General features: G+C 71.2%; 47 protein-coding genes, 2 tRNA genes and 3 rRNA genes (2 of these 52 running past the window's edge). 36 read left to right on the forward strand and 16 right to left on the reverse strand.

All coding sequences use genetic code 11. From position 1 onward, the window contains the following. The 13 genes from kynU to GA0070608_RS16110 form a co-directional block, all read left to right on the forward strand. Positions 1-1,285, forward strand: the 3' portion of a protein-coding gene (gene kynU, locus GA0070608_RS16050; protein ID WP_091628791.1) for a kynureninase. The gene continues 23 nt to the left of window position 1, outside the view; 1,285 of the gene's 1,308 nt are visible here — the last part of the coding sequence; the start codon falls outside the window, past its left edge; it ends in the stop codon at positions 1,283-1,285. 55 nt (positions 1,286-1,340) lie between these two features. Further along, complete coding sequence (locus tag GA0070608_RS16055; protein ID WP_091628793.1) at positions 1,341-2,678, forward strand: FAD-dependent oxidoreductase; 1,338 nt, start codon at positions 1,341-1,343, stop codon at positions 2,676-2,678. Between the two features lie 23 nt (positions 2,679-2,701). Continuing rightward, positions 2,702-4,183: a 2-hydroxymuconic semialdehyde dehydrogenase gene (locus GA0070608_RS16060; RefSeq protein ID WP_091635237.1), complete on the forward strand. Its 1,482-nt coding sequence runs from the start codon at positions 2,702-2,704 to the stop codon at positions 4,181-4,183. 49 nt (positions 4,184-4,232) lie between these two features. Beyond that, positions 4,233-5,027, forward strand: a complete 795-nt coding sequence (locus GA0070608_RS16065; protein ID WP_091635241.1) for a 2-keto-4-pentenoate hydratase — start codon at positions 4,233-4,235, stop codon at positions 5,025-5,027. Next, positions 5,024-5,965: an acetaldehyde dehydrogenase (acetylating) gene (locus GA0070608_RS16070; protein ID WP_091628796.1), complete on the forward strand. Its 942-nt coding sequence runs from the start codon at positions 5,024-5,026 to the stop codon at positions 5,963-5,965. Before GA0070608_RS16065 ends, GA0070608_RS16070 begins: the two co-directional genes overlap by 4 nt. After that, complete coding sequence (gene dmpG / locus GA0070608_RS16075; RefSeq protein WP_091628798.1) at positions 5,962-7,032, forward strand: 4-hydroxy-2-oxovalerate aldolase; 1,071 nt, start codon at positions 5,962-5,964, stop codon at positions 7,030-7,032. Before GA0070608_RS16070 ends, dmpG begins: the two co-directional genes overlap by 4 nt. Beyond that, a complete protein-coding gene (locus GA0070608_RS16080) occupies positions 7,029-7,802 on the forward strand; it encodes a 2-keto-4-pentenoate hydratase (protein ID WP_091628800.1) in 774 nt (257 codons plus the stop codon). The genes dmpG and GA0070608_RS16080 overlap by 4 nt, the downstream gene beginning before the upstream one ends. Further along, positions 7,799-8,227, forward strand: a complete 429-nt coding sequence (locus GA0070608_RS16085) for a RidA family protein (RefSeq protein WP_091628802.1) — start codon at positions 7,799-7,801, stop codon at positions 8,225-8,227. Before GA0070608_RS16080 ends, GA0070608_RS16085 begins: the two co-directional genes overlap by 4 nt. Further along, positions 8,224-8,748 (forward strand): 3-hydroxyanthranilate 3,4-dioxygenase, encoded by a 525-nt coding sequence (locus GA0070608_RS16090; protein ID WP_091628805.1) that lies wholly within the window; start codon positions 8,224-8,226, stop codon positions 8,746-8,748. The genes GA0070608_RS16085 and GA0070608_RS16090 overlap by 4 nt, the downstream gene beginning before the upstream one ends. Next, positions 8,748-9,770, forward strand: coding sequence for an amidohydrolase family protein (locus GA0070608_RS16095; protein ID WP_091628808.1), 1,023 nt, complete (start codon positions 8,748-8,750; stop codon positions 9,768-9,770). The genes GA0070608_RS16090 and GA0070608_RS16095 overlap by 1 nt, the downstream gene beginning before the upstream one ends. A gap of 75 nt (positions 9,771-9,845) precedes the next feature. Further along, positions 9,846-11,309 (forward strand): amidase, encoded by a 1,464-nt coding sequence (locus GA0070608_RS16100; protein ID WP_091628810.1) that lies wholly within the window; start codon positions 9,846-9,848, stop codon positions 11,307-11,309. Between the two features lie 55 nt (positions 11,310-11,364). Beyond that, positions 11,365-11,670, forward strand: coding sequence for an aa3-type cytochrome oxidase subunit CtaJ (gene ctaJ / locus GA0070608_RS16105; RefSeq protein WP_438268545.1), 306 nt, complete (start codon positions 11,365-11,367; stop codon positions 11,668-11,670). Further along, on the forward strand, positions 11,657-12,064 hold the full coding sequence (locus GA0070608_RS16110) for a DUF5130 family protein (protein ID WP_091628814.1): 408 nt from the start codon (positions 11,657-11,659) through the stop codon (positions 12,062-12,064). Before ctaJ ends, GA0070608_RS16110 begins: the two co-directional genes overlap by 14 nt. A 200-nt stretch (positions 12,065-12,264) precedes the next feature. On the opposite strand, the gene pepN is transcribed toward GA0070608_RS16110, so the two are convergent. Beyond that, the gene (gene pepN, locus GA0070608_RS16115) at positions 12,265-14,814 is read right to left on the reverse strand and encodes an aminopeptidase N (protein WP_091628816.1); all 2,550 of its coding nucleotides are present in this window, start codon (positions 14,812-14,814) and stop codon (positions 12,265-12,267) included. 211 nt (positions 14,815-15,025) lie between these two features. Here pepN and GA0070608_RS16120 point away from each other — a divergent pair, with 211 nt between their 5' ends. From GA0070608_RS16120 to GA0070608_RS16135, 4 genes are all read left to right on the forward strand, one after another. Then, positions 15,026-15,649: a mycothiol-dependent nitroreductase Rv2466c family protein gene (locus GA0070608_RS16120; protein WP_091628819.1), complete on the forward strand. Its 624-nt coding sequence runs from the start codon at positions 15,026-15,028 to the stop codon at positions 15,647-15,649. A 274-nt stretch (positions 15,650-15,923) separates the two neighbouring features. Further along, positions 15,924-16,328: a hypothetical protein gene (locus tag GA0070608_RS16125; protein WP_091628821.1), complete on the forward strand. Its 405-nt coding sequence runs from the start codon at positions 15,924-15,926 to the stop codon at positions 16,326-16,328. Positions 16,329-16,422: 94 nt separating this feature from the next. After that, positions 16,423-17,622, forward strand: coding sequence for a DUF1015 family protein (locus GA0070608_RS16130; RefSeq protein ID WP_091628823.1), 1,200 nt, complete (start codon positions 16,423-16,425; stop codon positions 17,620-17,622). 71 nt (positions 17,623-17,693) lie between these two features. Next, positions 17,694-18,161 (forward strand): ribose-5-phosphate isomerase, encoded by a 468-nt coding sequence (locus GA0070608_RS16135; RefSeq protein ID WP_091628826.1) that lies wholly within the window; start codon positions 17,694-17,696, stop codon positions 18,159-18,161. 80 nt (positions 18,162-18,241) lie between these two features. On the opposite strand, the gene GA0070608_RS16140 is transcribed toward GA0070608_RS16135, so the two are convergent. Further along, positions 18,242-18,562 (reverse strand): hypothetical protein, encoded by a 321-nt coding sequence (locus tag GA0070608_RS16140; RefSeq protein WP_091628828.1) that lies wholly within the window; start codon positions 18,560-18,562, stop codon positions 18,242-18,244. Between the two features lie 246 nt (positions 18,563-18,808). Here GA0070608_RS16140 and GA0070608_RS16145 point away from each other — a divergent pair, with 246 nt between their 5' ends. Both GA0070608_RS16145 and GA0070608_RS16150 read left to right on the forward strand, forming a co-directional pair. Further along, positions 18,809-19,354: a hypothetical protein gene (locus GA0070608_RS16145; RefSeq protein WP_091628830.1), complete on the forward strand. Its 546-nt coding sequence runs from the start codon at positions 18,809-18,811 to the stop codon at positions 19,352-19,354. 287 nt (positions 19,355-19,641) lie between these two features. Next, the gene (locus tag GA0070608_RS16150; RefSeq protein ID WP_091628832.1) at positions 19,642-20,439 is read left to right on the forward strand and encodes a S1 family peptidase; all 798 of its coding nucleotides are present in this window, start codon (positions 19,642-19,644) and stop codon (positions 20,437-20,439) included. Between the two features lie 125 nt (positions 20,440-20,564). Here the strand turns inward: GA0070608_RS16150 and GA0070608_RS16155 are convergent, their stop codons facing one another. The 5 genes from GA0070608_RS16155 to GA0070608_RS16175 form a co-directional block, all read right to left on the reverse strand. Further along, complete coding sequence (locus tag GA0070608_RS16155; RefSeq protein ID WP_091628834.1) at positions 20,565-21,662, reverse strand: NAD(P)/FAD-dependent oxidoreductase; 1,098 nt, start codon at positions 21,660-21,662, stop codon at positions 20,565-20,567. Positions 21,663-21,873: 211 nt separating this feature from the next. Then, positions 21,874-23,097, reverse strand: a complete 1,224-nt coding sequence (locus GA0070608_RS16160; protein ID WP_091628836.1) for a S8 family peptidase — start codon at positions 23,095-23,097, stop codon at positions 21,874-21,876. 116 nt (positions 23,098-23,213) lie between these two features. Next, entirely contained in the window at positions 23,214-26,327 is a 3,114-nt protein-coding gene (locus GA0070608_RS16165; RefSeq protein ID WP_091628838.1) for a hsp70 family protein, read from the reverse strand. Positions 26,328-26,449: 122 nt separating this feature from the next. Continuing rightward, the gene (locus tag GA0070608_RS16170) at positions 26,450-27,703 is read right to left on the reverse strand and encodes a hypothetical protein (protein ID WP_091628840.1); all 1,254 of its coding nucleotides are present in this window, start codon (positions 27,701-27,703) and stop codon (positions 26,450-26,452) included. Between the two features lie 167 nt (positions 27,704-27,870). Next, the gene (locus GA0070608_RS16175) at positions 27,871-28,290 is read right to left on the reverse strand and encodes an ASCH domain-containing protein (RefSeq protein WP_091635244.1); all 420 of its coding nucleotides are present in this window, start codon (positions 28,288-28,290) and stop codon (positions 27,871-27,873) included. Between the two features lie 193 nt (positions 28,291-28,483). Here GA0070608_RS16175 and GA0070608_RS16180 point away from each other — a divergent pair, with 193 nt between their 5' ends. Then, complete coding sequence (locus GA0070608_RS16180; protein ID WP_091628842.1) at positions 28,484-30,076, forward strand: DUF4139 domain-containing protein; 1,593 nt, start codon at positions 28,484-28,486, stop codon at positions 30,074-30,076. 46 nt (positions 30,077-30,122) lie between these two features. Here the strand turns inward: GA0070608_RS16180 and GA0070608_RS16185 are convergent, their stop codons facing one another. From GA0070608_RS16185 to GA0070608_RS16195, 3 genes are read right to left on the reverse strand one after another with little or no spacing between them, the layout of a single operon-like run. Continuing rightward, positions 30,123-30,401, reverse strand: a complete 279-nt coding sequence (locus tag GA0070608_RS16185) for a hypothetical protein (protein WP_218107516.1) — start codon at positions 30,399-30,401, stop codon at positions 30,123-30,125. 16 nt (positions 30,402-30,417) lie between these two features. Continuing rightward, entirely contained in the window at positions 30,418-30,975 is a 558-nt protein-coding gene (locus GA0070608_RS16190) for a hypothetical protein (RefSeq protein WP_091628844.1), read from the reverse strand. A gap of 60 nt (positions 30,976-31,035) precedes the next feature. Further along, positions 31,036-31,776 (reverse strand): AraC family transcriptional regulator, encoded by a 741-nt coding sequence (locus GA0070608_RS16195; RefSeq protein WP_091628847.1) that lies wholly within the window; start codon positions 31,774-31,776, stop codon positions 31,036-31,038. Positions 31,777-31,829: 53 nt separating this feature from the next. Here GA0070608_RS16195 and GA0070608_RS16200 point away from each other — a divergent pair, with 53 nt between their 5' ends. Beyond that, positions 31,830-33,041, forward strand: a complete 1,212-nt coding sequence (locus GA0070608_RS16200; RefSeq protein ID WP_091628850.1) for an MFS transporter — start codon at positions 31,830-31,832, stop codon at positions 33,039-33,041. Positions 33,042-33,192: 151 nt separating this feature from the next. Here the strand turns inward: GA0070608_RS16200 and GA0070608_RS16205 are convergent. Next, positions 33,193-33,266 (reverse strand) — tRNA-Gly (locus tag GA0070608_RS16205). Positions 33,267-33,465: 199 nt separating this feature from the next. On the opposite strand from GA0070608_RS16205, the gene GA0070608_RS16210 reads away from it, so the two are divergent. From GA0070608_RS16210 to GA0070608_RS16235, 6 genes are all read left to right on the forward strand, one after another. Beyond that, positions 33,466-33,539: transfer RNA gene (locus GA0070608_RS16210), tRNA-Pro, on the forward strand. Positions 33,540-33,675: 136 nt separating this feature from the next. Beyond that, positions 33,676-35,022, forward strand: a complete 1,347-nt coding sequence (gene tig, locus GA0070608_RS16215) for a trigger factor (RefSeq protein ID WP_091628853.1) — start codon at positions 33,676-33,678, stop codon at positions 35,020-35,022. Positions 35,023-35,191: 169 nt separating this feature from the next. Then, positions 35,192-35,833, forward strand: coding sequence for an ATP-dependent Clp protease proteolytic subunit (locus GA0070608_RS16220; RefSeq protein ID WP_091628855.1), 642 nt, complete (start codon positions 35,192-35,194; stop codon positions 35,831-35,833). Positions 35,834-35,843: 10 nt separating this feature from the next. Continuing rightward, a complete protein-coding gene (locus GA0070608_RS16225; protein ID WP_091628858.1) occupies positions 35,844-36,506 on the forward strand; it encodes an ATP-dependent Clp protease proteolytic subunit in 663 nt (220 codons plus the stop codon). Between the two features lie 217 nt (positions 36,507-36,723). Next, on the forward strand, positions 36,724-38,019 hold the full coding sequence (gene clpX, locus GA0070608_RS16230) for an ATP-dependent Clp protease ATP-binding subunit ClpX (protein ID WP_091628860.1): 1,296 nt from the start codon (positions 36,724-36,726) through the stop codon (positions 38,017-38,019). 155 nt (positions 38,020-38,174) lie between these two features. Further along, positions 38,175-38,972, forward strand: a complete 798-nt coding sequence (locus GA0070608_RS16235) for a carbon-nitrogen hydrolase family protein (RefSeq protein ID WP_091628862.1) — start codon at positions 38,175-38,177, stop codon at positions 38,970-38,972. 3 nt (positions 38,973-38,975) lie between these two features. Here GA0070608_RS16235 and GA0070608_RS16240 read toward each other — a convergent pair whose 3' ends face one another. Beyond that, positions 38,976-39,203, reverse strand: coding sequence for a hypothetical protein (locus GA0070608_RS16240; protein WP_091628864.1), 228 nt, complete (start codon positions 39,201-39,203; stop codon positions 38,976-38,978). An 842-nt stretch (positions 39,204-40,045) separates the two neighbouring features. Here GA0070608_RS16240 and GA0070608_RS16245 point away from each other — a divergent pair. The 3 genes from GA0070608_RS16245 to rrf all read left to right on the forward strand — a co-directional run bounded on the left by GA0070608_RS16245 (position 40,046) and on the right by rrf (position 45,254). Further along, positions 40,046-41,561, forward strand: a 16S ribosomal RNA gene (locus GA0070608_RS16245). A 375-nt stretch (positions 41,562-41,936) separates the two neighbouring features. Continuing rightward, positions 41,937-45,048: ribosomal RNA gene (locus GA0070608_RS16250) — 23S ribosomal RNA — on the forward strand. An 89-nt stretch (positions 45,049-45,137) separates the two neighbouring features. After that, positions 45,138-45,254: ribosomal RNA gene (rrf, locus tag GA0070608_RS16255) — 5S ribosomal RNA — on the forward strand. The 16S, 23S and 5S rRNA genes sit together here, the layout of an rRNA operon. Before the next feature lie 122 nt (positions 45,255-45,376). Here rrf and GA0070608_RS16260 read toward each other — a convergent pair. Next, the gene (locus GA0070608_RS16260; protein WP_091628866.1) at positions 45,377-46,060 is read right to left on the reverse strand and encodes a hypothetical protein; all 684 of its coding nucleotides are present in this window, start codon (positions 46,058-46,060) and stop codon (positions 45,377-45,379) included. Between the two features lie 69 nt (positions 46,061-46,129). Between GA0070608_RS16260 and GA0070608_RS16265 the strand changes: the two genes are divergently transcribed. The 3 genes from GA0070608_RS16265 to GA0070608_RS16275 are packed head-to-tail and all read left to right on the forward strand — an operon-like array spanning position 46,130 to position 50,504. Continuing rightward, positions 46,130-48,748 carry a valine--tRNA ligase gene (locus GA0070608_RS16265; RefSeq protein ID WP_091628868.1) on the forward strand — a complete coding sequence of 873 codons (2,619 nt, stop codon included), beginning with the start codon at positions 46,130-46,132 and terminating at the stop codon, positions 48,746-48,748. Then, positions 48,745-50,079, forward strand: a complete 1,335-nt coding sequence (locus tag GA0070608_RS16270; RefSeq protein ID WP_091628870.1) for a bifunctional folylpolyglutamate synthase/dihydrofolate synthase — start codon at positions 48,745-48,747, stop codon at positions 50,077-50,079. Before GA0070608_RS16265 ends, GA0070608_RS16270 begins: the two co-directional genes overlap by 4 nt. Further along, complete coding sequence (locus GA0070608_RS16275; RefSeq protein ID WP_245715804.1) at positions 50,076-50,504, forward strand: DUF4233 domain-containing protein; 429 nt, start codon at positions 50,076-50,078, stop codon at positions 50,502-50,504. The genes GA0070608_RS16270 and GA0070608_RS16275 overlap by 4 nt, the downstream gene beginning before the upstream one ends. A 4-nt stretch (positions 50,505-50,508) precedes the next feature. Here the strand turns inward: GA0070608_RS16275 and GA0070608_RS16280 are convergent, their stop codons facing one another. Beyond that, positions 50,509-51,894 (reverse strand): VOC family protein, encoded by a 1,386-nt coding sequence (locus GA0070608_RS16280; RefSeq protein WP_091628872.1) that lies wholly within the window; start codon positions 51,892-51,894, stop codon positions 50,509-50,511. A gap of 143 nt (positions 51,895-52,037) precedes the next feature. Between GA0070608_RS16280 and ndk the strand changes: the two genes are divergently transcribed. Then, on the forward strand, positions 52,038-52,463 hold the full coding sequence (gene ndk / locus GA0070608_RS16285; RefSeq protein WP_091628874.1) for a nucleoside-diphosphate kinase: 426 nt from the start codon (positions 52,038-52,040) through the stop codon (positions 52,461-52,463). A 52-nt stretch (positions 52,464-52,515) separates the two neighbouring features. On the opposite strand, the gene GA0070608_RS16290 is transcribed toward ndk, so the two are convergent. Beyond that, positions 52,516-52,947, reverse strand: coding sequence for a carboxymuconolactone decarboxylase family protein (locus tag GA0070608_RS16290; protein ID WP_218107644.1), 432 nt, complete (start codon positions 52,945-52,947; stop codon positions 52,516-52,518). A gap of 252 nt (positions 52,948-53,199) precedes the next feature. Here GA0070608_RS16290 and GA0070608_RS16295 point away from each other — a divergent pair, with 252 nt between their 5' ends. Beyond that, a complete protein-coding gene (locus GA0070608_RS16295; RefSeq protein ID WP_091628878.1) occupies positions 53,200-53,895 on the forward strand; it encodes a lysophospholipid acyltransferase family protein in 696 nt (231 codons plus the stop codon). Between the two features lie 48 nt (positions 53,896-53,943). Here GA0070608_RS16295 and GA0070608_RS33440 read toward each other — a convergent pair whose 3' ends face one another. Beyond that, positions 53,944-55,461 (reverse strand): hypothetical protein, encoded by a 1,518-nt coding sequence (locus GA0070608_RS33440; protein WP_425413233.1) that lies wholly within the window; start codon positions 55,459-55,461, stop codon positions 53,944-53,946. Positions 55,462-55,683: 222 nt separating this feature from the next. Here GA0070608_RS33440 and GA0070608_RS16305 point away from each other — a divergent pair, with 222 nt between their 5' ends. Further along, a protein-coding gene (locus GA0070608_RS16305; protein ID WP_091628880.1) for a TIGR03960 family B12-binding radical SAM protein crosses the window boundary here: on the forward strand, positions 55,684-57,671 show its 5' portion. 52 nt of this gene lie beyond the right edge of the window; only the first 1,988 of its 2,040 coding nucleotides appear in the window; it begins with the start codon at positions 55,684-55,686; its stop codon lies beyond the right edge, outside the window.

Raw genomic sequence — 57,671 nt, forward strand, 5'->3', positions numbered from 1 at the left:
GTCCGGGTTCGCCGCCGGTGAGGCCGAGGCGCGCCGTCTCGACGCCGCCCATCCCGGGCACCGCCACCTGTTCCACGTGCCGCCGGCCGACGGCGGACGCTTCCGCGACGCCGCGTACCTGGCCGGCAACTCCCTCGGCCTGCAACCCCGGGCCACCCGCGACGAACTCGTCGCCGACCTGGACGCGTGGCGCCGGCTCGGCGTCGAGGGGCACCTGGAGGCGGAGCGCCCCTGGCTGCCGTACCACGAGCTGCTGACGGCGCCGGCCGCGCGACTGGTCGGCGCCGCCCCGGCGGAGGTCGTGGTGATGAACTCCCTGACGGTCAACCTGCACCTGCTGATGGTCAGCTTCTACCGGCCGGCCGGTGCGCGGACCAGGATCGTCATCGAGGACAGCGCCTTCCCCTCGGACAGCTACGCCGTGCGCAGTCAGGCCCGCTTCCACGGCCTCGACCCGGACGCCGCCGTCGTCCGGCTACGGCCCCGCGCCGGCGAGGACACCCTGCGCACCGAGGACGTGACCGGCTACCTGGCCGCCGAGGGCGACACGGTGGCGCTGCTGCTGCTCGGCGGGGTCAACTACCTGACCGGCGAGCTGATGGACATCCCGACGATCACCGCCGCCGGCCGCGCGGCGGGGGCCGTGGTCGGCTGGGACCTGGCGCACGCCGCCGGCAACGTCCCGCTGGCCCTGCACGACTGGGACGTCGACTTCGCCGCCTGGTGCTCCTACAAGTACCTGAACTCCGGGCCCGGCGCGCTGGCCGGCGTCTTCGTGCACGAGCGGCACCTCGGCGATGCGGACCTGCCCCGTTTCGAGGGCTGGTGGAGCACCGAGGCGGCCACCCGGTTCGAGATGACCCCCGAATCCCGGCCGCCGGCCACCGTGGAGGCCTGGCAGATCTCCAACCCGCCGATCTTCGCGATGGGCCCGGTGCGGACCTCGCTGGAGCTCTTCGACGCCGTCGGGATGCCCGCGCTGCGCGAGCGCAGCGTCCGGCTCACCGGCTACCTGGCGGGGCTGTTGGACGAGGTGACCGCGAACCGTCCGCTGACCGTGGTCACTCCGCGCGAGCCGGAGCGGCGGGGCAGCCAGCTCTCGGTGCGCATCGGCGCGGGCAGTGCGGCCGAGCTGGCCAAGCGGCTGCGGCACGAGCACGGCGTGATCGCCGACGCCCGGGAGCCTGACATTATCCGGTTCGCCCCGGTGCCGCTCTACTGCACGTTCCACGACTGCTGGCGGGTCGCCGACGCGCTGGCCGCGACCGTGGAGGTGAACCGGTGAGCGCGAGGAGTGAGCCGGGGTTGCGAGCCCCGCAGTCGCGAACGGAGACGGGCTCATGACCGACGAGCGGGACGAGATCGCGGTGGTCGGGGCGGGGCTGGCCGGCTGCCTGCTGGCCTGTTTCCTGGCCCGGCGCGGCCACCCGGTGGCGCTCTACGAGCGGCGGCCCGACCCGCGTACCGGCACCGTCGAGCGGGGACGTTCCATCAACCTGGCGCTCTCCGAGCGGGGCCTGGACGCGTTGCGCCGGATCGGCCTGGACGAGCAGGTGCTGGCGGACGGGCTGCCGATGCGGGGCCGGATGATCCACCCCGTGGACGGCGAGGCGCAGTTCCAGTCGTACAGCGCCTCCGGCGACCGGGCGATCAACTCGATCAGCCGGGGCGCGCTGAACAACGCCCTGCTGGACGCGGCCACCAGCCTGCCCGGGGTGCGGGTCGCCTTCGACCACCGGCTCGTCGGGCTCGACCCGACCAACGGCGGGATGACCTTCGAGACCCCGCAGGGCACGGTCGCGGCCACCGCGTCGGTCGTCCTCGGCACCGACGGCGCCGGCTCGGCGGTGCGCGGGCAGCTGCTGGCGTACGGGCTGCTGACCGAGAGCGTGGACTTCCTCGACTACGGCTACAAGGAGCTGACGATCCCGCCGCTGGGCGGGGACTTCGCCCTCGACCCGGAGGCGCTGCACATCTGGCCGCGCGGCACCTCGATGATGATCGCGCTGCCGAACCCGGACCGCTCGTTCACCTGCACGCTCTTCTGGCCCACCCACGGCACCGCCAGCTTCGCCTCGCTGGGCAGCCCGGCGGCGATCGAGCGGCACTTCGCCGAGCACTACCCGGACCTGCCGCCGCTCGCCCCGGGCCTGGTCGACGACTACCAGCACAACCCGGTGGGGGTGCTCGGCACCGTCCGCTGCACCCCGTGGCAGGCGTACGGGAGGGTCGGCCTGCTCGGCGACGCGGCGCACGCCATCGTCCCGTTCTACGGCCAGGGCGCGAACTGCGCCTTCGAGGACGTGGTCGAGCTGGACCGCTGCCTGGACGAGTGCGCCGACGACTGGTCGGAGGCGCTGCCGCTGTTCCAGCAGCGGCGGCAGGAGAACGCCGAGGCGATCGCGCAGATGGCGCTGGCCAACTTCGTGGAGATGCGGGACAAGGTCGCCTCGCCGCTGTTCCAGGCCGGCCGGAAGGTCGAGCACGCGCTGGAGCGGCTGCTGCCGGGCCGGTACGTCTCCCGGTACGAGCTGGTGTCCTTCTCGACCACCCCGTACGCCCAGGTGCGTCGGCGGGTCCGCCGGCAGCACCGGGTGCTCGGGGCGGTGGCCGCCGGGGCGGCGGCGTTGCTGGCCGGCGCGGTCGGCCTCACGATCAGCCGGGGGAGGCGTCGATGACCGTGACCTGGGATCCCCGGCTGATGGCCGGGCGGGCGCCCGACGGCCCGGGCCTGCTGCGCAACTTCGTCGGCGGCGAGTTCGTCGAGGCCGGGCGGCGGTTCACGAAACGCAGCCCGGTCACCGGGGAGCCGGTCTTCGAGGTCGCCGAGGCGGACCGGGCGTGCGTGGACGACGCGGTCGCCGCCGCGCGGGCGGCGCTGCGCGGGCCGTGGGGCCGGATGGGGGAGCGGGAACGCGCGGAGGTGCTGCGTCGGGTCGCCGACGAGTTGGAGCGCCGCTTCGACGACCTGGTCACCGCCGAGGTCGCCGACACCGGCAAGTCGATCTCGCAGGCGCGCACGTTGGACATCCCGCGCGGCGCGGCGAACTTCCGCGCCTTCGCGGAGATCGTGGCGACCGCGCCGACCGAGTCCTTCACCACGGTCACGCCGACCGGCGGCCGGGCACTCAACTACGCGGTCCGCAAGCCGGTCGGTGTGGTGGCGGTGATCGTGCCGTGGAACCTGCCGCTGCTGCTGCTCACCTGGAAGGTGGCTCCCGCGCTGGCCTGCGGCAACGCCGTGATCGTGAAGCCCAGCGAGGAGACGCCGGCCTCGGCGACCCTGCTCGCCGAGGTGATGGCCGCCGCGGGCGTGCCCGACGGCGTGTTCAACCTGGTGCACGGCTTCGGCCCGGACTCGGCCGGGGAGTTCCTCACCCGCCATCCGGGGGTGGACGCGATCACCTTCACCGGCGAGTCGGCCACCGGGAGCACCATCATGAGGGCGGCGGCCGAAGGCGTGAAGGCGGTCTCCTTCGAGCTGGGCGGCAAGAACGCCGGTCTGGTCTTCGCCGACGCCGACCTGGACGCGGCGGTGGCCGGCTCGGTGCGCTCCAGCTTCACCAACGGCGGTCAGGTCTGCCTCTGCACCGAGCGGATCTACGTGCAGCGCCCGGTGTTCGAGGAGTTCACCGCCCGGCTCGCCGAGCGGGCCGCCGAGCTGCCGTACGGGTGGCCCGCCGACGAGGCGACGGTGAACATGCCGCTGATCTCGCACCAGCACCGCGACAAGGTGCTCGGCCACTACGAACTGGCCCGCACCGAGGGCGCCGAGGTGCTCACCGGGGGCGGAGCGCCGCGGTTCGGCGACGCCCGCGACGGCGGCGCGTACGTGCTGCCGACGGTGCTGACCGGGCTGGGCCCGCAGGCCCGCACCAACACCGAGGAGATCTTCGGCCCGGTGGTGCACGTCGCCCCGTTCGACGACGAGGACGAGGCGTACGCGCTGGCCAACGGCACCCCGTACGGACTGGCGGCGACGGTCTGGACCCGCGACGTCGGTCGGGCGCACCGGGCGGGTGCCCGGCTCGACGCCGGCATCGTGTGGGTGAACACCTGGTTCCTGCGCGACCTGCGTACCCCGTTCGGCGGGGTGAAGGCGTCCGGCATCGGGCGCGAGGGCGGCGTGCACTCACTCGACTTCTACTCCGAACTCACCAACGTCTGCGTGGACCTGTCATGAGCGAGCGCAGCGAGGAGCCGACATGAGCGAGCACGGCGAGCGAGCCGACATGAGCATTGACTACGAAGCCGCGGCCCGGGAACTGGTCGACGCGCGGGAGAACGGCAAGCCCTGCCCGCCGCTGCGCGGGCGGCTGCTGCCCGAGGGGGACGTCACGTCGGCGTACCTCGTCCAGCAGCTCCAGGTGCGGCAGTGGTCGCAGCGGGGCCACCGGCGGGTGGGCGCGAAGATCGGGCTGACCTCCCGGGCGGTGCAGGAGAGCTTCGGCGTCTTCCAGCCGGACTTCGGGGTGCTGCTGGACAGCATGGCGGTGCCCGACGGCGCCGAGGTCGCCATGGACCGGCTGCTCCAGCCCCGGGTCGAGGCGGAGGTCGCGTTCGTGCTCGGCACGGACCTGCCCGACGAGCGGATCACCGGTGCGGATGTGATCCGGGCGGTCGACCACGTGCTGCCGGCGATCGAGATCGTGGACTCGCGGGTCGCCGGGTGGGACATCTCGATCGTGGACACCGTCGCGGACAACGCCTCCAGCGGGCTGTTCGTGCTCGGTACCGCGCCCCGGCGGCTCGCCGACGTGGACCTGCGGTTGTGCGGCATGGTCCTCGAACAGGCCGGTGAGCCGGTCTCGGTCGGGGCGGGCGCGGCCTGCCTGGGCAACCCGCTGCACGCCGTGGAGTGGCTGGCGCGCACGATGGCGCGGTCCGGCGATCCGTTGCGCGCGGGCGACGTGGTGCTCTCCGGGGCGCTCGGCCCGATGGTGCCGGTGACGCCGGGCGCGGCGTACGAGGCGCGGATCTCCGGTCTCGGTTCGGTGCGGACCTGTTTCGGAAGGGCGGCCTCATGACCACCGGCGTGGCGGTGATCGGGTCCGGCAACATCGGCACCGATCTGATGATCAAGGTGTTGCGGCTGTCGGAGTCGTTGCGGATGGTGGCGATGGCCGGCATCGACCCGGACTCGGACGGCCTGGCCCGGGCTCGGCGCCTAGGTGTGGCGACGACCGCCGGGGGCGTCGACGGCCTGGTGGCGATGCCGGAGTTCGCCGACGTCGAGCTGGTGTTCGACGCCACCTCGGCGGGCGCGCACCGGCACAACGACACGGTGCTGGCCGCGCACGGCCGCACGGTGGTCGACCTGACCCCGGCGGCCATCGGCCCGTACGTGGTGCCGCCGGTCAACCTCGACGAGCACCTGCGGGAGCGGAACGTCAACATGGTGACCTGCGGCGGGCAGGCGACCGTGCCGATCGTCGCCGCCGTCGGCCGGGTCACACCGGTGGCGTACGGCGAGATCGTGGCGTCGATCGCGTCGAAGTCGGCGGGGCCGGGGACGCGGGCGAACATCGACGAGTTCACCGAGACCACGGCGCGGGCGATCGAGGTGGTCGGCGGCGCCGGGCGGGGCAAGGCGATCATCGTGCTCAACCCGGCGGACCCGCCGCTGCTGATGCGCGACACCGTCTACTGCCTCTGCCCGGACGCCGACGCCGACCGGACGGCGATCGCCGACTCCGTGGCGCGGATGGTGGCCACGGTGCGGGAGTACGTGCCCGGCTACCGGTTGAAGCAGGACGTGCAGTTCGACCGGGTCGACACGTACGTGCCGGCGCTGGGTCGGCACCTGACCGGGTTGCAGGTGTCGGTGTTCCTGGAGGTCTCCGGCGCCGGGCACTACCTGCCGGCGTACGCGGGCAACCTGGACATCATGACCTCGGCCGCGCTGCGTACCGCGGAACGACTGGTCGCGCTGCGGCCCGAGGCCGTTTCGGAGGTCCTCTCGTGACCGACCTGTACATCCAGGACGTGACGCTGCGCGACGGCATGCACGCGGTCGCCCACCGCTACACCGTCGGGCAGGTGCGCACGATCGCCGCCGCGCTGGACGCGGCGGGGGTGGCCGCGATCGAGGTGGCGCACGGTGACGGGCTCGCCGGCTCCAGCGTCAACTACGGCCACGGCGCGGCCAGCGACGCCGAGTGGATCGCGGCGGCGGCCGAGGTGATGACGACCGCGAAGCTGACCACCCTGCTGCTGCCCGGCATCGGCACGATCGCCGACCTGAAGGCGGCGAAGGCGCTCGGCGTGACCAGCGTGCGGATCGCCACCCACTGCACCGAGGCCGACATCTCCGCCCAACACATCGGGTGGGCGCGGGAGAACGGCATGGACGTGGCCGGCTTCCTGATGATGTCGCACATGAACGATCCGGCCGGGCTGGCCGCCCAGGCCAAGCTGATGGAGTCGTACGGGGCGCACTGCGTCTACGTCACCGACTCGGGCGGCCGGCTGCTGATGTCGGACGTGGCCCAGCGGGTGGACGCGTACCGGCAGGTGCTGGAGCCGGAGACGCAGATCGGCATCCACGCCCACCACAACCTGTCCCTCGGGGTGGCGAACAGCGTGGTCGCGGTCGAGCACGGCCGGATCCTCGGCGACGGCCCGCCCGGGTCGCCGTCCGGGCGGACGGTGCGGGTGGACGCCTCGCTGGCCGGGCAGGGCGCCGGGGCCGGCAACGCGCCGCTGGAGGTGTTCGTCGCGGTCGCCGAGCTGCACGGCTGGCAGCACGGCTGTGACGTGTTCGCGTTGATGGACGCCGCCGACGACATCGTCCGGCCGTTGCAGGACCGGCCGGTGCAGGTCGACCGGGAGACGCTGTCCCTCGGCTACGCCGGGGTGTATTCGAGCTTCCTGCGGCACGCCGAGCGGGCCTCGGACCGTTACGGCGTGGACGTCCGGTCGATCCTGGTCGAGTTGGGCCGCCGCCGGATGGTCGGCGGACAGGAAGACATGATCGTCGACGTGGCGCTGGACCTGGCCGGCGACCGAGGACAGAAGGGTGATGCAACATGATCGGGCCGGACACCGCGGGGATCGCCGAGCGGTTGGGCGTGGCGGCGGACACCGCCACCGCGATCGGGCAGTTGGCCGCCGAGACGGGTCTCGACGTCGACGCCGCGTACGCGGTGCAGACCGCGCTGATCCAGCGCCGGCTGGACCGGGGCGAGCGCCTCGTCGGGCTGAAGATGGGTCTGACCAGCAAGGCGAAGATGGCCCAGGTCGGCGTGGACGAGGTGATCTGGGGCCGGCTCACCGACACCATGCGGGTGCCCGACGGCGGCAGCGTCGACCCGGCCGCCTTCATCCACCCCCGGGCCGAGCCGGAGGTGGCGTTCCTGCTGGACCGGCTTCCCGAGCCCGGCGAGCCGGTCGGTGACTTCACCGACGCGGTCCGGGCCGTCGCCCCGGCGATCGAGCTGATCGACTCCCGGTACGCGAACTTCACCTTCTCCCTGCCGGATGTCGTCGCCGACAACGCCTCGGCCGCCGCGTTCGTCATCGGGCCGTGGTGCCCGGTGCCGGACGGGGTGGAGAACCTGGGCGTGCTGCTGGAGGTCGACGGACGGGTGGCGCAGGTCGGCTCGACCGCCGCCATCCTCGGCGACCCCCGACGGGCCCTCGACGAGGGCATCCGACTCGCCGGCCGGCACGGGGTGCGGCTGCGCGAAGGATGGGTCTTCCTCGCCGGCGCCGCGACCGCCGCCGTGCCGCTGCGCCCCGGAGCCCACGTCCGCGCCGTGGTGGAGAAGCTCGGCTCGGCCTCGCTGCGGGCGTCGGCGTGAGCGGGCAGGCGCGGGTCGTCGCGGGCAAGGCCGTCCCCCGGGGCGCCTTCCCGCACGTCAAGGTCGCCGGCGGTTTCGTCTTCGTGTCCGGTACGTCGTCGCGGCTGCCGGACAACACCTTCGCCGGTGTCGAGGTCGACGAGTTCGGCACGACGAACCTCGACATCCGGGCGCAGACCCGGGCCGTGATCGGCAACGTCCAGGACCTGCTGCGTTCGGTCGGCGCCGACCTGTCCGACCTGGTGCAGGTCACCAGCTACCTGGTCAACATGAACGACTTCGGTGGCTACAACGAGGTGTGGGCCGAGTTCTTCGACGCGACCGGCCCGACCCGCACCACGGTGGCGGTGCACCAGTTGCCGCACCCGCACCTGCTCGTCGAGATTCAGGCCGTGGCCCTTCTTCCGTCAGGAGGTCAGTCGTGAGTGAGATCGCGGAGCCGTTCAGCTTCCCCGGTTGGATCGCGGAGAACCAGCACCTGCTCAAGCCGCCGGTCGGCAACCGGGAGATGTTCCCGGGCGGGGACGACTTCATCGTGATGGTGGTGGGCGGGCCGAACCAGCGCACCGACTTCCACGTCGACCCGTACGAGGAGTTCTTCTACCAGGTCAAGGGCAACATGCACGTCAACCTGATGACCCCGCAGGGGCCGCGTACGGTGCACGTGCGCGAGGGGCAGATGTGGATGCTGCCGCGCAACACCCCGCACTCGCCGCAGCGCCCGGAGGCCGGCTCGATCGGCGTGGTCGTGGAGCGGGTCCGCGAGGAGGGCACGCTGGAGAAGTTCCAGTGGTACTGCACCGAGTGCGGGCACCAGGTGCACGAGGTGGAGTTGCAGGTCCGGGACATCGCCGCCGACCTGCCCCCGGTCTTCGCGGCGTTCTACGCCGACGAGGCCGCGCGTACCTGCGCGAACTGCGGCGCGCTGCATCCGGGCAGGGGCTGATGCCCGCCGGGCCCGGGCCGGCCCGGCCGCCGGTGGTCGACGTGCACACGCACGTCGTACCGAAGGGGTGGCCGGACCTCGGCGCGGCGTGCGGCGGGTCCGGCTGGCCCCGGCTGCGGGTCGACTCCGAGCGCGCCGCCATGATCATGGTGGGCGAGACGGAGTTCCGCCCGGTCGGGGCGGAGTGCTGGGACGCGCCGACCCGGCTCGGCGACATGGCCGCCGACGGCGTCGACGTGCAGGTCGTCTCGCCGACCCCGGTCTTCTTCAGCTACGACCGCCCCGCCGACCAGGCGGTCAAGGTGGCGCGGATCTTCAACGACCTCACCCTGGAGGTCACCGCCGCCGGCGGTGACCGGCTGGTGCCGTTCTGCCAGGTGCCGTTGCAGGATCCGGCGGCGGCCTGCGCCGAACTGGACCGCTGCCTCGCGGCGGGACACGCCGGGGTGGAGATCGGCAACCACGTCGGCGACCGTGACCTCGACGACGCCGGGATCGTGGAGTTCCTGACGCACTGCGCCGAGGTGGGCGCGCCGGTCTTCGTGCATCCCTGGGACATGCCGGGCGGCCCCCGGCTGGACCGGTGGATGGCCCGCTGGCTCGCCGGGATGCCCGCCGAGACGCACCTGTCGGTGCTGGCGCTGATCCTCGGCGGCGTCTTCGACCGGGTGCCCGACACGCTGCGGATCTGTTTCGCGCACGGCGGTGGCAGCTTCCCGTTCTGGCTGGGCCGCGCCGACAACGCCTGGCACCGCCGGGGCGATCTGGTACGCGGGGCCTCGACCGCCCCACCCAGCTCGTACGTCGACCGGTTCTGCGTCGACTCGGTGGTCTTCTCCGGGCCGGCGCTGCGGCTGCTGGTCGACACGATGGGCGCCGACCGGGTGCTGCTCGGCAGCGACTACCCGTACCCGCTGGGGGAACGGCCGGTCGGCCGGGTGGTGCGCGAGGCGGACTTCCTCACCGAGGACCAGCGCGACCTGCTGCTCGGCGGCAACGCGCTGCGCTTCCTCGGCCGCTGACGGCGGTTCGTCGTCCGTGAGTCGGCCGGTCGTGTCGTTCGGCGAAGCGGTGGTGAGACCAGGCAGGATGAGGGGATGGCCGAGTCGCACGACCTGACCGCGCTGGAGCAGGCCGCCGCGATCGCCGGCGGCGAGCTGTCCAGCGTCGAGCTGGTCGAGCACCACCTGACCCGGGTCGACGCGCTCGCCGACACCGTCGGCGCGTTCGTCACGGTCACCCCGGAGCTGGCCCGCGCGGCGGCCCGCGCCGCTGACGCCGTCCCCGCCGACGAGCGCGGCCCGCTGCACGGCGTGCCGACCGCGATCAAGGACCTCACCCTCACCGCCGGGGTGCGTACCACCTTCGGCTCGGCGGCGTTCGCCGACTTCGTGCCGCCGGTGGACGCCGACGTGGTCCGGTTCATGGCGGCGGCCGGGCTGGTCAGCCTGGGCAAGACCACCACCTCCGAGCTGGGCTGCTCGCTCTACTCGGAGGGGCTCGTCGCGCCGCCGGCCCGCAACCCGTGGGACCTGGCGTACACGGCCGGCGGTTCCAGCGGAGGGGCGGCGGCGGCCGTCGCGGCCGGCCTGGTGCCGGTCGCCCAGGGCTCCGACGGCGGCGGCTCGCTGCGCATCCCCGCGTCGCTGTGCGGCCTGGTCGGTTACAAGCCGAGCCGGGGCCTGGTCTCCGGTGGGCCGGTCGGATTCGGCGCCTACGGACTGCCGACCAACGGGCCGATCGGGCGTACGGTCGCCGACGTGGCGGCGCTGCTCGACGTGCTGTCCCGGCCGGTGCCGGGGGAGCCCTACCTGGCGCCCGCCCCGCCCGCCGGCGGTTGGCTCGGCTCGGCGCGGGCGGCCGATCCAGGGCCGCTGCGCATCGGGCGGTTCACCGCCCCGATGCTCGCCGACGAGCCGGTCCACCCGGACTGTCTCGCCGCCGTGGACCGGGCGGCGGCGCTGCTCACCGCCGCCGGTCACGAGGTGGTCGAGGTCCCCGCCCCCCTCGGGCCGACGGTGTGGCCGCTGTTCGAGATCGTCTGGTACGTGTTGGCGCTCGCGCCCGTGCCGCCCGAGCGGGAGAGTGCGCTGCTGCCGCTGACCCGTCACCTGCGCGCCCGGGGCGCGCAGGTCTCCGCCGGCACCCTCACCGCCACGCTCGGCGAACTCCAGGCGCAGGTACGCCTCGGTGCGCGCCGTACCGCCGGCTGCGACCTGCTGCTCTGTCCCACCCTCGCCGCGCCGCAGGCGCCGCTGGGCTGGTTCACGGAGGGCGGCGACCCGGCGGAGGATTTCGACCGGCAACGCCGGTTCTCGCCGTACTGTGCCGTCTTCAACGTCACAGGTGATCCGTCCGTCTCGCTGCCGGTGGGCGTCACCGCCGAGGGACTGCCCGTGGGGGTTCTGCTCACCGGCCGGTACGGCGACGACGCGAGGTTGATCGGCACGGCTGCGCAACTGGAGCACTCCAGTGGCGGATGGGATCGCCACCCCGCAATCTGGCGGGCCGTGGCCTCCGCTAACGTGAATGGCAGCGGTGTCGGGCGGTCGGCGCCATGATCGTCCACCCGACCCGGATCCTTGAGGTCTCTTCTTCCGCCTGGGGGCGTTGGGATTGTCTGTAACCGAGACGTTGCTGGTATTCGTCGGCATCCCGGCGGCTGCGGTGCTGGTGATCGCCGGTTTGGCGTACGCCGGTAGCCGTGGTGGTGGCGGTGGCGGTGCCAAGCGCTACCGGCCGGGCCGGTCCTTCGACTTCACTCCGGTCTGGTTCCTGGGCCGGCCGGAGCAGCTGGCCGACTCGGCCGGCACCGCCCTGGCAGCGGGCGCGCAGGCGCCGGCGCTGACCAGCCACAAGCTTGAGCGGGCCGGTGTCGAGGCGCCGGCCGGTGGAACCGGAGGCGCAAGTGACCGTTGGTGAGAAGCAGGCCGGGACGCCGAACCCGCCCGAGGTGCTGGACGGGCCGTTCTCGACCCGCCAGCTGCTGCGCATCGACGAGGCCCTGCGCCTGGCCGACCAGGGCACCGGCCTGGTCTTCTCGGTGTTCGTCGGCGGTCTCGACGAGCCGGTCCGGGAGCACGCCGAGCGGCTGCACCGCCAGCTCGCCGAGCCCGACCGGTCGATCCTGATCGCGGTGTCGCCCAACCAGCGGCAGTTGGAGATCGTCACCGGCCGGCAGGCCCGCAAGCGCGTCCCCGACACGTACACCCGGCTCGCCGCGCTCTCCATGGTGGCGGCCTTCGGCGGCGGCGACCTGACCGGCGGCATCATCATCGGCCTCGACCAGCTCGCCAGCCACGCCGGCAAGGGCTGACCCCGCACGGCACACGGTGCACGACGAAGCCCGGTCCGCACGGCGGACCGGGCTTCGTCGTGCCCACACCAGCCCGCCCAGAGATCTTGGCGAGAAACGGCCCTCCCGAGGGCACTTTCGCACCAAGATCTCTAGGCGGACGCCCGTACGGGCGTACGGCGGGGGCACAGGCCTTCGCCAGCCCCGCCGCGGCGTTACGGTCAGGCGCTGCGGGCGTCCCGTTCACGGGCCCGCAGGGCGCGCAGGACGCCGTCGCGGCCCTCGGCCACCAGCCGGCGCAGCGACGTCGGGTGTCCGTCGCCGGCCAGCCACGCGTCGGTGGCCGCCACCGTGTCGTCGTCCACCAGATACGCCGGGTACGCCAGCTGCGCGAACTCCTGTGCCGGCTCGCTGTCCCGGTTGCCCCAGACCTGGTCCACCACGGCGAAGTACTTCTCCCGGTAGGGCGCGACCAGCTCGACCTGCGCCGGGTGGGTGAAGCCCTGCAACAGCGCCCGGTTGCGCCAGTTCGGCAGCGTCTCCGGGCCGGTCAGCTCGGCCCAGACGGCGGCCTTGTTCTCCGCCGTCGGCACCAGCGCGTGCGCGTGTGCGGCCTCCCGCTCGCCGCTGGCTGTCCGGTCCCCGGCCAGTTCGGCCTCGACCTCGGCGGCACCGGCCGCACCGTTGGCGACCAGCGCGTCCAGCACGGCCCAGCGCAGCTCGGTGTCGATGGCCAGGCCGGCCGGGACGTCGGCGCCGGCCAGCCAGCCGCGCAGGGTGGCCAGGTCCTCGCCGGAGCGGGCCGCCGTGGCGTACGCACGGGCCCAGGTGAGCTGGAAGCCGCTGCCCGGCTCCGCCGCCGCCAGCGTCGTCCGCGCCGTGCGGGCCAGCTCCGCCCAGCCGGTCGGCGCCCAGGCCGGGTCGGCGTAGAAGGTGAGCGTCGTGGTGGCCTGGCGCAGGGTGGCGTTGACCAGGTTGATGTCAGTCTCGGCGGGCAGCCCCGCCAGCACCAGCGCCAGGTAGTCGCGGGCGGCCAGCTCGGAGTCGCGGGTCATGTCCCAGGCGGCGGTCCAGCACAGCGCGCGGGCCAGCGACGACTCGAAGCCGGCGATGTGCTGCACCACGGTGGACATCGACCCCTCGTCGAGTCGCAGCTTGGTGTAGGTGAGGTCGTCGTCGTTGAGCAGCAGCACGTCGGCGGCGGGCACGCCGCGCAGGGCGGTCAGCTCGGTCCGCTCGCCGGTGACGTCGACCTCGTGCCGTTCACGGCGGACCAGCCGGCCGTCGGTCAGGTCGTAGAGGCCCACCCCGATCCGGTGGGTACGCAGCGTCGGGTACCCGGCGGGCGCCTCCTGGCGGACCACCACCTGCTCGTAGTTGCCGTCCGGGCCGACCGTCAGCTCCGGTCGCAGGGTGTTGACCTGCGCCGTCTCCAGCCACTGGGCGGCGAACTTGCGCAGCTCCCGGCCGGAGGCCGCCTCCAGCTCGGAGAGCAGGTCGTCGAAGGTGGCGTTGCCCCACGCGTGCTTGGCGAAGTAGGCCCGCAGGCCGGCCAGGAACGGCTCCTCGCCGACGTACGCGACGAGCTGCTTGAGGACGCTCGCGCCCTTGGCGTACGTGATGCCGTCGAAGTTGACCTCGACCGCCTCCAGGTCCGGCATCTCGCAGTAGACCGGGTGGGTGGAGGAGAGCTGGTCCTGCCGGTAGCCCCAGTTCTTGCGGATGGACAGGAACGTCGTCCAGGCCTCGCGGAACCGGGTGGCGTGGGTGTTGCACCAGTGGCTGGCCCACTCGGCGAACGACTCGTTCAGCCACAGGTCGTTCCACCAGCGCATGGTGACCAGGTCACCGAACCACATGTGCGCCAGCTCGTGCAGGATCGTGTTCGCCCGCTGCTCGTACTCGTAGTCGGTGACCTGCGAGCGGAAGATGTAGTGCGACTCGGCGTGCGTGACGCAGCCGAAGTTCTCCATCGCGCCGGCGTTGAAGTCGGGCACCCACAGCTGGTCGTACTTGGGCAGCGGGTAGCGAACGCCGAACTGCTCGTGGAAGAAGTCGAAGCCCTGCTTGGTGACCAGGAAGAGGTCGTCCGAGTCGAGGTGCTGCGCCATCGAGGCCCGGCAGAACGCGCCCAGGTCGATGCCGTCGTGGCTGTCCCGCACCTCGTGGTACGGCCCCGCGCAGAGGGCGGTGATGTAGGTGCTCATCCGGACCGAGGTGACGAGGTGGACCGTCTTCAGCCCCTCGCCCGCCGCCTCCTCCCGCTCCACTGGCATGTTCGAGACCACCTTCCAGTGGTCCGCGACGGTGGCGTGCCAGGTGTAGACGCTCTTCAGGTCGGGCTGGTCGAAGCAGGCGAAGACCCGCTGGGCGTCGGCCGTCTCGAACTGGCTGTAGAGGTAGGTCTCGCCGTCGACCGGGTCGACGGTGCGGTGCATGCCCTGCCCGCTGTTCGAGTACGCGAAGTCCGCCTCGACGACCAGCGTGTTCTCGCTGTCCAGTCCCGAGAGCGTCAGGCCCTTCTCGGCCGACCAGTCGCTCAGGTCCACCGGCGTGCCGTTCAGCGTGGCGGACCGCACGGAGTCGGCGGCCAGCTCGATGAAGGTGCTCGCGCCGGGCTCCAGACACCGGAACCGGACTTCGGTGGTCGAGCGGAAGGTGCGAGCCTCGGCCGGCCGCACGGCGGACGAGAGGTCCAGACTGATGTCGTATCCGGTCACGTCGAGCAGGCGGGCCCGCTCGGTGGCCTCGACCTGCGTCAGGTTGCGCACTCCCGGCACTTTTAGTCTCCATCCCGTTTCGCCGCACGCCCGGTTGGCGCCGTCATCGACCGCTCGTGACGGCCGGATTCGAGTCTTCCATGCACGAACACCCTGTGGTGGGCGAGGTCACGCTCTCATTCCCCTGTCGGTCGATACCTGTCGGGGTGAAGATCGGGCAAGGCGCCGGGAGGCCGGCGCACCCGTCGTGAAGGGACCAACCGTGAGCGAGCGCGTCACCGTAGACATGTGGTTCGACCCCCTCTGCCCGTGGGCGTGGATCACCTCCCGCTGGCTGTTGGAGGTCGAGCAGGTCAGGGACGTGGACATCCGGTTCCGCGTGATGAGCCTGTCGGTGCTCAACGAGGGCCGGGAGTTGTCCGAGCAGTACCAGGAGCTGTTGCGGACCGGCTGGGGCCCGGTGCGGATCTGCATCGCGGTGGAGCAGCGGTACGGCCCGGACGCCGTCCGGAAGCTCTACACCGCGCTCGGTACCCGGATCCACCTCGGGCAGGAGAAGCTCGCACCGGAGCTGTTCACGGCCGCGCTGGCCGACGTCGGGCTCGACCCGGCGCTGGCCGACGTCGCCGAGGGCACCGGCTACGACGAGGCGCTGCGGGCCAGCCACGAGGCCGGGATGCGTCCGGTCGGCACCGACGTCGGAACCCCGGTGATCCACGCGCCCGGCCCGGACGGCGACCCGGTCGCCTTCTTCGGCCCGGTGATCACCCCGGCACCGAAGGGCGAGGCCGCCGGCCGGCTCTGGGACGGCGTTCTGCTGGTCGCCGGCACCCCGGGCTTCTACGAGCTGAAGCGCTCCCGCGACCGCGACCCCATCTTCGACTGATCTCCGACCCTCTCCCCTTCCGCAGAACTTCGACGGGAGCGGCAGGGGAGAGGACTGCCTGAGGGCGGGCATCGCGGGGGAGGACGGCGGGGCGGCCGGTTCGGGGCCGGATCGGCAGGACGCCTGCCAGGTACCCGCCGTGGGCGGGGGCGTGGGCGGGGAAGGCTGGGCGGGGTGGGTGGGGCGTCACCGGGGTGGCGGCGGAATCGTTGGCCCCGGTGTCCGCCGCAGCGACCCGCAGGGCCGCAACCCGCAGCTCGTGGAGGCATTCCCGATGGCCAAGCACCGTGCGTCCGGTGACGTTCCGTCGACCCGGGAGGGGGTGACCGAGGGCCCGGACACGGCGTACTGGTCGGTCGACGACTCCCGCTGGCGGGCGGTCCGCCCCGATCTTCCCGACCACATGGTGGACCTGCTCGCCCCGCCGATCGTGGTCGGCGTAGCCCGCGTGCCGATCACCTCCCGGCTCACCCCACCGGCTGATCTCCGGTCCACCCCACCGGTTGAACTCCGGTCCACCCCACCGGCTGATTCCCGGTCCACGGCTCCGGTCGCGTCGGCCGGGTCCCGGAGGATCGTGCCCGCCGGACCGGGTGCGCCGGGCCGACGCCCGGCGGGGGCCGCCACGCCGAGCGGTCGGCACCGGCGGGCGGCGGGACGGCCCGACCGCACCGCCTGAAGCCCGGCGTCCCGCCCCGGTAGCTCTTTCATCTGGTGGACCCCGCGCGGGTCCCGCGTCAGCGGGACTCGCCTCGCCGGTAGCGTCTTCGCACATGACGGTCGTGCATCCGATCACCCGGGCCTGGATCACCACTGGTGGCACCGGCGCGCAGAACTACGACGAGTTCGCCGACGACGCGGAGATCACCGCGATCATCGAGGAGAACCCGCACAGTGCCCTCGGCATCGAGATGCCGCACCGGGCGCCGGAGAGCCTGGGGAAGTCCTTCCTCGACGCCCTGCCGGACGCGGTGACCCGCCTCGCCGAGGCCAAGGCAGACGGCAGCTACACCCCCGCCGAGCAGGTCGTGGTCCTCTACCGGATCAGCGCGCCGGGGGAGGAGAACGCGTACGGGCTCTTCGCCATGGTCGACACCGACCAGATCTCCACCCGGGCCGACGAGCCCGGTCTGGTCATCCGCAACGAGGACGTCTTCATCGCCAAGGTGCGGGAGCGGGTGGCCCTCGCCGAGGCGCTGGGCCACCTGCTGTCGCCCGTACTCCTGTTGCAGACCGGGCGCGGCGACGAGCTGCACGCCGCCCTCGCGGCGGCGACCGACGCGGCCGGGGCGCCGGCGGCGACCGACACCGACCAGGCCGGCCGCACGCACGCCATCTGGCTGCTCGGGCCGGGCCCGCGCCAGGACGAGCTGACCGCCCTGGCGGGCGGCGGCGAACTGGTCGTGGCCGACGGCAACCATCGGAGCCTGGCCGCGCAGACCGGTGGGCTGCCGCGCTTCCTGTCGGTGATCACCACCCCGGCGTCGGTAGCGATCCAGCCCTACAACCGGCTGATCAGCGAGCTGACCACCACCGCCGACGATTTGCTCGCCCGGCTCCGCGCCGCCGGCGCGGAGATCAGCCCGATCGACGGCCCGGTCGAGGTCCCGGCGGCCGGCGGCACCGTCCACCTCCGCCTTGCCGGCCGGGGGTACGCGGTCACCCTGCCGCACGTCGGTGAGAACCGGCTGGAGAACCTGGACCACGCTCTGGTCGAGCGGCTGCTGCTGCGCGACGTGCTCGGGCTCGACCCGGGTGACAAGCGGATCACCTACGTCGGCGGCGACTACCCGGCGAGCTGGCTGACCGGCGAGGTCGACGCGGGCCGGGCCGAGCTGGCGGTGCTGGTCGCCCCGGTGACCGTGGACGACTTCGTGGCGGTGAACCTGGCGCGGGAGAAGATGCCGCGAAAGAGCACCTGGTTCACCCCGAAGGCGCGCGGCGGCCTGGTGGTCGCCGAGCTGTCCCGCTGACCTGTGACGAATCCGCCTCCGGGGCGCCGCCCGCGCGTCGCCCCGGGAGCGCGCCTGACAGACTGCGTGGTATGCGCGTCTACCTGGGATCCGACCACGCCGGTTTCGAGTTGAAGGTGCACCTGGTCAACCATCTGACCAAGGAGGGGTACGACGTGGTCGACGTCGGCCCGCACGCCTACGACCCGGACGACGACTACCCGGCCTTCTGCCTGCACACCGGTGACCGGGTGGTAGCTGACGACGGGAGCCTCGGGGTGGTCATCGGCGGCTCGGGCAACGGCGAGCAGATCGCCGCGAACAAGGTGGTCGGCGTCCGGGCGGCCCTCGCCTGGAGCATCGACACCGCCCAGTTGGCCCGCGAGCACAACGACGCGAACGTCGTCGCGGTGGGCGCCCGCCAGCACACGCTGGACGAGGCCACGGCCATCGTCGAGGCGTTCCTGACCACCCCGTTCTCGGGCAACGAGCGGCACGCCCGCCGGATCGCCCAGGTGGCCGACTACGAGCGCGACCGCCAGCTTCCCACGCTCCCCTAAGCATCCGGCTGGTCGTCCTGGCGGGCCTGGTCGGGTCGAGCGGCGTAGATCTTGGACGAATCATGCCGCCGGACTCGGGGTCAGCGGCGGGGGAGGTCCTCGCGGGGGGTCCAGTTGCGGCGGATGATCGTTATCCGCTTCTCGGCCTCGGCCAGGTCCTCGTCCGTGGGGCGGGCGGCGTCGCGGGCCCGCATCGCGGCGGTCACGCTCACCTGGGAAGAGCCGGGGCCGACGAGACCACGTAGGCCGCGATCGCCCTCGTCACCCGGGCCGCCCCGGCGACCGCGGGGCGGCTCGGGGCTGTCGTGCGCTCCGGTGGTCGGCGCGTTCGGGCTCTCGGTCCCGCCCGTGTCACCGCTCGGGTGCCGTAGCCGGCGCCGGCGCCGCTCCGCGTCTCCCATCAGCCGACCGTACCGCCCCGGCCCGGTCGGCGCCGGCCCGGCCGGCCACCCGTGCCCGTCGGCATGATCGGGTGACCTCGATCACGACGACGTGGTCGGCCGGTCCCGTCCGGCCCTGCCGGGCCCGGTGGGACCAGGGATCGGGGCCCGCGCCCCGGTGCGGGCTCGGCGACCGATTTGCCGGCTGGCTACCCTCGGAACGGACGGCGGCCGGTGGTCGCTGTCGGGTCCAGGGGAGGGGACGAGATGGTCGACCAGACGCAGCCGTGGGCCGAGCGGACCGTCGAGGTACCGCCGCAGCCCGGTGCCGGGGTGCCGCCGCAGCGCGACGCGTTCCAGCGGGGGGTGGCCTCGGTCGGGCAGTCCCGTACGTCGCGCACCGAGCCGTTTCCCGTCGTCGAGCACGAGCCGACGGGTACGGGGTGGCCGGACGGGCCGGCGCCGCGTCGGCCGCTCAGTTGGCATGTCGAGCAGTTGAAGCGCGGTGGTGAGTGGAGTGCCGCCGGCGCACTCTTCGCCTTCGTCTGCTGGGGGATCTGGGCCATCTCGGGCGGGGGCGATCTCGCCGGCCCGCTGCTGATCTTTCTGCTGAGCCTGCTGGTGGCCGCCGGCCTCTTCGCGTTGGCCCGGCTGCTCGGCCGGGTGGTGCTGGAGCGGCAACTGGGCCGGGTGCGGCGCAGCGCGCGCGGGGCGCACCTGGTGACGGCGGTCTTCCTGACGGGCCTCGGGATCGCCTATCTCCAGCAGACCGAGTGGGTCGTGTCGGCCTGGAACTGGATCACGGGCCACTGACCGTACGCCCGGGCGGGTCGGCCTGCGCCGCCCGCCCGTGCGTCCGGTCGCGGCGTCTCGCGACCTCCGGTCGTTCCACCAGGTCGCCGGCTGCTTACCCGGCGAGCCGCGGTTCATCCGCGCCCGACCGGGGCTGATCCGCGTCCGGGTGTCAGGCCTGGCCGGCTGCGGTATGACCGACGCAGGATGTGTCCAGGCATTGCTAACCATCGATATGTATCCATAGGCTCCCGCCATCGACAGTCGGCGCGTCGCCTCGGCACGCCGCGAGGTTCCGGGAGGCTCCCATGGTTCGTTGGCGCACACTCGTCGGCCGGTTGGCCGCCGCCCTGGTGGCGGTCACCGCCGGCTCGTTCGTCCTGGCCGTTCCGGCCTCCGCCAGGCCCGCGCCCGAGGTGACCCCGAACGTCGTGGGCGGGACGCTGGCCGCGCAGGGGGAGTTCCCCTTCATGGTCCGGCTCTCCATGGGCTGTGGCGGCGCGCTCTACAGCCCGAGCCTGGTGCTGACGGCCGCGCACTGCGTCGGCAGGACCGGTGCGAACACCAGCATCACCGCCACCCTCGGCGTGGTGGACCTTCAGTCGTCGAGCCGGATCCAGGTGCGCTCGAACTACGTCTACCGGGCACCCGGCTACAACGGCAGCGGCAAGGACTGGGCCCTGATCCGGCTGGCCACGCCGGTCACCACCCTCCCGACACTGAAGATCGCCACCAGCACCGCGTACGACAACGGCACCTTCACGGTCGCCGGGTGGGGTGCCACCCGTGAGGGGGGCGCGCAGCAGCGCTACCTGCGCAAGGCGACCGTGCCGTTCGTCAGTGACGCGACCTGCAACTCCTACTACGGCGGCCAGATCATCGCGAGCGAGGAGATCTGCGCCGGCTACGCCGGCGGCGGCATCGACACCTGCCAGGGGGACTCGGGTGGCCCGATGTTCCGGCGGGACGCGAGCAACGCCTGGATCCAGGTCGGGATCGTGAGCTGGGGCAACGGCTGCGCCCGCCCCAACTACCCGGGCGTCTACGCCCAGGTGAGCACCTTCGCCCCGGCGATCGCCTCGGCGGCGGCGAGCCTCGGCGGCTGAACCGGTACACCTGCGGGGCCCGGCCGGCTTGTCCGGTCGGGGCCCGCGCTTGTGTTGGCCCCGGCACCGGCACGGCAGGGTTTGTCCGCTCGGGGCCCACCCGTCGACACGTCGCCGCGCGGCGGTCAGGTGAAGCGGGACGGGGACAGGGGGCTCGGGTCGACGGGTGGCTCGGCGTCGACCGCCAGCGCGGCGAGCAGGGCGCCTGCCGCGGGCGAGGTCTGGACGCCGTAGCCGCCGAGCCCGGCCATCCAGAGGAAGCCCGGGGCATCGGGCGCCGGGCCGATCACCGGCACGTCGTCCGGGGCGGCGGTCCGCAGTCCGGCCCACGCCTGGTGGACCCGGCGGATGTTCAGCGTGGTCGCCTCCTGCACCCGGTCGGCGCCGATCGCCACGTCGAGGTCGTCGGGGCGGGCGTCGCCGGGTGGGGCCGGGGTGGTGTCGCACGGGGAGACCAGCAGGCGTCCCGACTCCGGCTTGAAGTAGAAGGTGCTGTCCACGTCGCCGACCATCGGCCAGTCCGTCGCCGGGACGCCGGCCGGCGCGTCCACCAGGAAGGCGGTGCGCCGCAGCGGCATCAACCCCAGCGGCCGTACGCCGGCCGTCGTGGCGACTTCGTCGGCCCAGGCACCCGCCGCGTTGACGACGACCCGGGCGGTGAACTCGCCGGCATCCGTCGTCACCTGCCATCCGCCGCCGACGCGCCGCAGTTGGCGGACCCGCGAGTCGCACCCGACCCGGCCGCCGGACGCTCGGATGCCCCGCAGGTAGCCCTGGTGCAGCGCGGCGACGTCGAGGTCCTGGGCGGCCGGCTTCACCAGCGCCCGCCGGCACCACTCCGGCCGCACCACGGGGCAGTGCCGGGGCAGGTCGGCGAGGTCGATCTCCCGGGCCGGCGGGTCCACCTCGGCCCCGTCGCGCAGCGTCGCGTCGAAGGCGCCCTCGCTCCCGGGCGGGCAGAGGATGAGGACGCCGCGCGGGGTGAGCAGCGGATGCTCGGCGAATCCCGGCGGCGGCGCGGTGAGGAAGCCCCGGCTGGCCCGGGTCAGCGTGCGCACCGCCGGCCCGCCGTAGTACTCGGAGAACATCGCGGCCGAGCGGCCGGTGGAGTGCTGGCCGGGGACGTGCTCCATCTCCAGCAGCAGCACGGTGCCGTACGCGGCGAGATGGTGTCCGGCGCTGGCGCCCGCGATGCCTCCGCCGATGACCAGGTAGTCGATCATCGACCGAACGGTAGTCGGCGAGCCCGGCGGGAACAAGGGGGCTGACAGGCATCGACAAGGATGCGTGGCGCCCCTGCACCTGGAGCGCCCTCGGGCGCAGCACCGGAGTGCGAACCCGCGCGGCCCGCCGGTGTGACGGGCCGCGCGGGTGGGCGCCGGATCCGGTGTGCCGCCCGCGTGGACGGGTGCCGGGATCCGGTGCCCGGGTGGCTCAGGGGCCGCAGTAGAGCAGGCGGTTCGGCGTGCCGCTGACCACGCCCGTGACCACACTGGTCGTCGCCCTGCCGATCAGGTGGGCCGCGACCTGGGCGGGGCTCCAGGTCGGATTGGCCGAGAGGGCGAGCGCGGCGCAGCCGGCGACGTGCGCGGCGGCCATCGAACCACCGCTGATGGTGACCGCCGCCGTGTCGCCGGTGTGCCAGGTGGACCTGATGTTGGCGCCGGGGGCGAACAGGTCGAGGCAACTGCCGTGGTTGCCGCTCGGCATCCGGGCGTCGGTGCTGGTGGTGCCGGCCACGGTGAGCGCCGCCGCCACCCGCGCGGGGGAGTAGTTGCAGGCGTTGGCGTTCGAACTGCCCGCCGTGACGACATAGGTCACCCGGGAGGCGATCGACGCGTTCACCGCGTTGTCCAGCGCCGTACTGGCGCCGCCGCCGAGCGCCAGGAGCGCCACCGCCGGCCGCACGGCGTTCGCGGTGACCCAGTCCACCCCGGCGATCACCTGGGAGAAGGTGCCGCTGCCGGCGCAGTTGAGCACCCGCACCGGCCGCAGCCGGATCTCCTTCGCCACCCCGTGCAGGGTGCCGCCGATGGTGCCGGCGAGGTGGGTGCCGTGGCCGTTGCAGTCGTCCGCCGGGCCGCCGTCGACGAGGTCGACGCCGCCGCCGGCCCGGACGCCGAAGTCACCGTGGGTGCTCCGGACGCCCGTGTCGATGACGTACGCGTGCACGTTGTGCGCGGTGTTCGGGTAGGCGTACCGGCCGTCGAGCGGGAGATTGCGCTGGTCGATCCGGTCCAGTCCCCACGAGGGCGGGTTGAGCTGCACGCCCGGGCCGACGAGGGTCACCACCCGGTCCCGTTCCACGTACGCCACGGCCGGGTCGGCGGCGAGCCGCCGGGCCGCCCGCTCCGGCAGGTGCGCCACGAAGCCGGTGAGCGCGTGCCCGTAGACGCGGCCGAGGGTGGCCCCGTAGCGGTCGGCCAGCCGGTCGGCGGTGCTCGTGACGGCGGCCCGCCGGTCGCCGGGCTGCCCGAGGGCGTCGCCCCTGAGCACCACGACGTATCCGTCGGCCGTGGCGTTCGCGGCGTCGGCGTGCAGGATCTCGCCGGTGGCCGGGGCCGCCGTCGCGGGCGTGCCCATCGCGGCGACGACCGCGGCGGCGGCGAGTACGCCCACCGCGCGGGCCCGCCATCGTCGGGTACGGGGAAGTGTCATCTGCCGGTCCTCCTCCTGTCGGCCCCGCGCGGCTCGTGACCGGACGCGGGACAGCCTGGCCGTTGAGAGGAGGCTATCGGTTATATAGATCGATCTGAATTGCTGTCGGCTTCTGGCTACTCGTCGGCGAACCGGTGGAGCACGAAGCCGTACGGGGACTCCGCCCCGCCGTCCTTCCCGGCGCCGCAGACGATCACGCTGGTGTTCCACGAGCACGTGTCGCTGCGGACGTCCTTCAACTGGCCCATCTCGGTCACGTCGCCGGAACTCACCGGCATCCCGGCGACGCTGCGGTCGTCCTCGGCCGAGCTGGGCGGGTCGGCGAGAAGCAGCAGGTTGCCCGCGTCGAGCCGGACCGCCACCCCGCCACGGTCCCGCAGCACGGCGCGACCCTCGGCGTCGAACAGTGTGCCAACCGACTTCGGGGAGGTCCGCCGGGCCAACAGGTGCTCGCCGACCGGCACCAGCGTGGTCGCCTCCGGGGCCTTCCAGCGGATGTGGTCCTTCTCGTCCGCCGCCACCACCTCGGCGGTCTCGTCGTCGCCGCCGGTGACCTCCAGCAGGCACGCCCGCCGCTCGCCGCAGGGTACCAGCGCCTTCGGCCTGCGCTTGTCGTCCCCGGCGGTGTACAGCACCTTCGGCTGGGCGTCGCTCGTCAGGTCGTACGCGAGCAACTGGTAGCCGGCGTCGTCGCGGGCCACGTAGAGGCGGTCCTCGTGCGCCACCACCAGGTCGTCGTGGTCGGCCACCCCGGCGAGTTTGCGGACCTCCCGGCCGCTGCCCATGTCGATCAGCCGGACGGACCGGTCCGCGCCCACCTGCACGATCTGCTGGACCTTGCCGAGCCAGGGGTTACGCGGGGAGCCGTCGAGGAAGGCCGGGCCGCCCAGCGCCTTGTCGGTGGTGACCGGGCGGACGCTGGTCCGGGTGTTGCCGTACTCGTCGCTCGGGGTGGGTTCCTCCCAGATCGGGTCGCCGTCGCTCAGCCGCAGCCCGACCAGCCGCTTCCCGGTGCGGTCGACCTGCACCGCGACGCCGTCGCCGAAGATGACGTCATCGTCGCCCAGGATCGGCCGGCGCCACCGCTGGTCGCCGGAGTCGCCGCCGAGCAGCACCAGGTCCCGGGGGGTGTTGTCGCCGATGGCGTCGGCGAAGAGCGCGACCGCGCCGGGCAGGGCGACGATCCGATCCCACCGTTCGGAGGACGCCACGGTCTGCTTCCGCCACTTCACCGCGCCGGTGCCGGCGTCGACGGCCACCACCTCCAGCCGCCCGTCGTCGAGCGGGTAAGCGAGGTACGCGCGGTTGCCGAGGACCGCGGTGAACATGTCCGCCGGCCGCTGTGCACCGGCGGGCACCCGGGTCACCAGGTCGACGGTCCGGAACTCCAGGGCGGGGTAGCGGTCCCGGGTCAGGTACAGCACCGCCGCGGTCGCCACACCGGCGAGCGCGAGGACGGCGGCGAGCGAGATCCACAGCGCCCGGCGCCCAGGGAGCGCCGGCCCGGTCCGGCCGCCGTCGGGCGGTGGCGACACCGGCGCGCCGGAGACGGGTACGCCCGACCACGCCCCCTGCGGTCCGCCCTGGTGCACGCCCGATACCCCCGGCGGTCCGTACGGTCCCGCGCCTCCGGCCGGTGCCCCCGGCGATGCGTACGGCCCCGCGTCCCCGGCCGGTGTCCACGGTGGTGCGAAGGGTGCGGGGTGTCCGGCTGCTGCGCCCGGCGGCCCGAACGGCATGGCCGGCGCCGGTGCGGCGGGCACGGTCTGGGCGGTCGACGGGCTGGCGATCATTGTCGGTGCCAGGCCGGCGGGCAGGGCCGGCGTGACGCCCTCCGGCCCGGCGACGACGGTCGGCGTGGGGCCCGGGTCGGCGGGCACGGTCGGCGCGTTGCCGTCCTGGCTGCCGACCCAGGCGTGCGGCACGGCGGGCTCGTGCGGCGAGGTGCCGGCGGGTTCGGGCTGCGCCAGCGCTGCGGGATCCGGTGACGCGGCGGGATCCGGTGACGCAACGGGCTGCGGTCGCGGTGCCGCGGCGGATTGCGCGGGCACGGCGGCGGGTGCGGCGAACGCGTCGGCGTTCCGGGCGCGCCGAGGCAGGGGCAGGTCGGTCAGCGCCCCCTCGGCCACCGGCAGCTCCGGCTGCTCAAGCACGGTCGGGGCGACGCCCAGTTCGGCGTGCAGCAGCCGGGCGACCATCGGCATCCGGGTGGCACCGCCGACCAGGAACAGGCCGGAGAGCTGCTGCGGGTCGAGCCCGGCCGCGCCGATCACCTCCCGGGCCACCGCCACCGCCCGGGCCAGCAGCGGTGCGGCCACCCGCTCCAGATCGGCCCGGGTGAGGGTGACCGCCGCCTCCACCCCCGGCACGGCCACCGGCGCGGCCGTGACCCGTGACAGCATCTCCTTCGCGCCCCGGACGTTCTCCCAGAGCTCGTGCCGCTCCCGCCACTGGGTCGCGGACTCGGGGCGGGTCAGCCGTTCCCACCGCGCCGGGTCCGCCCCGGCGACCAACTCGCCGAGCCGACCCAGCAGGGCCACGTCCAGGTCCAGGCCACCGAGGTCGTCGGCGCCTCCCGCGGTGACGACGGTGAACCCGGAGTCGCCCCACGGGTCGGCGCCCTCGTTGCGCAGCACCGCGACGTCCAACGTCCCGGCACCGAAGTCGAAGACCGCGACGGTTCCACCCACCGGCACCGGCCGGCGCAGCACCTGGGTGTAGTAGCGGGCGGCGGCCACCGGCTCCCGCAGCAGCCGGGTGCCCGGTGGGGTGGGACCGGTGAGTGTGTGCTCGGCCGCCGTCGGCCAGCCGGCCACCGCAAGGGCGTCGGCCAGCACCTGGCGCCGGGCCGCGTCCCAGGTGGCGGGGCACGTGAGTACCGCCGGGGGTAGGAACCCGACCGCCTCGACAGCCGCCCGGGCCACCGCGTGCAGCGTCGCCGCGAGGAGTTCGGCCGGCGGGTATCGGCGACCACCCAGCAGCACCGCGGGCTCGTCGATACGCCGCTTCGGGTTCGGCTCGTACCGGCCCGGGTCGGTCCGGGCCAGCCGCTGGGCGTCCCGGCCGACGTGCAGCAGCCCGTCGGCGTCGGCGTACACGCCGGAGGGGATGATCGGCTGCCCGTCCACGAGCAGCGGGCGGGTGTGCCCGTCGGGCCGGCGTAGCACGGCGACGGTGTGGGACGTGCCGAGATCGACGCCGAGGGCGTACCCCTCGTGCTGGCCTGCCATCTGCCGTTACCTCCGCGGGACGAGGGGATGCCCGGTCCCGCATCGTACGCAGCCCGCACCCGTCGCCTCGCGCCCGGTTGGGCCGGCGCGCGGCAACGGGCCGGGAGGGCCGGGTCCGCCGGTCAGGACACCGCGGCCGATCCGGCCGGTGCGACCCGCGCCGGCATCGGCCCAGCGGGCTCGGGCTCGGGCTCGGCCACGTCGGGCGTACGCACCCGGCTGACGGCGAGCGCCGCGGCATAGCCGAGCGCGCACGTCACCGGAATCCACAACGGCAGCATCAGCCGGTCGTACTCGGTCGCCACGGGATGTGCCACCAGCATCGCCACACCGGTCAGCCCCGTGAAGATCCACAACGCGGCGGCCGAGCCCATGATGCGTACGAGGACCACCGCCGCGAACACCAGAGCGACGGCGGCCTCCGGGTAGGGGATCTCGTCGGCCAGTTGCTCCGGCCAGTAGGCGATGTTCTTCTCGACCAGCCAACCGATCGGGTCGGCGATGTCGGGACGCGAGAAGTGCCGGGTCGCGAAGTCCTGGATCGTGTCGTTGAGCCCCGGCAGCCGCAGCACCGAGCTGACGACCTGCCAGAGGACCACCGCGAGCAGCCCGACGCCGCCGGTAAGCAGGGCGGCCCGACGCTGCGGCAGCCGCGTGAGCAGCGCCACCACGGACGCGCCGAGCAGCGTGAGCGCAATCGCCATCCCGCTGGCCGACCGCACCGCGAACAGCCACACCAGCGCGACCGTCACGATCGACAGGCCGAGTCTGATACGGCCGCGCCACGCGAGCATGGCCCCGAGGATCACGGCCAGGTAGCCGGCCACGACCCCACTCTCGGTGAGCAGGCGGGTCATCCAGAAACCGGGCGGCAGCACGAACAGCAGGCCCGCCGCGAAGACACCGGCGAGGCGTAGTCCGGTCGCCAGCCAGACCGCCAGATACGCCAGCACCGCAGCCGCGATGGCCAGCAGCATGGTGGCTGCCACCATGCCGGTCCAGGGGCCGAGCACCGCCACGAACGGCGCGGCGAACAGCGGATATCCCGGCCGGCTGTCGAAGATCGCCACGTAGCGCGGTGAGATGCCGGTGCTCTGGTACTCGGTGCAGGAGGGTCGCGTGCCGTGGTCCCGCTGGGAGCGGTTGATGTCCCTGCACACCTGTCGGGCGGCCGTGATCCGGGCCTCGTCGGGGCTCTTCCCGGCGAAGATGAGTGCCTGACGCATGTACCACATGCTGTCGCCGGAGCTGGAGATCCGCCGGGGGTCCTCGTACCGGGCCAGGAACAGCAGCGACGCGATCACCACGACGAGCAGGACCCACGCCGACTCCACGACACCGCGCCGTCGACGCCCGTCCTTCTCGACCCGATCCACAGCGCTGGTGGTCGATGTCGTCGTACGGTCCGGCATTCGCTCCCCGCATTCGACAGGCCAGCCAGGCGTGTATCGCTGATACGGCGACCGACGATACACCGGGTCAAAGTGTGATTTTGCCCCGCAACGCCGACGGCGACGATCGCCCCGACCCCACGCGCGACGGCTCAGACCGTGTGCACCAGCCGGAAGCGCTCGACCAGCACCGGGGTGTCGTCGTCGACGGTGAAGCCGGGATCACCAAGCTCCGCGCGTACCTCCTCGCTGTGCCAGAACGTCTCGTGCCCGGCCCGCCACTGCGCCACCGACTCGTACCCCTCGCCCTCGTCGAGGGCGTGTCGCAGGTCGACGTCGGCGAGTCGGACCACCCGTACCTCGGTCACCTCGATCACCGCGACCCGCCGGCCCGCCGAGTCGAGCACCGCCGACCGCTGGCCGACCTCGGGCATCGGCTCGTTCGCCCGCTCGTAGCCGAGCACGAGGCTGGACGTCGAGGTCTTCGCGCCTGACAGGATCGCGGCCACCAGCGTGTCCCGCAGCGGCCCCGGGAACGCGAACTCCGCCGGCGGAAGATCATGAAGCTCCATGCCGGAAAGGTACGTGAACCGGCCGGCCGTGGCGACGTCATTCCCGGTCACCCCTGGCGGTGCCACCGGCGTACGTGTCGGACCGGTCCCGACTCTGGGCGATCACCGAGGACGCCCCGAGCAGCATCTGTACGTCTGGTGGTGTGTCTGACGCGCGCCGGTGCCACGAGCGGGCCCCGACTACCCTCGCCGCGTGGACGCAGTGGAGATCGAAGCACCCATCGTCGGAGTCACCGTCTATCCGGACCGGGCCCGGGTTACCCGCCTGGGCGGCACCCGCCTGGCCGCCGGCGAGCACCGGATCCGCATCGCACCGCTCCCGCTCGGACTGCGGCGCGACTCGCTGCGGGTCGGCGGCCGGGGTGCGGCCACCGTGCTCGGCGTGGACGTGACGACCCACCGGCAGGCGCGCAGTGCCGACCGGCAGGTCAGCGAGTTGGAGCGGCGGCGCCGGGCGCTGGCCGAGGACCTGGCCGAAGCGGACGACGCGTACGAGATCGAGGCGGAGCGGGGACAGTTCCTCGCCCGGCTGGCCGAGCGGGCCGGCGGCACGTACGCCCGCGCGCTGGCCGCCGGCGACGCCGCCCCGACCGACGTGGCCGCCTTCGCCGACTCGGTGGCCGGCCAACTCACCGACTCCCGCACCCGGCGGCGTGGGCTGGCCCGGCGGCGCACCGAGCTGACCGACGAGTTGGCGGCCGTCGAGCGGCAGCTCCAGGCCACGAAGGGCAAACGGAAACCGGACCGGCTGGCCGCCGAGGTGACCGTCTCGGTGGACGTCGACGACGCCGAGCTGGAACTGGAGCTGACCTACCTGGTGGACGGCGCCCGCTGGCAGCCCTCGTACGACCTGCGGCTGGTCGACGAGACCGTGACGCTGACCTGGTTCGGGCTGGTCAGCCAGGACACCGGCGAGGACTGGCCGGAGTGCGAGCTCCAGCTCTCGACCGCCCGCCCGGCCGTGGCGACCGCCGTACCCGAACTGTCGCCCTGGTATCTCGACCGGGTCCGGCCGGTACCGCCGCGGGTCCTGCCGGCGACGATGGTGGGCGGGATGCCACCGCCCCCGCCGGCACCCGCCGGGGCGCCGCCGGCCACCGGCAGAGCCGCGTTCGCCGGCCCGCCGCCCCCGATGATGCAGGCGAGCGTCGCCGAGGTCGAGCAGGGCGTCGCCGCCGCCACCTACCGACCGGCCCGACCCATCGCGGTACCCGCCGACGGCAGCGCACACCGGGCCACCGTCGCCGTGCTGGAACTGCCGGCCCGGCTGGACCACGTGACCGTGCCGCTGCGCGCACCGGAGGCGCACCTGCGCGCGACGGTACGCAACACCTCGGCACACACGCTGCTCCCCGGCCCGGCGGCGGTCTTCCACGGCGCCGACTTCGTCGCGACCACCCGGCTGCCGGTGTGGGCGCCGGGCGAGGAGACCGAACTGGCGCTCGGGGTGGACGACCGGCTGCGGGTGGAACGGAAACTGGGCCGGCGCTCCGACACCAGGGCCACGCTCGGCTCGACCCGACGGCGTGAGGTGGAATACCGGATCAGCGTGGCCAACCACACCCCCCGACCGGCGACCGTCGAGGTGCGGGACCAACTGCCGGTGTCCCGGGACGACGGGGTGTCCGTACGGGAAGCCACCCTCGTCCCGCCGCCGGCCGAACGTACCGAGCTGGGGGAGCTGACCTGGCGGTTGCGGCTCGGTCCGGGGGAGAGCGGCGAGATCACCATGGGCTTCCGGGTCGAGATCGCCAAGGGCGTCGATCTGGCCGGCTGGCGGGAGTAGGCGGTTGGCGGGGCGCTCTCCGCGCCCCGCCAGCTTGCCGTTGCCGTCATTCCGCCAGGTAACCGGTAGCGGGGTCGATCTCGGCGAGGAAGGCACGGATGGCCTCCTCCATCTCGGGCAGGCTCATCGCGACGCCGTCAGACCTGGAGAGCCCGAAGCCGTAGTCGTGCGGCCCGCTGAGCCAGTCGAAGTCGTACGTGCCGGGCTCCCCGGCCCGTACCCGAACCCGGAAGTCCTGCCCGTCGACCGTCACCATGATCGGATCACCGTCGTAGCCGGGTCGCAGGTGCTCGGGCACCAGGCCCGGCTCCGGCTCGCTGGACATGTCTGCTCCTCGGGAATCAGCGACCGGCCGCCAGCTCCTCGACCTGGGCGAGGTCGGTGACGCGATCACACTCATCATCAGTCAGCTTGTTGATGAGAGCCTTGCCGGCCTGGGCCTGCCTCGTGGTGGGCAGTGCGCCGGCGACGAGTTCCGGCAACACCAGTTCGTAGCCCACCCGCGCCCGGGGCGAGTATCGATGACGCGTACGAGTCACCGCGCTCGCCACCCTCAGGGCGTGCTCGTTCCCCGGGGGGACGTGCCGGCGGTCCACCTCGCGCGCTCCGAAGCGCATCCGGTGGTGGAACTCGCACGTCTCGCATGATTCCGGCCCCCTGGTCAGCCGCGACCCGCACGCCGGACAGGTCAGTTGGTCAAGCGCGCCGTCAACCGTCCGCCACCCGTACGCCGCTGGATCATCCACCACCAGCCAGGCCAACTCGATCGCCCCCGCCGAGCCTGCGGCGACGTCGAGATCGCACAGCAGGCTCTCCCACGCCTGACGTATCTCGGTTTCGATCTGGGCGACGACGCGGCCGAGAAGAGCGCTCCGCCAGGCCGGGACGGGACCGTTCACGGTCGCAATCGTGCCAGCAACGCAGCAGCCGGTCGACGGGAAGCCTGGTGTATTCCCGGCTCACATCCGGTGCGCCCCGGGGGTGTGCCCGAAGGTGCGGCGGAACACGTCGACGAACGCGCTGGCCGACGACCAGCCGCACAGATGCGCCACTTTGGTCACCGCCGTCTCGTCGGCCAGCAGGAGCAGGGCGTGGTGCAGGCGCAGTTGCGTGCGCCACTGCGGGAAGCTCATGCCGAGGTCGGCCGCGAAGAGCCGGGACAGGGTGCGGTCGCTCGCGCCGACCTCCTTCCCGAGCGTGGCGAGGGTGCGGTTGTCGGCCGGATTCGCGTGGAACGCCGCGCACAGCGCCTTCAACCGGGGGTCGCGGGGAGCGGGCAGGTGCAGGGGCTGCTGGGGGGAGGCCCGCAGCTCGTCGAGTAGGACGGCCCGCAGCCGCTCGCGCGGAGGGCTGTCGTCGTGCGGGCGACGGGTGTAGGCAAGGATCAGCTCGCGCAGCAGCGGACCGACGGTCAGCACCGTCGGTCGGTCCAGGTCGAGCGGGTTCTCCGTCGTGGGCAGTCCGACCAGGTGCAGTTCGAGCTTGCCGTGGGCCTGGTGGGCGTGCACCGTCCCGGCGGGTATCCAGATGGCGCGGGTGGCGGGAGCGACCCATGCCCCCGCGTTGGTGGTGACGGCCAGCACTCCTCGGGCGGCGTAGACGATCTGGTGGTCGTCATGTCGGTGCGCGTCGATGGCGGATCCGGGGGCCAACCACTGGGCCCGGGTCGGGGCGACGGGAGAATGGCGGACTTCCGGCACAAGATGGCAGCTTATCGAAAGCGCGACGTGATCGGGTCGACGAGCATTGCCGGGTGCCGAGGAACAGACCAATCATCCTGCTGTCGGTCGGACATGCCTGCGTGGACGTCTACCAGGGCGCCGTGGCCTCGCTCGTCCCGTTCTTCATCGCTGAGCGCGAGTACAGCTACGCCGCAGCCTCCGGCATCGTGCTCGCCGCGTCTCTCCTGTCCTCGGTGGCGCAGCCGCTGTTCGGCGCGCTGACCGACCGGCGGGCGATGCCCTGGCTGCTACCCGTGAGCACAATCCTCGGCGGGTTGGGCATCGCGTTGAGCGGCATCAGCGGCTCGTACGCGCTGACCCTGCTGTTCGTGGCCATCTCCGGCATCGGGGTCGCCGCCTACCATCCCGAATCCGCCCGCCTCGCGCGGATCGCCAGCCGGGGCAGCCACTCGGCGATGGGCTGGTTCACCCTCGGCGGGAACCTGGGCTTCGCCGCCGCGCCCGTCATGGTCGCCATCGTGGTCGCCCACGGCGGTCTGCAGTTCACACCGCTGCTCGTCCTGCCTGCCCTCGCGGGCAGCGCGCTCTGCCTGTCCGTGCTGCGCGCGTTGGGCAACCGGGGACCCGGCGGTGGCACGTCGATTTCGACCGGAACCGACGACCGCAGGTCATTCGTGAAGCTGTCGCTGGCCGTGGTCTGCCGGTCCGTCCTGTTCGTCGGGCTGAGTACGTTCATCTCGGTCTACGCCGAGCAGCGCACCGGCGGCGGCAGGTCGGCGGGCGCCCTGGCGCTGTTCGTGCTCTACCTCGGCGGCGCGGTGGGCACCGCGCTCGGCGGAAGCCTGGCCAACCGCTGGGGCAGGGTCACAGTCGCGCGTTGGTCGTACCTGGCCAGCGTGGCCGCCACGGCAGGCATCGTGTTCGTCCCCGGCCCCGCGCTGTACCTGTTCGTGGCCCTGACCTCCGTGGGCCTCTATGTCCCGTTCTCGCTGCAGGTCACCCTTGGCCAGGACTATCTACCCACCCGGGTTGGTACCGCCAGCGGCATCACCCTCGGCCTGACCGTCAGCATCGGCGGCCTGGCCAGCCCTCTGATCGGAGGGGTCGCCGACGCCACCTCGCTCCAGACGGCCCTCGCTCCGCTGAGCGTGCTGCCAGCCCTGGCCTGGCTGGTGTTCCGCACCCTTCCCGAACCGACACCGTCGAAGCTGGTGACACCGGAAGGCCAGTCGGTCCCGGCCCGGCAGAATCACCGCCGAAGAACGAGGACCCCCTCAGCGTGAAAACCCCGTCGCCGGTTACGGCGGCCAACCGCCCTCGCGATCGTTCCGTACCGGATGGGACAGGCGAGCATACGGGCGGCGCTGGTCCGGAGGGCTGAAACGAGAACGGCCCAGGCGCGGCGATCATACCGCTGGCCTGGGCCGGAAGGTGTGGAGCGGGCGACGGGAATCGAACCCGCACCGTCAGTTTGGAAGACTGAAGCTCTACCATTGAGCTACGCCCGCGTACGCCCCGCCACTGCGGGACGCCGACAGCGTACCCAATGACCCGCGCCGCCCGCTCAGCCGTATCCCCGCGGCAACGCGCGGCGGCCGTGCGGGAGGGTTCCGGAGGGGCTGGATGTCTGGTTGGTCCCTCTTCGGCGCGTTGGGGGATGCCCCGGCACGTCCGGCGGGTCGCGACGGCATAGACTGCTCGTCGCCACGGGGTGTGGCGCAGCTTGGTAGCGCACTCGCTTTGGGAGCGAGGGGCCGTGGGTTCAAATCCCGCCACCCCGACTGTCGTCCGCGGCCGGTCGCCGGGGTCGCCCTCTGTGCGGTCCCCGGCCGCCGCCGGTCCGGCCGGCCGGCTCGCCTACACTCGATGGGCTTGTTGCGCCCAGACTAAAACCGAGATCCGTCAAGGAGTACGCCTGTGAAGAGCACCGTCGAGACTCTGAGCCCGACGCGCGTGCGGCTCGCCATCGAGGTGCCGTTCGTCGAGCTCGAGCCGAGCCTCAGGAAGGCGTACCGGGAGATCGGGCAGCAGGTCCAGGTGCCCGGCTTCCGCAAGGGCAAGGTTCCGACGGCCGTGATCGACCAGCGGGTCGGCCGGGGCACCGTCCTCAACGAGGCGGTGCAGGAGGCCATCCCGCAGAACATCCTCGCGGCCGTCCGCGAGCACGACCTGAAGACGCTCGGCCGGCCCGAGGTCGAGATCACCGAGTTCAACGACGGTGACTCGCTGAACTTCACCGCCGAGGTCGACGTCCGCCCGGAGATCACCCTGCCGGACCCGGCCACCATCGAGGTGACCGTCGACGAGCTCCAGATCGACGACAGCGAGATCGACGAGCAGGTGAAGAGCCTGCGCGAGCGGTTCGCCACCCTGAAGACCGTCGAGCGGGCCGCCCAGGAGGGCGACTACGTCCAGATCGACCTGAACGCGACCGTCGACGGTGAGGACGTGCCGGGCGGCTCCGCCAGCAACATCTCCCACGAGGTCGGCAGCAAGCAGCTCCTCCCGGGCCTGGACGAGGCCGTCGTCGGCCTGGCCGCCAACGAGAGCACCACCTTCACCACCGAGCTCGTCGGCGGCGACTTCGCCGGCCGCGACGCCGAGGTGGCGGTGACCGTGCGCACGGTCAAGGAGAAGGAGCTGCCGGAGCTGAACGACGAGTTCGCCCAGATGGCGAGCGAGTTCGACACCATCGAGGAGCTGCGCGCCGACCTGCACGAGCGGGTCGCCCGGGGCAAGCGGGTCGAGCAGATCTACGCCGCCCGGGACAAGGCGCTGGAGCAGATGGTGGCCGCCGCCGAGGTGCCGGCGCCGGAGGGCGTCATCCGCGAGGAGGTCGAGAACCGCAAGCAGGCGATGGTCGACCAGCTCGAGCGGATCGGCGCCTCGCTGGAGGAATACCTCGCGGCCGAGGAGAAGACCGAGGAGCAGATCGACGCCGAGCTGACCGAGGCGGCGACCGAGGGCGTCAAGATCCAGCTGCTGCTGGACACCCTCGCCGACGCCGAGGACGTACAGGTCTCCGACGACGAGTTCGGCCACGAGATCGTGCACCGGGCCCAGCGCGCCGGGATGGCTCCGCAGCAGTACTACGACCAGCTCGTCCGCTCGGGCGCGGCCGGTGCGATCTTCGGTGACGTGCGGCGGGGCAAGGCCCTGGCCTCGGTCATGGAGCGCATCAAGATCAAGGACGCGGCGGGCAACGAGGTCACCCTCGACGCGCTGCGCGCCGAGAACGAGGCCGAGCACAACCACGAGCACTGATCGTCGGGTGAGGCCGCCGTCCGCCGCCTGCGGTGGACGGCGGCCGATTCCCTTTTCGGGTACGCCTCGGCGGTGCTGCGCTGATAGCGAACACTGCCCGGACCGGCGCTCTGCCATCCGGCTGAGCGGTTAGTGTCGGGTAGGACGGTACGGAGAGCGAAGGGCTGCCATGACCGACATGCACATCCAAGCGAAGCCGCTCCGGGCGATCGATGCCCGCGGTGGCGACACCATTGGCAACCTCGACGACTCGGTCTACAACCGGTTGCTCAAGGAGCGCATCATCTTCCTGGGCAGCGAGGTGACCGACCAGGTCGCCAACCGCATCTGCGCGCAGCTCCTGCTGCTGGCCGCGGAGGACCCGGACCGCGACATCAACCTCTGGATCAACTCGCCGGGCGGCTCGGTCTACTCCGGCATGGCGATCTACGACACCATGCAGTTCATCGACAACGACGTCTCGACCGTGGCGATGGGCATGGCGGCGTCCATGGGTCAGCTGCTGCTCTGCGCCGGCACCAAGGGCAAGCGCTACGCCCTGCCGCACGCGCGGATCATGATGCACCAGCCCTCCGGCGGTCTGGGCGGCACCGCGTCCGACATCGCCATCCAGGCGGAGCAGATGCTCTACACCAAGCGGATGTTCCAGGAGCGGGTCGCGCACCACACCGGCCAGAGCCAGGCGCAGATCGAGGCGGATTCCGACCGCGACCGCTGGTTCACCGCCCAGGAGGCCCTGGACTACGGCTTCATCGACAAGGTGATCATCGGGGCCGCTCAGGTTCCGGATGGCGCCGGGACCCTGAGCTGAGGAGCTGACGATGACCGACCTTAGCCTGCCGCCCCAGTTCGCGGCCGTGCACAACCGCTACGTCCTGCCGTCGTTCGTCGAGCGCACGTCGTACGGGGTGAAGGAGTCCAACCCCTACAACAAGCTCTTCGAGGACCGGATCATCTTCCTCGGCGTCCAGGTCGACGACGCGTCGGCGAACGACGTGATGGCGCAGCTGCTGACGCTCGAGGGCACCGACCCGGACCGCGACATCATCATGTACATCAACTCGCCCGGCGGTTCGTTCACCGCCATGACGGCGATCTACGACACCATGCAGTACGTCCGGCCGGACATCTCGACGGTCTGCCTCGGACAGGCCGCCAGCGCGGCCGCTGTGCTGCTGGCCGCCGGCACCCCGGGCAAGCGGATGGCGCTGCCGAACTCGCGGATCATCATCCACCAGCCGGCCACCGAGGGCGGCTACGGGCAGGGTTCGGACATCGAGATCCAGGCTCGTGAGATCCTGCGGATGCGGACCCAGCTGGAGGAGATGCTCTCCCGGCACTGCAACCGGCCGGTCGAGAAGGTCCGCAAGGACATCGACCGCGACAAGATCATGACGGCCGAGGAGTCCAAGGAGTACGGGCTGGTGGACACCATCCTCACCAGCCGCAAGAAGGGCCTGCTGGCGGCCAACGCCGCCAGCTGAACAGCTCGGGTCGCGGTCGGCCGGGAGTCCGCTCCCGGCCGCCCGTCTGACACACCCGTTTTGGGGGTCGGAGAAACCTCCGCCAGCGGGTAACGTCGGGTCTGTGCCGCTCCGTCGGTCCTCCGGCAGGTGAACGAGCGGGATGAAACGAGGCGGGCGCTTCCACGTCCGCAGGCGAGGGCCGGGTCTCCGGCCGACGAGTGCAGGGAGAACGTAGGTGGCACGGATCGGTGACGGCGGCGACCTACTGAAATGCTCCTTCTGCGGGAAGTCGCAGAAGCAGGTCAAGAAGCTCATCGCGGGCCCCGGGGTCTATATCTGTGACGAGTGCATCGATCTCTGCAACGAGATCATCGAGGAGGAGTTGGCCGAGTCCGGCGAGGTGAAGTGGGAAGAGCTTCCCAAGCCGATGGAGATCTGCCAGTTCCTCGACACCTACGTCGTCGGGCAGGACCAGGCCAAGAAGGCGCTCGCCGTCGCGGTCTACAACCACTACAAGCGGATCCAGGCCGACGCGGCCGGGGCGCCGGGCTCCGGTAGTGACGCCGTCGAGCTGGCCAAGTCCAACATCCTGCTGCTCGGTCCGACGGGGTGCGGCAAGACGCACCTGGCGCAGACCCTGGCGCGGATGCTGAACGTGCCGTTCGCCATCGCCGACGCCACCGCGCTGACGGAGGCCGGCTACGTCGGCGAGGACGTGGAGAACATCCTCCTCAAGCTGATCCAGGCCGCCGACTACGACATCAAGCGCGCCGAGACCGGCATCATCTACATCGACGAGGTCGACAAGATCGCCCGTAAGTCGGAGAACCCGTCGATCACCCGGGACGTCTCCGGCGAGGGCGTCCAGCAGGCGCTGCTCAAGATGCTGGAGGGCACGGTGGCCAACGTGCCGCCGCAGGGCGGGCGCAAGCACCCCCACCAGGAGTTCATCCAGATCGACACCACCAACGTGCTGTTCATCTGTGGTGGTGCCTTCGCCGGGCTGGACCAGATCATCGAGTCCCGTACGGGGCAGGGCGGCACCGGTTTCGGGGCCCGGCTGCGGTCGGTGTCGGAGCGGTCGACCGACGACATCTTCAGCCAGGTCATGCCGGAGGACATGCTGAAGTTCGGGCTGATCCCCGAGTTCGTCGGCCGCCTCCCCGTGATCACCAACGTGCGCAGCCTCGACCGCAGCGCCCTGGTGCGGATCCTCACCGAGCCGCGCAACGCACTGGTCCGGCAATACCAGCGCCTCTTCGAGCTCGACGGCGTGGAGCTGGAGTTCGACCAGCCGGCGCTGGAGGCGATCGCCGACCAGGCCATGCTGCGCGGTACCGGTGCCCGGGGGCTGCGCGCCATCATCGAGGAGGTCCTGCTCTCCACGATGTACGAGGTGCCGAGCAACCCCGACGCCGCCCGGGTGCTGATCACCCGAGAGGTGGTCCTGGAGAACGTCAACCCGACGATCGTGCCGCGCGAGTTCACCGGCCGGCGTGCCCGGCGGGACCGCGAGGAGAAGTCGGCCTGATCCACCGTCGCCGCGCCCGTCCGCTCAGGTCGGGCGCGGCTTCGTGTCCGCACCCGGGTGAGTCACCCGGGCGGGCCCGACGATCGTGACCGGCCAGCCGCGCGAGAGCCCTTCGACGCTGTCGCCGCGCGCCCTCCGGTCGTACGCTGATCCTCATGCGCGTCGCCGTCTGCCAGCTCAACTCCCGGGATGACCGTAAGGCGAACCTCGCGGCCGCTGAGGCCGTGCTGGAACGTGCGGCGGCGGCCGGGGCGGACCTGGCACTCCTGCCGGAGTGCGTCGACTATCTCGGCCCCAACGCGGGTCTTCCCGAACCGGAACCGGTTGACGGCGAGCTGGGGCAGTTCTTCGCCGGCGTCGCCCGGCGACTGGGCATCTGGGTGATCGCCGGGTCGTTCCGCGAGCGCGGGCCGGATCCGGCCCGCGCCTGGAACACCTCCCTGGTCTTCGACCGCTCCGGCACGCTAGCCGCCGGCTACCGCAAGATCCATCTGTACGACGTGGAGATCCCCGGCCGGGTCTCCTACCTGGAGTCGGCCACCGTGGCCCCGGGTGAGCGGCCGGTGGTCGTCGACGTCGAGGGCCTACGCGTCGGCCTGTCGATCTGTTACGACCTCCGGTTCCCGGAGCTTTACCGGCAACTCGTGATCGAGGGCGGCGCCCAGCTGCTCGTGGTGCCGGCGGCCTTCACGCTGCACACCGGCCGGGACCACTGGGAGGTGCTGCTGCGCGCGCGGGCGATCGAGAACCAGTGTTTCGTCGCCGCGGCGGGACAGACCGGCGACCACGAGCCGGGCCGGACCTGTTACGGGCACAGCATGGTGGTCGACCCGTGGGGGACGGTGCTCACCCAGGTGCCCGACGGCCCGGGCCTGGCCGTCGTCGACCTCGACCTCGACCGGCTGCGGACCATCCGCGCCGAGCTGCCGAGCCTGGCGAACCGCCGCCTCTGACGCTCACCCCTGCAGCAGTACGCCCACCACCGCGAGCCCGGCTATCGCGGCGGCCGTGACCAGAAGTGCCGTTGTCATCCGGGACCGACCCCGGCGGGCCAGCCGAGCCACCGAGACCAGGACGACGAAGACCACGAAGGCGCCGATTACCACCTGCCAGAAGGGCAGCAGCAGTCCGAGCAGTGCGTCCTCGGCGAGCACGGTCACCCGGGTGCGCGGGAGGTCATCCATGACAGACACTCTGGCACGCTGGGGCCGCCTGCGGACCTCGCGTGGTCATCACGAATGGGCGACCGCCGGCGGCTGGCGGCACACAGCCGCACGCCGCCGGCGGCTGGCGGCACAGCCGCACGAAGGTGTGGACCTCTCCGCCCCAGAACCGACCGTGCTCCACGAGGCTTTCCGCGTCGCCCGCCGGACCTCGCTTGCCTGCCCCCGGACCTCAAATGCCCACCCCACGCCGGACCGGGCCCGGCGGGCGTCGGCTCCCGGCCAGCGCCATGCAGTCGGGCAGCGACGCGTGCCGATTTGCCTTCTCCGGGCGGGCCGCGTAACTTTCTCTCTGCACGCGGAAGGCCGGACAAACCGGCCGACAACTGCACCAGGCTCGTGGCGGAGACGCCGAGCGAGGCTGAGGATTCGGGCGGTGCGAGGAACACTCCGATCACGGAGTTGCGATCGCGAGGCCAACCGGGTAGAGTGCTGAAGCCGGCAGGAGCCGGGCGGGTGGCCACGAAGTGGCGATCGGCCGGTCTGCGGTTTCCCGCGACAGCAACGACCGCCGCAATGCGGCGTGCGTCATCGTGGAAATGGAACGCAACTCCTTGATGATCTCGAACGCGAGATTGACAGCGAGGGGCGAGCCAAGTAAGGTAGAGGAGTTGCCCCAAGCGGGTTCCCACAATGTGGGACGCCTGAGTGGTGTGTGGTTGTTCTTTGAGAACTCAACAGGGTGCTTGATAAGCCAGTGCCAAAATGATTTATACCCCGGGATTGGTCAGGCTTCGGTTTGGCTGGTCTTGGATTCCTTTGGCAACATTTGTTTGTTGCCGGGACAGTTTTTCAACAAGTTTTTGTTGGAGAGTTTGATCCTGGCTCAGGACGAACGCTGGCGGCGTGCTTAACACATGCAAGTCGAGCGGAAAGGCCCTTCGGGGTACTCGAGCGGCGAACGGGTGAGTAACACGTGAGCAACCTGCCCTAGGCTTTGGGATAACCCTCGGAAACGGGGGCTAATACCGAATATGACCTTATACCGCATGGTGTTTGGTGGAAAGTTTTTCGGCCTGGGATGGGCTCGCGGCCTATCAGCTTGTTGGTGGGGTGATGGCCTACCAAGGCGACGACGGGTAGCCGGCCTGAGAGGGCGACCGGCCACACTGGGACTGAGACACGGCCCAGACTCCTACGGGAGGCAGCAGTGGGGAATATTGCACAATGGGCGGAAGCCTGATGCAGCGACGCCGCGTGAGGGATGACGGCCTTCGGGTTGTAAACCTCTTTCAGCAGGGACGAAGCGTAAGTGACGGTACCTGCAGAAGAAGCACCGGCCAACTACGTGCCAGCAGCCGCGGTAAGACGTAGGGTGCGAGCGTTGTCCGGATTTATTGGGCGTAAAGAGCTCGTAGGCGGCTTGTCGCGTCGACTGTGAAAACCCGCAGCTCAACTGCGGGCCTGCAGTCGATACGGGCAGGCTAGAGTTCGGTAGGGGAGACTGGAATTCCTGGTGTAGCGGTGAAATGCGCAGATATCAGGAGGAACACCGGTGGCGAAGGCGGGTCTCTGGGCCGAAACTGACGCTGAGGAGCGAAAGCGTGGGGAGCGAACAGGATTAGATACCCTGGTAGTCCACGCTGTAAACGTTGGGCGCTAGGTGTGGGGGGCCTCTCCGGTTCCCTGTGCCGCAGCTAACGCATTAAGCGCCCCGCCTGGGGAGTACGGCCGCAAGGCTAAAACTCAAAGGAATTGACGGGGGCCCGCACAAGCGGCGGAGCATGCGGATTAATTCGATGCAACGCGAAGAACCTTACCTGGGTTTGACATGGCCGCAAAACTCGCAGAGATGTGAGGTCCTTCGGGGGCGGTCACAGGTGGTGCATGGCTGTCGTCAGCTCGTGTCGTGAGATGTTGGGTTAAGTCCCGCAACGAGCGCAACCCTCGTTCGATGTTGCCAGCGCGTTATGGCGGGGACTCATCGAAGACTGCCGGGGTCAACTCGGAGGAAGGTGGGGATGACGTCAAGTCATCATGCCCCTTATGTCCAGGGCTTCACGCATGCTACAATGGCCGGTACAATGGGCTGCGATACCGTGAGGTGGAGCGAATCCCAAAAAGCCGGTCTCAGTTCGGATCGGGGTCTGCAACTCGACCCCGTGAAGTCGGAGTCGCTAGTAATCGCAGATCAGCAACGCTGCGGTGAATACGTTCCCGGGCCTTGTACACACCGCCCGTCACGTCACGAAAGTCGGCAACACCCGAAGCCGGTGGCCCAACCCGTAAGGGAGGGAGCCGTCGAAGGTGGGGCTGGCGATTGGGACGAAGTCGTAACAAGGTAGCCGTACCGGAAGGTGCGGCTGGATCACCTCCTTTCTAAGGAGCACCTTCCGACGAAAGTCGGTAAGGAGCCCGCACTGCCCGCATGTGGTGGTGGGGTGCTCGATGGCGGAGACACTGGCGAGTTTTTCTTCGGCAACGGCCGGGGCAACCTAGTACAGCTGCCTTTCGGGGTGGTGGGAACGGATTGTTCTGGTGCGGCTGAGGGAGGATGTAGAGCACCCTGTTGGGTCCTGAAAGAACAACCGGTGGTTGTTTCTTTCGGAGCCTTGTGTGGAGCGTGAGCTTCATGGGCTGCCAGGCATGGCCTGGTCTCACATACCGCCGGCGGTTGTCGGGTTTGGTGTGGGGCTGTTGGGTTGTGGGTTGGTCGTTTGTTGAGAATTGCACAGTGGACGCGAGCATCTTTGTGGTCAAGTTGTCAAGGGCGAACGGTGAATGCCTTGGCACCAGGAGCCGATGAAGGACGTGGGAGGCCGCGATAGGCCTGGGGGAGCTGTCAACCAAGCTGTGATCCCAGGGTGTCCGAATGGGGAAACCTGGCTGGAGTCATGTCCAGTCACCCACACCTGAACACATAGGGTGTGTGGAGGGAACGCGGGGAAGTGAAACATCTCAGTACCCGTAGGAAGAGAAAACAATTTAGTGATTCCGTGAGTAGTGGCGAGCGAAAGCGGATCGAGGCTAAACCGGCTGCGTGTGATACCTGTCAGGGGTTGCGTGGTCGGGGTTGTGGGACCCTGCTGAACGAGCTGACACTTGTTCGAGAAGTTACAAAGTTAGTGGCTAGTCGAACAGTCTGGAATGGCTGACCGTAGACGGTGAAAGTCCGGTAGGTGAAAGTTGCTGACCTTCTGTGGGTGTTCCCGAGTAGCGGCGGACCCCTGTAATCTGCCGTGAATCTGCCAGGACCACCTGGTAAGCCTAAATACTTCCTGGTGACCGATAGCGGACAAGTACCGTGAGGGAATGGTGAAAAGTACCCCGGGAGGGGAGTGAAATAGTACCTGAAACCGTTCGCCTACAATCCGTCGGAGCCTTGCGGGGTGACGGCGTGCCTTTTGAAGAATGAGCCTGCGAGTTAGTGGCATGTGGCGAGGTTAACCCGTGTGGGGGAGCCGTAGCGAAAGCGAGTCTGAATAGGGCGATTCAGTCGCGTGTCCTAGACCCGAAGCGGAGTGATCTAGCCATGGGCAGGCTGAAGCGCGGGTAAGACCGCGTGGAGGGCCGAACCCACCAACGTTGAAAAGTTGGGGGATGACCTGTGGTTAGGGGTGAAAGGCCAATCAAACTCCGTGATAGCTGGTTCTCCCCGAAATGCATTTAGGTGCAGCGTCGCGTGTTTCTTGCCGGAGGTAGAGCACTGGATGGTCTAGGGGGCCCACAAGCTTACCGAAATCAGCCAAACTCCGAATGCCGGTAAGTGAGAGCGCGGCAGTGAGACTGCGGGGGATAAGCTTCGTAGTCGAGAGGGAAACAGCCCAGATCACCAGCTAAGGCCCCTAAGCGTGTGCTAAGTGGAAAAGGATGTGGGGTCGCATAGACAACCAGGAGGTTGGCTTAGAAGCAGCCACCCTTTAAAGAGTGCGTAATAGCTCACTGGTCAAGTGGTTCCGCGCCGACAATGTAGCGGGGCTCAAGCACACCGCCGAAGCTGTGGCATTCACATTTTAACCTCGCTTGGACTTGATTCCTTGTGCAGGTGTGTGGATGGGTAGGGGAGCGTCGTGCCGCGAGTGAAGCAGCGGGGTGACCCAGTTGTGGACGCGGCACGAGTGAGAATGCAGGCATGAGTAGCGAAAGAAGGGTGAGAAACCCTTCCGCCGGATGACCAAGGGTTCCAGGGCCAGGCTAATCCGCCCTGGGTGAGTCGGGACCTAAGGCGAGGCCGAGAGGCGTAGTCGATGGACAACGGGTTGATATTCCCGTACCCGCGAAAGAGCGTCCCTGATGAATCTCGTTGTGCTAACCATCCGAACCGGCGGCGACCTTCGGGTCAATGTTTGGGGAGCGTGGGAACCTGGCGGGTAGTAGTCAAGCGATGGGGTGACGCAGGAAGGTAGCTGAGCCCGGCCGGTGGTTGTGCCGGGGTAAGCGTGTAGGCCGTACCATAGGCAAATCCGTGGTGCATGAAGGCTGAGACGTGATGCCGAGCCGATTCAGGTGAAGTCAGTGATCCTATGCTGCCGAGAAAAGCCTCTAGCGAGTTCTTAGCGGCCCGTACCCCAAACCGACACAGGTGGTCAGGTAGAGAATACCGAGGCGATCGGGCGAACTGTGGTTAAGGAACTCGGCAAATTGCCCCCGTAACTTAGGGAGAAGGGGGGCCGGAGACGTGAAGCCCCATGCGGGTGGAGCGTTGTATGGCCGCAGAGAGCAGGGGGAAGCGACTGTTTACTAAAAACACAGGTCCATGCGAAGAAGTAATTCGATGTATATGGACTGACGCCTGCCCGGTGCTGGAACGTTAAGGGGACCTGTTAGCTCTTCGGGGCGAAGCGGAGAACTTAAGCGCCAGTAAACGGCGGTGGTAACTATAACCATCCTAAGGTAGCGAAATTCCTTGTCGGGTAAGTTCCGACCTGCACGAATGGCGTAACGACTTCCCCACTGTCTCAACCACAGGCCCGGCGAAATTGCATTACGAGTAAAGATGCTCGTTACGCGCGGCAGGACGGAAAGACCCCGGGACCTTTACTATAGCTTGACATTGGTATTCGAATTAGCTTGTGTAGGATAGGTGGGAGCCGGTGAAGTCCATACGCCAGTATGGGTGGAGGCAATCTTGAAATACCACTCTGGTTGATTTGGGTATCTAACTTCGGACCGTTATCCGGTTCAGGGACAGTGTCTGGTGGGTAGTTTAACTGGGGCGGTTGCCTCCTAAAGGGTAACGGAGGCGCCCAAAGGTTCCCTCAGCCTGGTTGGCAATCAGGTGTTGAGTGCAAGTACACAAGGGAGCTTGACTGTGAGACTGACAGGTCGAGCAGGGACGAAAGTCGGGACTAGTGATCCGGCACTTGCGAGTGGAAGCGGTGTCGCTCAACGGATAAAAGGTACCCCGGGGATAACAGGCTGATCTTCCCCAAGAGTCCATATCGACGGGATGGTTTGGCACCTCGATGTCGGCTCGTCGCATCCTGGGGCTGTAGCAGGTCCCAAGGGTTGGGCTGTTCGCCCATTAAAGCGGTACGCGAGCTGGGTTTAGAACGTCGTGAGACAGTTCGGTCCCTATCCGCCGTGCGCGTAGGATACTTGAGAAGGGCTGTCCCTAGTACGAGAGGACCGGGACGGACGAACCTCTGGTGTGCCAGTTGTCCCGCCAGGGGCACGGCTGGTTAGCTACGTTCGGAAGGGATAACCGCTGAAAGCATCTAAGCGGGAAGCTTGCTTCAAGATGAGGTATCCCACCCCACTTTGTGGGGGTAAGGCCCCCAGCTAGACGACTGGGTTGATAGGCCGGAAATGTAAGCCCGGTAACGGGTTCAGTTGACCGGTACTAATAGGCCGAGGACTTGACTACTAAGCTGCTACGCGTCCACTGTGCAACTCTTGGCAAACGAACAACAAACCCACGCGTGTGTGTGGTGTTGTTTGATATGTCGATAGAGTTACGGCGGTCATGGCGGAGGGGAAACGCCCGGTAACATTCCGAACCCGGAAGCTAAGCCCTCCAGCGCCGATGGTACTGCACTCGGGAGGGTGTGGGAGAGTAGGACACCGCCGGACAACTTTTTCAGTTCAGGGTCACCCTTCGGGGTGGCCCTGAACTGCGTTACGGCACCCTTTCGCCAGACCACGACTGGCCCACGACGCCCTTTCCCGCGCCCCAGCTGGGCCTATCGAGAGCGTCAGCCGCGGGTCTGGATCTCCTCGCGCATCGCGCGGAACAGTCCGCCGGCGTCGTCGATGGAGCGGCCCGGGAACATCGCCATCACCACACTGCCGTGGTCGGCCCACCCGCAGACCGCGAAGTCGCCGCCGTCGCCGCTGGTGGTACCGCACTTCATCACACCGGCGAGGCGCCCGGCGGGCACCTCGCGCAGCCCCGTCACCTTGCCGGTCTCGTCGGTCAACAGGCCGAAGAGGCTGTCCAGGTCCCGCTCCGGCTGCCAGAGCAGAGTCGTGCCGCCGAAGACGAGCACCGCGCGCTTGTCGTCGGCGGGATCGCGGTAGACGGTGCCGAAGCTGCTGTCCAGGTCGATGTCGGCGGCGAATCCGCTGCGAAGGTAGTCGGAAGTGCTGCGGGCCCGATCGCTGTCGTCCCGCACGAGGCCCGCCACCCGGTCCGGGGTGGCCAGGTCGGCGTCCTTCTGCTGGGCCACCCGCCAGCCGGCGGTGCCGAGCACCGCGGCACCCGCTAGCCCGACCACCGCAGCCACGGCCCACGCCACCCGCCGACGCCTCGACCGCGCCGTCCGCGGCTCCGGGGCGTTGTCCGAGTCCCGGTTGCTGAGCTGGATCGGCTCGTCGGTCAGGTCGATCGGCTCCGGGCCGTCGGCGACCGGGCGCTCGGTGAGATGTGCGTCGGACATAGCCGACACCGTACGCGAACGGCAGGTGGCGCACGTCGGGTCCCGGGAAGCCCTCCGTAGACTTTCAGGGTGACCGAGAGACTGGACGCCCGACGCCCCGACGCCCCGACCCTTGCCGGCCAGTACCAGCCCGGCGAGGTAGAGCAGCGACGGTACGAGCAGTGGGTAGCCGCCGGCCACTTCCGGGCGTCGGCAGGCAGCGACAAGCCGCCCTTCGCCATCGTCATCCCGCCGCCCAACGTCACCGGCTCCCTGCACATGGGCCACGCGCTGGACCACACGGTCCAGGACGCGCTGGTGCGACGCAAGCGGATGCAGGGCTACGAGGCGCTCTGGCTGCCCGGCATGGACCACGCCGGCATCGCCACCCAGAACGTGGTGGAGCGGCAGCTCGCCGGCCAGGGCCTGTCCCGGCACGACCTGGGCCGGGAGAAGTTCGTCGAGCGGGTCTGGCAGTGGAAAGCCGAGTCCGGCGGCGCGATCCTCGGCCAGATGCGCCGCCTCGGCGACTCCGTCGACTGGGACCGTGAGCGCTTCACCATGGACGAGGGCCTGTCCCGGGCCGTACAGACCATGTTCAAGAAGCTCTTCGACGACGGCCTGATCTACCGGGCCAACCGGATCATCAACTGGTGCCCACGCTGCCTGACCGCGCTCTCCGACATCGAGGTGGAGCACACCGACGACGAGGGCGAGCTGATCTCGATCCGCTACAGCGACGACGTCGTGGTCGCCACCACCCGGGCCGAGACGATGCTCGGCGACACCGCTGTCGCCGTGCACCCGGACGACGAGCGCTACAAGCACCTGATCGGCACCGAGGTCGCCCTGCCGCTCACCGGCCGGCGCATCCCGATCGTCGGCGACGAGCACGTCGACCCGAGCTTCGGCACCGGCATGGTGAAGGTGACCCCGGCACACGACCCGAACGACTTCGAGATCGGCCAGCGGCACGACCTGCCGTCGCTGACGATCATGGACGAGCGGGGCGTCATCACCGCGCACGGCCCGTTCCAGGGCCTGGACCGGTACGAGGCCCGCCCGGCGATCGTCGCCGCGCTGCGCGAGCAGGGCCTCATCGTCGCTGAGAAGCGGCCGTACGTGCACGCGGTGGGGCACTGCTCGCGATGCCGTACGACGGTCGAGCCGCGCCTGTCGCTCCAGTGGTTCGTGAACACCGCCCCGCTGGCGAAGGCTGCCGGCGACGCGGTGCGCGAAGGGCGGGTGAAGATCGAGCCGGCCGAGCTGGCCAAGCGGTACTTCGCCTGGGTCGACAACATGCACGACTGGTGCATCTCCCGGCAGCTCTGGTGGGGCCACCGCATTCCGGTCTGGTACGGCCCGGGCGGCGAGATCGTCTGCGTCGGCCCGGACGAGGAGCCGCCGGCCGGCGAGGGCTGGCGCCAGGACGAGGACGTGCTGGACACCTGGTTCTCCAGCGGACTGTGGCCGTTCTCCACCCTCGGCTGGCCCGAGCAGACCCCGGACCTGGCGAAGTTCTACCCGACCAGCGTCCTGGTCACCGGCTACGACATCCTCTTCTTCTGGGTCGCCCGGATGATGATGTTCGGCCTGTACGCGATGGACGGGAAGCCGCCGTTCGACACGGTGGCCCTGCACGGCATGGTCCGCGACCAGCACGGCAAGAAGATGTCCAAGTCGTTCGGCAACGTGGTCGACCCGCTGGACTGGATCGACCGGTACGGCGCCGACGCCACCCGGTTCACCCTGGCCCGGGGCGCCAACCCGGGCGGGGACGTGCCGGTCAGCGAGGACTGGTGCCAGGGCTCCCGCAACTTCTGCAACAAGCTCTGGAACGCCACCCGCTTCGCGCTGCTCAACGGCGCGCACACCGAGGGGCCGCTGCCGGCCGCCGCCGAGTTGTCGACCGTCGACCGGTGGGTGCTGTCCCGGCTGGCGCACGTCACCGCCGAGGTCGACGAGCAGTTCGAGGCGTACGAGTTCGCAAAGGTCTGCGACCTGCTCTACCACTTCGCCTGGGACGACGTCTGCGACTGGTACGTGGAGCTGACCAAGCCGGTGCTCGCCGAGGGGGGACCGGCCGCCGAGGCCACCCGCCGGGTGCTCGGACACGTGCTGGACCAGCTGCTGCGGCTGCTGCACCCGGTGATCCCGTTCGTCACCGAGGAACTGTGGACCGCGCTCACCGGCGGCGAGACGCTGATGACGGCCGCCTGGCCGACCGCCGACCGTACCGGAGTCGACGACGCCGCGGAGGTCGAGGTCGGCAGCCTCCAGCGGGTGGTGACCGAGATCCGGCGGTTCCGCTCGGACCAGGGGCTGCGGCCGACGCAGCGGGTCGCCGCGCGGCTCGACGGCCTGGCCGCCGCCGGCATCGTCGCGCACGAGCCGCTGATCCGGTCGCTGGTGCGGCTGGATCCGGCCGGCGACGGGTTCCAGGCCAGCGCCACGCTCGCCATGCCCGGCGAGGTGAGCGTGGCCCTGGACACCCGGGGGTCGATCGACGTGGCCGCCGAGCGCGCACGGCTCACCAAGGACCGGGCCGCCGCCGAGAAGGAGGCCGCGCAGGCCCGGGCGAAACTCGACAACCCGGCGTTCGTCGGTAAGGCGCCGGAGCCGGTGGTTGCCAAGATCCGTGATCGGCTCGGCGTCGCCGAGGCCGACCTCGTCCGCATCGACGCCGCTCTGGAGGCACTGCCCTCGTGACCGACCACACCGATTTCGCCGCCGTCGAGGCCGAGCTGGCCGGGCGCGGATTCACCCGGATGGCCTTCGAGCTGGAGAAGATCGAGTCCCTGCTGGACCTGCTCGGCAGCCCGCAGCGGGCGTACCCGTCGATCCACCTGACCGGCACCAACGGCAAGACCTCGACGGCCCGGATGATCGACTCGCTGCTGCGGGCGTTCGGGCTGCACACCGGCCGCTACACCAGCCCACACCTGGAGACCGTCCGGGAACGGGTCAGCCTGGACGGCGAGCCGGTGGGCGAGGAGCGGTTCGCCGCCACGTACCGGGAGATCGAGCCGCTGACCCGGCTGGTCGACGAGCGTTCGGCGGAGCCGCTGACGTACTTCGACGTGACCACCGCGTTGGCCTTCGCCACCTTCGCCGACGCCCCGGTGGACGTGGCGGTGGTCGAGGTGGGCCTGGGCGGCGCCGAGGACGCGACCAACGTGCTCCAGGCCGGGGTGTGCGTGCTCACCCCGGTCGGGCTGGACCACACCGAGTGGCTCGGCGACACCATCCAGGACATCGCGCTGGCCAAGGCAGGCATCATCCACCGGGGCGCGACGGTGATCTGCGCGGCGCAGGAGGAGGAGGCCGCCGGGCCGATCCTGGAACGCTGCGCCGAGGTCGGCGCGACCATCGCCCGGGAGGGCGCCGAGTTCGGGGTGCTCCGGCGGGCGGTCGCCGTCGGCGGGCAGGTGCTCACCCTCCAGGGCCTCGGCGGGGTCTACGAGGAGGTCTTCGTCCCGCTGCACGGTGCCCACCAGGCGCAGAACGCGGCGGTGGCGCTGGCGGCGGTGGAGGCGTTCCTCGGCGCCGGGGCGAAGCGGCAGCTCGACATCGAGGCGGTCCGGGAGGGCTTCGCCACGGCCAGCTCACCCGGCCGGCTGGAGCGCGTACGCAGCGCGCCGACCATCCTTCTCGACGGGGCGCACAACCCACAGGGGATGGCGGCCACGGTGACGGCGCTCCAGGAGGAGTTCGCGTTCAGCAAGCTGGTCGCGGTGGTCGGCGTCCTCGCCGACAAGGACGCGGCCAGCCTGCTGGAGCTGCTGGAGCCGGTGGTCGATCAGGTCGTGGTGACCACGAACAGCTCGCCCCGGGCGCTACCGGCCCGGGAACTGGCCGAGCTGGCGGCCGAGGTCTTCGGACCCGAGCGGGTGGAGGTGGCCGAGGAGATGCCGGACGCGATCGAGACGGCCGTGGCGATGGCTGAGGAGGACGTACCGGGCGAGCTGAGCGGGGTCGGGGTGCTGGTCACCGGTTCGGTGGTGACCGTGGCCGACGCCCGCCGACTGCTGAAGCGATGAGCGGGCCGGAACGCGTCACGGCGGGCGACGACGGCCCGGAGGACGGGGCTGCCGACAGCGCACCCGTTCTCGGCGGACGACCGCCGCGACGCTCCGGGCTGCGCAACCCGGAGCGGGCGGTACGGGGGCTCGGCGCCGGCACGCTCAGCCTGGAGGCGCTGGTGCTGGTGCTGGCCATCCAGCCGATCCGGGTGGTCGGCGGCGACCTGGGCGGGGCGGCGATCGGGGCGGTCGTGGCGCTGGCCGTGGCGGCGGTGCTGCTGGCCGGCATGATGCGCCGACCGTGGGCCTGGCCTGCCGGCACCGCCCTGCAGGGGCTGCTGATGCTGGCCGGCCTGCTGCACTGGTCGCTGTTCGTGCTGGGCGTCGTCTTCGCCCTGGTGTGGGCCTACGCCCTGCACGTACGCCGGGTCATCCTGGGCTGACGGGTCACGCCTCGGCGCGTTCCCGCCACTGGGTGAGGGCGATGCCGTGGCCGTCCGGGTCGCGGAACGCCGCCGCCCACACCTCCAGCTTCGTGCCCCGGTTGACGACCCGGGGGGCGTACGTGAACCGGACGCCCGTCCCGCGCAGCCGCTCGTACGCGGAGTCGATGTTGTCGACCTCGAGGTTGACGTGCACCAGCCGGCGGCTGATCGGCGCGGCCTCGGTCACCTCCCGCAGCACCAGGCGGGTCGTCCCGGAGGCGAGGACGGCATTGCCGGAACCCCGGTCCACCTCGGTGAAACCCAGGTCGCGATAGAAGCCCAGCGAGCGGGGCAGGTCGGTGACCAGCAGGGTCAGGCCCACCCCGGAGATCGGAGCCCCGAACTCGTCGCCGGCCGCCGTGGTCTTCCCGGTCTCCTCGTCGGAGCCGACCGCCGGCTCCGGGCCGAAGATCGCCTCGTCCAGTTCCTCCGGGCTGATCCGTTCCCGGCGGACCCGGGGCGGGGCGGGGTCGTCCAGGGGCAGGTCGAGCGGATCCGCCGGCGCGGGCGGATCGAGGCGCTCGTCGGGTGTGTCGAACCGCTCCTCGGCGGGCGGGCGGGGCGTCGGGGCGGCCCGGCGCGGCAGGGTGCCGGTGGTGGGCTGCTCGACGAGGATGCCCTCCAGCACGACCGGTCCACCCGGGCGCTGGTGCACCACGACGGGCTCACGCTCCTCGGGCCGGCTGACCCGGTCCGCACCGAACGGGTCGCCCAGCGGATCGCCGACGGGGTCACCGAGCGGGTCGCCCATCGGCGCCCGGAAGTCGTCCCGGAAGTCGTCGCGACGGTCCTCCCGGTAGTCGTCGTCCGGCGCCCGGTCCGCCCACGGCGGCGCCTCCTGCTGGATCAACATCTCGTCCAGCGGTTCGGCGCCCGCGTACTCGGGCGGCAGGTCGGCCACGACGGTGGCGGCGGTCTCCGCGTGGGTGGGTACGTCGTCCCAGAGCACCCGGACGTGTCGTTGGTCGTCCAGGGCCACCCGGATGGGAAGCGTCTGGCCCAGCGACGGCCACTTCGCCACCGGCACCCGTGGCTCGATGATCTTCTTGGACCGGGGCGGCAGCCCCGGCGCGTCGATCACCAACTGGAGCTCGCAACGGCCGAAGGCGTACTGGGTGGGCGGCTCGGACGCGCTGTGCACGTGCCCGACGCCGACCACCCAGGTGCGACCGCCCCCACGCACCGTGGCCAGCGCGACGGCCAGCACCAGCAGTGCGACGCCGAGCGCCACGATCGCCCAGCTGGTCATGCCGAGGCCGAAGAGGACGACGAAGGTCGCCACGGTGCCCAGCACCGCGGCGATCAGCTTGCGTACCGGTGCGATGGGTCGGTTCCCGCCGTTCGCCACAGTGGACCTCCCGAGGTTCAAGGGCCAGGCTAGGCCGGATCGGCCGCCGGAGGAAGGACCGGCCGCCGCGCCGGCGCCGGGACCGGGTCGCTAGGCTGACCGTACCCAGCCCGACCGTCTTCCGCGCACAGGAGGAACCCAGCGTGTCCAGCAGCAGCCCCGATGAGCGCACCCTCGTACTGATCAAGCCCGACGCGGTCCGCCGCGGGCTGGTCGGCGAGGTGGTCTCCCGCTTCGAGCGCAAGGGGCTGCGGATCGACGCGATGGTGTCCCGCACGATGGACGCCGCGCTGGCCGACGAGCACTACGCCGAGCACGTCGACAAGCCGTTCTACCCGCCGCTGAAGGACTTCATGACCGGCGGCCCGTTGGTGGCGCTGGTGCTTGCCGGCGACCAGGTCATCGACGTGGTGCGTGGGCTCGTCGGATCGACCGACGGGCGGAAGGCGGTCGCCGGCACGATCCGCGGCGACCTCTCGCTGTCCAACCGGGAGAACCTGGTGCACGCCTCCGACTCGCCGGACAGCGCGAAGCGCGAGATCGCCCTCTGGTTCCCCGAGCTGGGCTGAACCACCCGCCGTCGCGTCGGAGCTGAACCACCCGCCGTCGCGTCGGAGGCCGTCACACCTCCGTCGGGAGGTCGTTGCGACAGGTCACGGCGATGCGGTTCCACACGTTGATGGTGGCGACCGCCATCAACAGGTCGGCGAGTTCCTTCTCGGACCACACCTTCGCCGCCGCGTCCCAGACGTCGTCGGGTACGCCGTGCTCGCCGAGCCGGGTCACCGCGTCGGTGAGCGCCAGCGCGGTCCGCTCCCGCTCGTCGAAGAAGGGCGCCTCCCGCCAGGTGGCGACGGCGAAGAGCCGCCGGTCCGACTCGCCCGCCGCGAGCGCGTCGCGGCTGTGCATGTCGACACAGAACGCGCAGCCGTTCAGCATCGACGCCCGCAGCTTCACCAGCGCCAGCACGGTGTGCTCGACGTTCGCCCGGACGTACTTCTCCAGACCCAGCACAGCCTGGAACGCCTGCGGTGCCACCTCGGCCACGTTCATCCGTTGCACGACGACCTCCTCGTCTCGGTTCGGTTCTGACACCCACACGACGGGACAGCGGGGCGCGGCGTGACGCCGGTGGAGGTGAGCCCGGTCACGTCGTCCGTGGCCCGGGAGGTGCTGGCCGGCTCCGCCACCACCGGCCCTGGCAGGCACGTTCACCAGGCGGTAGACCCGCCACCCGGGCGACGCCCCGTGGACCCGTCGGTTACCGTGACACCGCCCGTTCGCACACACTCCGTCGGAGGACCAGTGCCCCTGCTCTACACCATCGGCAAGCTCACCGTGGCGCCCGCGCTCCGGCTGGCCTTCCGTCCGACCGTGGAGGGGTTGGAGCACATTCCGCAGACCGGGGGTGCGATCTTCGCGGGCAACCACCTCTCGGTCGCCGACGAACTGTTTCTCGGCACCGTGGTTCCCCGGCACCTGGCGTTCTGGGCCAAGTCGGAGTATTTCAAGGGCGCCGGCCCGAAGGGCGCCCTCTCCAAGTTCGTGCTCACCGGCCTGGGGGCCATCCCGGTCGAGCGGGCCGGCGGTCGCGCGGCGCTGTCCGCGTTCGACGCCGCCATCCCGGTACTCAAGGCCGGTGACCTGGTCGCGGTCTACCCGGAGGGGACCCGGTCGCCGGACGGCCGGCTCTACCGGGGGCGCACGGGCGCGGCCCGGCTGGCGGTGGGGGCCGGCGTGCCGATCATCCCGGTCGGCATGACCGGCACCGACAAGGCCCAGCCCATCGGCACCCGGGTGCCCCGTCCGGGCCGTGCCAAGATCAGCATCCGGTTCGGCAAACCGCTGGACTTCACCGGCCGTCCGGACGACCGCACATCGCTGCGCGAGATGACCGACGAGGTCATGGCCGAGATCCAGAAGCTCACCGGCCAGGAGTACGTGCCCCGCTACGCCCCGCCCCGCGCGCACTCCACCACTCCCGGCGACGCCCCGGCCTGAGCCCGGATCGTCCCCCACGGGCCGCTGCCGCGCGGGGGAAGACCCGGTTCACTTCTGGTCGGTCGTGATCATCTGCGCCCGCAGGGTGCCGAGCAGGGTGGCGCTGTCGTCTAGGGAGAGCCGGGTGAAGACCGCGGTGGCGATGCTGCCGTGGTCGACCGAGGTGCACACCACCACGTCCTGGCCGTCGGCGCGGCCCACCGCGCAGCGCTGGTGCCGGCCGCGTACGCCGGTGTCGATCGTCTGGGCCTCGCCGAGCGAGTACTGCCCGGTGAGCCGGGTGATCTCGTCCTCCGCGTCCGACTCGGGGGTGAACCGGAAACCGGTGCCGCCGAGAACCGTCACCCGCTTGCCGGCGGGAGTGCTGTAGACGCCGGCGAAGGTGTCCTCGGCCAGCCAGTGCGCCTTGCGTACCTCCGCCTCCAACTGCTTCGCGGTCGCCTTGCTGGTGTTGTCGTCGCGTAGCCGCAGGTCGGCCACCTCGGCCGGCAGGCTGGCGTCGGCCGGGTACTGCGACGCCATCGGCACCCCGTAGTAGGCCGGGCAGCCGCAGCAGCAGGCCAGCATGAGCAGCAGCATCCACGGCCACCGGCGGCGCTTTCGGGTGGGCTTCGGGGCGTACCCCTTGGGGGCTTGGTGCCCGGGCGGCGGCCCGGCCGGCGGCGCCGTGGCCCGACGCTGCCTCGGCGGCGCGGGCGGCGAGGGCTGCGGGGGCGCCGCCGGGCGGGCCGGGACCGGCGCCCGGGAGGCTGGCGGTGGCGAGACCGGATACGCCACGGGCGGCGGCGAGACGGGATACGCCACGGCGGGCGAGGCGGCCGGGTAGCCGACCCGACCCGGGTCGGGTCGCGGCGGCGCGGGGGAGTGGACGGGTGGCGCCGGCGGCCCGGAGTACGGCCGGGGCGACGGCGGCACGGGGTAGGGCAGCGTCGGTGTCGGGGGCGGCGGCTCGGTCGGTGGCAGGTCCCACCCGCCGGTGTCCGCGCCCGCCCACGGGTCCACCGGGGTCTGGTGCTCGGGCTGCGCGGGCGCCGGCACCGGTGCCGGGGGGTTCTCGGCCGTCTCGCCCCAGGCCCGCTTGCGCGGCTTCGGCGGGGGAACCGCCGCCGAACCGCTCCACCGGGGAGCGGGTGGCTCCGCCGCTTGTTCGTCGGCGGAGAACATCCGGGTGCCCTGCGGCCCCACCGCCGGCGGGCCGTCGTCGGGCAGCAGGCGGGTGCCCTCCGGGCCGGTGCCGGCCACGTGCCCGGACCCGGCGTCCCGTGTGCTCCCCGCCCCGGTGTCGCCGGCTTCCTGCGGCCCGGTGTCGGCCGAATTCTGTGGCCCGGCGTCGGCCGTGTCCTGTGGTGCGGTGTCGGCCGTGTCCTGCGGTGCCCCGGTTGTCCCGGCTGGCCCGGGGTCGTGGGTGGGCAGCTCACGGGTGCCCCCCGGGCCCGTGTCGCCGGCCGGGGCGGGCGCTGCGGGGGAGGCCGAGGGCTCCTCGGTGACCGCCGGATTGCGACCGTGGTCCTGATCCGGGGTGCTCCCGTCGGCCGGCCGGTTCGGGCCCGGCTGCGGCTGCGACATCGCGGCAATCTCCTCTCGCGCCGGTCCGAGGTTAGTACCGCCGCGCCAGCGGGGCGATCCCGGCCACCGTCCTGGCCGGCACCGGACGGGCGTCGCAGCCGGCCAGCGTGGTCGAACGGGGACGGCGGCTGCGTGGAAGTGACGGACCGCCGCGACGTGCCGGCGGCGCGGCGCCCGGCGTGCGCGCGATGGCCGCCGCCGGGCCGCGTACCCTTGGGCGTTATGAGCGTCCCGTCCACCCCGCCGCGCCCCGCCACGGCCAATTCCGGCGACGACTCCAGCTCGGCGCGTCTGACGCCGCGCCGCGACCTGGAGTCGTCGGTCTGGCCCCGGCTGGAGCCGCTGCTGCCGCAGGTGACCAAGCCCATCCAGTACGTCGGTGGCGAGCTGGGCGCGGTGGTCAAGGACTGGGACGCGGCGGCCGTGCGCTGGGCGCTGATGTACCCCGACGCCTACGAGGTCGGCCTGCCCAACCAGGGCGTGCAGATCCTCTACGAGGTGCTCAACGAGCTGCCCGACGTGCTCGCCGAGCGGACCTACGCGGTCTGGCCGGACCTGGAGAAGCTGATGCGCACGCACGGCGTGCCGCAGTTCACCGTCGACGCGCACCGCTCGGTGCGCGACTTCGACCTCTTCGGTGTCTCCTTCTCCACCGAGCTGGGCTACACCAACCTGCTCACCGCGATCGACCTGGCGGGCATTCCGCTGCTCGCCGCCGACCGCACCGGCGCCGACCCGGTGATCGTGGCCGGCGGCCACGCCGCGTTCAACCCGGAGCCGATCGCCGACTTCGTCGACGCCGCCGTGCTGGGCGACGGCGAGGAGGCGGTCCTGGAGATCACCGGGATCGTGCGGGAGTGGAAGGCCGAGGGGTCCCCGGGCGGACGCGACGAGCTGCTGCTGCGCCTGGCCCGCACCGAGAGCGTCTACGTGCCGCGCTTCTACGACGTGGACTACCTGCCCGACGGCCGCATCCAGCGGGTCGTGCCGAACCGGGCGGACGTGCCGTTCCGGGTGCACAAGCGTACGACGATGGACCTGGACGCCTGGCCGTACCCGAAGAAGCCCCTGGTGCCGCTCGCGGAGACCGTGCACGAGCGGTACGCGGTGGAGATCTTCCGGGGCTGCACCCGGGGCTGCCGGTTCTGCCAGGCCGGCATGATCACCCGTCCGGTGCGCGAGCGTTCCATCACCACCGTCGGGCAGATGGTGCGGGAGGGCCTGGAGTTCTCCGGCTTCCACGAGGTGGGCCTGCTGTCCTTGTCGTCGGCCGACCACTCCGAGATCGGCGACATGTGCTCGGGCCTGGCCCAGCAGTACGAGGGCACCAACGTCTCGCTCTCGCTGCCGTCGACCCGGGTCGACGCGTTCAACATCGACCTCGCGCAGCAGTTGTCCCGCAACGGCCGGCGCACCGGCCTGACCTTCGCCCCGGAGGGCGGGTCGGAGCGGATCCGCAAGGTCATCAACAAGATGGTGTCGAAGGAAGACCTGATCCGCACCGTCGTTACCGCGTACACCAACGGCTGGCGGCAGGTGAAGCTCTACTTCATGTGCGGCCTGCCCACCGAGACCGACGACGACGTCCTCGAGATCGCGGACATGGCCCACGAGGTGATCAAGGCCGGCCGGGCCGCCACCGGCTCGAAGGACATCCGCTGCACGGTCTCCATCGGCGGGTTCGTGCCGAAGCCGCACACCCCGTTCCAATGGGCGCCGATGGAGCGGCCGGAGGTCATCGACGGCCGGCTCAGGATGCTCAAGCAGGCGATCAACGCGGACCGGTCGCTCGGCCGGGCGATCGGCTTCCGCTATCACGACGGCGAGCCGTCGCTGATCGAGGGCCTGCTCAGCCGGGGCGACCGCCGGGTCGGCGCGGTGATCCGCAAGGTCTGGGAGAACGGCGGCCGGTTCGACGGGTGGAGCGAGCACTTCTCCTACCAGCGCTGGGTGGACGCGGCGGCCGAGGCGCTGCCCGTCTTCGGGGTCGACCTCGACTGGTACACCACCCGGCAGCGCGACGAGCTGGAGGTCCTGCCCTGGGACCACCTGGACTCGGGCCTGGACAAGGACTGGCTCTGGCAGGACTGGCAGGATTCGCTCAGCGAGTACGAGCAGGACGACTGCCGGTGGACCCCGTGCTTCGACTGCGGCGTCTGCCCGTCGATGGACACCGAGATCCAGATCGGCCCGACCGGGAAGAAGCTCCT

The sequence above is a fragment of the Micromonospora peucetia genome, from assembly GCF_900091625.1.
In the GTDB taxonomy this organism is placed as follows: domain Bacteria; phylum Actinomycetota; class Actinomycetes; order Mycobacteriales; family Micromonosporaceae; genus Micromonospora; species Micromonospora peucetia.

What these genes read in the sequence shown, in the direction of transcription:
- GA0070608_RS16055 (WP_091628793.1), top strand. Translation starts at nt 1,341, where the DNA reads ATGACCGACGAGCGGGACGAGATCGCGGTGGTCGGGGCGGGGCTGGCC.
- GA0070608_RS16060 (WP_091635237.1), top strand. Translation starts at nt 2,702, where the DNA reads ATGGCCGGGCGGGCGCCCGACGGCCCGGGCCTGCTGCGCAACTTCGTC.
- GA0070608_RS16065 (WP_091635241.1), top strand. Translation starts at nt 4,233, where the DNA reads ATGAGCATTGACTACGAAGCCGCGGCCCGGGAACTGGTCGACGCGCGG.
- GA0070608_RS16070 (WP_091628796.1), top strand. Translation starts at nt 5,024, where the DNA reads ATGACCACCGGCGTGGCGGTGATCGGGTCCGGCAACATCGGCACCGAT.
- GA0070608_RS16080 (WP_091628800.1), top strand. Translation starts at nt 7,029, where the DNA reads ATGATCGGGCCGGACACCGCGGGGATCGCCGAGCGGTTGGGCGTGGCG.
- GA0070608_RS16095 (WP_091628808.1), top strand. Translation starts at nt 8,748, where the DNA reads ATGCCCGCCGGGCCCGGGCCGGCCCGGCCGCCGGTGGTCGACGTGCAC.
- GA0070608_RS16100 (WP_091628810.1), top strand. Translation starts at nt 9,846, where the DNA reads ATGGCCGAGTCGCACGACCTGACCGCGCTGGAGCAGGCCGCCGCGATC.
- GA0070608_RS16125 (WP_091628821.1), top strand. Translation starts at nt 15,924, where the DNA reads ATGGCCAAGCACCGTGCGTCCGGTGACGTTCCGTCGACCCGGGAGGGG.
- GA0070608_RS16130 (WP_091628823.1), top strand. Translation starts at nt 16,423, where the DNA reads ATGACGGTCGTGCATCCGATCACCCGGGCCTGGATCACCACTGGTGGC.
- GA0070608_RS16135 (WP_091628826.1), top strand. Translation starts at nt 17,694, where the DNA reads ATGCGCGTCTACCTGGGATCCGACCACGCCGGTTTCGAGTTGAAGGTG.
- GA0070608_RS16140 (WP_091628828.1), bottom strand. Translation starts at nt 18,562, where the DNA reads ATGGGAGACGCGGAGCGGCGCCGGCGCCGGCTACGGCACCCGAGCGGT.
- GA0070608_RS16145 (WP_091628830.1), top strand. Translation starts at nt 18,809, where the DNA reads ATGGTCGACCAGACGCAGCCGTGGGCCGAGCGGACCGTCGAGGTACCG.
- GA0070608_RS16150 (WP_091628832.1), top strand. Translation starts at nt 19,642, where the DNA reads ATGGTTCGTTGGCGCACACTCGTCGGCCGGTTGGCCGCCGCCCTGGTG.
- GA0070608_RS16155 (WP_091628834.1), bottom strand. Translation starts at nt 21,662, where the DNA reads ATGATCGACTACCTGGTCATCGGCGGAGGCATCGCGGGCGCCAGCGCC.
- GA0070608_RS16160 (WP_091628836.1), bottom strand. Translation starts at nt 23,097, where the DNA reads ATGACACTTCCCCGTACCCGACGATGGCGGGCCCGCGCGGTGGGCGTA.
- GA0070608_RS16165 (WP_091628838.1), bottom strand. Translation starts at nt 26,327, where the DNA reads ATGGCAGGCCAGCACGAGGGGTACGCCCTCGGCGTCGATCTCGGCACG.
- GA0070608_RS16175 (WP_091635244.1), bottom strand. Translation starts at nt 28,290, where the DNA reads ATGGAGCTTCATGATCTTCCGCCGGCGGAGTTCGCGTTCCCGGGGCCG.
- GA0070608_RS16185 (WP_218107516.1), bottom strand. Translation starts at nt 30,401, where the DNA reads ATGTCCAGCGAGCCGGAGCCGGGCCTGGTGCCCGAGCACCTGCGACCC.
- GA0070608_RS16220 (WP_091628855.1), top strand. Translation starts at nt 35,192, where the DNA reads ATGACCGACATGCACATCCAAGCGAAGCCGCTCCGGGCGATCGATGCC.
- GA0070608_RS16225 (WP_091628858.1), top strand. Translation starts at nt 35,844, where the DNA reads ATGACCGACCTTAGCCTGCCGCCCCAGTTCGCGGCCGTGCACAACCGC.
- GA0070608_RS16235 (WP_091628862.1), top strand. Translation starts at nt 38,175, where the DNA reads ATGCGCGTCGCCGTCTGCCAGCTCAACTCCCGGGATGACCGTAAGGCG.
- GA0070608_RS16240 (WP_091628864.1), bottom strand. Translation starts at nt 39,203, where the DNA reads ATGGATGACCTCCCGCGCACCCGGGTGACCGTGCTCGCCGAGGACGCA.
- GA0070608_RS16260 (WP_091628866.1), bottom strand. Translation starts at nt 46,060, where the DNA reads ATGTCCGACGCACATCTCACCGAGCGCCCGGTCGCCGACGGCCCGGAG.
- GA0070608_RS16275 (WP_245715804.1), top strand. Translation starts at nt 50,076, where the DNA reads ATGAGCGGGCCGGAACGCGTCACGGCGGGCGACGACGGCCCGGAGGAC.
- GA0070608_RS16290 (WP_218107644.1), bottom strand. Translation starts at nt 52,947, where the DNA reads ATGAACGTGGCCGAGGTGGCACCGCAGGCGTTCCAGGCTGTGCTGGGT.
- GA0070608_RS33440 (WP_425413233.1), bottom strand. Translation starts at nt 55,461, where the DNA reads ATGTCGCAGCCGCAGCCGGGCCCGAACCGGCCGGCCGACGGGAGCACC.